This is a genomic window from Tenacibaculum sp. MEBiC06402 (genome assembly GCF_049239625.1).
Taxonomy (GTDB): Bacteria; Bacteroidota; Bacteroidia; order Flavobacteriales; family Flavobacteriaceae; genus Polaribacter.
Genome location: NZ_JBMKKT010000089.1, coordinates 57,672 through 115,342, shown reverse-complemented (window position 1 = coordinate 115,342; position 57,671 = coordinate 57,672). Strand labels below are relative to the sequence as shown.

56 protein-coding genes (2 of these 56 cut by a window edge) are annotated in these 57,671 nt (G+C 31.8%); 44 read left to right on the top strand and 12 right to left on the bottom strand.

The window, feature by feature from the left end; genetic code table 11:
• Positions 1-432: the 3' portion of a DUF3575 domain-containing protein gene (locus tag ACOSP6_RS05430; protein ID WP_422094970.1), read on the top strand. The gene continues 45 nt to the left of window position 1, outside the view; 432 of the gene's 477 nt are visible here — the last part of the coding sequence; its start codon lies off the left edge, out of view; the stop codon is at positions 430-432.
• Here ACOSP6_RS05430 and brnQ read toward each other — a convergent pair.
• Positions 429-1,700 carry a branched-chain amino acid transport system II carrier protein gene (gene brnQ, locus ACOSP6_RS05425; protein ID WP_422094971.1) on the bottom strand — a complete coding sequence of 424 codons (1,272 nt, stop codon included), beginning with the start codon at positions 1,698-1,700 and terminating at the stop codon, positions 429-431. The genes ACOSP6_RS05430 and brnQ overlap by 4 nt on opposite strands.
• A 41-nt stretch (positions 1,701-1,741) precedes the next feature.
• On the opposite strand from brnQ, the gene ACOSP6_RS05420 reads away from it, so the two are divergent.
• Positions 1,742-2,551 (top strand): alpha/beta fold hydrolase, encoded by an 810-nt coding sequence (locus ACOSP6_RS05420; RefSeq protein ID WP_422094972.1) that lies wholly within the window; start codon positions 1,742-1,744, stop codon positions 2,549-2,551.
• Here the strand turns inward: ACOSP6_RS05420 and ACOSP6_RS05415 are convergent.
• A complete protein-coding gene (locus ACOSP6_RS05415) occupies positions 2,528-3,316 on the bottom strand; it encodes a hypothetical protein (RefSeq protein ID WP_422094973.1) in 789 nt (262 codons plus the stop codon). The two genes, ACOSP6_RS05420 and ACOSP6_RS05415, sit on opposite strands and share 24 nt — an antisense overlap.
• A 114-nt stretch (positions 3,317-3,430) precedes the next feature.
• Between ACOSP6_RS05415 and upp the strand changes: the two genes are divergently transcribed.
• Positions 3,431-4,084 carry a uracil phosphoribosyltransferase gene (upp, locus tag ACOSP6_RS05410; protein ID WP_422094974.1) on the top strand — a complete coding sequence of 218 codons (654 nt, stop codon included), beginning with the start codon at positions 3,431-3,433 and terminating at the stop codon, positions 4,082-4,084.
• On the opposite strand, the gene ACOSP6_RS05405 is transcribed toward upp, so the two are convergent.
• Positions 4,085-4,987 carry a DUF6427 family protein gene (locus ACOSP6_RS05405; protein ID WP_422094975.1) on the bottom strand — a complete coding sequence of 301 codons (903 nt, stop codon included), beginning with the start codon at positions 4,985-4,987 and terminating at the stop codon, positions 4,085-4,087.
• Positions 4,988-5,029: 42 nt separating this feature from the next.
• On the opposite strand from ACOSP6_RS05405, the gene ACOSP6_RS05400 reads away from it, so the two are divergent.
• The 23 genes from ACOSP6_RS05400 (at position 5,030) to ACOSP6_RS05290 (ending at position 26,593) form a co-directional block, all read left to right on the top strand.
• Positions 5,030-5,248 (top strand): DUF6341 family protein, encoded by a 219-nt coding sequence (locus ACOSP6_RS05400; RefSeq protein WP_422094976.1) that lies wholly within the window; start codon positions 5,030-5,032, stop codon positions 5,246-5,248.
• Positions 5,249-5,272: 24 nt separating this feature from the next.
• Positions 5,273-5,944, top strand: a complete 672-nt coding sequence (trmB, locus tag ACOSP6_RS05395; protein WP_422094977.1) for a tRNA (guanosine(46)-N7)-methyltransferase TrmB — start codon at positions 5,273-5,275, stop codon at positions 5,942-5,944.
• Between the two features lie 24 nt (positions 5,945-5,968).
• The gene (locus ACOSP6_RS05390; protein WP_422094978.1) at positions 5,969-7,441 is read left to right on the top strand and encodes a 2OG-Fe(II) oxygenase; all 1,473 of its coding nucleotides are present in this window, start codon (positions 5,969-5,971) and stop codon (positions 7,439-7,441) included.
• A gap of 59 nt (positions 7,442-7,500) precedes the next feature.
• A complete protein-coding gene (locus ACOSP6_RS05385) occupies positions 7,501-8,112 on the top strand; it encodes a hypothetical protein (RefSeq protein WP_422094979.1) in 612 nt (203 codons plus the stop codon).
• Positions 8,113-8,115: 3 nt separating this feature from the next.
• Positions 8,116-8,442 carry an MGMT family protein gene (locus tag ACOSP6_RS05380; RefSeq protein WP_422094980.1) on the top strand — a complete coding sequence of 109 codons (327 nt, stop codon included), beginning with the start codon at positions 8,116-8,118 and terminating at the stop codon, positions 8,440-8,442.
• Positions 8,443-8,537: 95 nt separating this feature from the next.
• Positions 8,538-9,668 carry a P-loop NTPase gene (locus tag ACOSP6_RS05375; protein ID WP_422094981.1) on the top strand — a complete coding sequence of 377 codons (1,131 nt, stop codon included), beginning with the start codon at positions 8,538-8,540 and terminating at the stop codon, positions 9,666-9,668.
• A 10-nt stretch (positions 9,669-9,678) separates the two neighbouring features.
• Positions 9,679-9,915 (top strand): NifU family protein, encoded by a 237-nt coding sequence (locus ACOSP6_RS05370; protein WP_422094982.1) that lies wholly within the window; start codon positions 9,679-9,681, stop codon positions 9,913-9,915.
• 129 nt (positions 9,916-10,044) lie between these two features.
• Positions 10,045-11,100, top strand: coding sequence for an NAD(P)/FAD-dependent oxidoreductase (locus tag ACOSP6_RS05365; protein ID WP_422094983.1), 1,056 nt, complete (start codon positions 10,045-10,047; stop codon positions 11,098-11,100).
• Positions 11,101-12,015: a sterol desaturase family protein gene (locus ACOSP6_RS05360; protein ID WP_422094984.1), complete on the top strand. Its 915-nt coding sequence runs from the start codon at positions 11,101-11,103 to the stop codon at positions 12,013-12,015.
• Positions 12,002-12,331: a 2Fe-2S iron-sulfur cluster-binding protein gene (locus ACOSP6_RS05355; RefSeq protein ID WP_422094985.1), complete on the top strand. Its 330-nt coding sequence runs from the start codon at positions 12,002-12,004 to the stop codon at positions 12,329-12,331. The genes ACOSP6_RS05360 and ACOSP6_RS05355 overlap by 14 nt, the downstream gene beginning before the upstream one ends.
• A gap of 36 nt (positions 12,332-12,367) precedes the next feature.
• Positions 12,368-12,670 carry a hypothetical protein gene (locus tag ACOSP6_RS05350; protein ID WP_422094986.1) on the top strand — a complete coding sequence of 101 codons (303 nt, stop codon included), beginning with the start codon at positions 12,368-12,370 and terminating at the stop codon, positions 12,668-12,670.
• A gap of 92 nt (positions 12,671-12,762) precedes the next feature.
• Positions 12,763-13,272: a ferritin gene (locus tag ACOSP6_RS05345; RefSeq protein WP_422094987.1), complete on the top strand. Its 510-nt coding sequence runs from the start codon at positions 12,763-12,765 to the stop codon at positions 13,270-13,272.
• Positions 13,273-13,683: 411 nt separating this feature from the next.
• Complete coding sequence (locus ACOSP6_RS05340; protein WP_422094988.1) at positions 13,684-14,841, top strand: homogentisate 1,2-dioxygenase; 1,158 nt, start codon at positions 13,684-13,686, stop codon at positions 14,839-14,841.
• Positions 14,842-14,890: 49 nt separating this feature from the next.
• Positions 14,891-15,241 (top strand): four helix bundle protein, encoded by a 351-nt coding sequence (locus tag ACOSP6_RS05335; RefSeq protein WP_422094989.1) that lies wholly within the window; start codon positions 14,891-14,893, stop codon positions 15,239-15,241.
• 48 nt (positions 15,242-15,289) lie between these two features.
• A complete protein-coding gene (gene hppD / locus ACOSP6_RS05330) occupies positions 15,290-16,453 on the top strand; it encodes a 4-hydroxyphenylpyruvate dioxygenase (RefSeq protein ID WP_422094990.1) in 1,164 nt (387 codons plus the stop codon).
• A gap of 77 nt (positions 16,454-16,530) precedes the next feature.
• Entirely contained in the window at positions 16,531-17,448 is a 918-nt protein-coding gene (locus ACOSP6_RS05325; protein WP_422094991.1) for a tryptophan 2,3-dioxygenase family protein, read from the top strand.
• 66 nt (positions 17,449-17,514) lie between these two features.
• On the top strand, positions 17,515-18,291 hold the full coding sequence (locus tag ACOSP6_RS05320; protein WP_422094992.1) for a DUF3108 domain-containing protein: 777 nt from the start codon (positions 17,515-17,517) through the stop codon (positions 18,289-18,291).
• 83 nt (positions 18,292-18,374) lie between these two features.
• Positions 18,375-19,700 carry a peptidoglycan DD-metalloendopeptidase family protein gene (locus ACOSP6_RS05315; RefSeq protein ID WP_422094993.1) on the top strand — a complete coding sequence of 442 codons (1,326 nt, stop codon included), beginning with the start codon at positions 18,375-18,377 and terminating at the stop codon, positions 19,698-19,700.
• A gap of 4 nt (positions 19,701-19,704) precedes the next feature.
• Entirely contained in the window at positions 19,705-21,270 is a 1,566-nt protein-coding gene (pgi, locus tag ACOSP6_RS05310) for a glucose-6-phosphate isomerase (protein WP_422094994.1), read from the top strand.
• Between the two features lie 222 nt (positions 21,271-21,492).
• The gene (locus tag ACOSP6_RS05305) at positions 21,493-24,261 is read left to right on the top strand and encodes a TonB-dependent receptor (protein ID WP_422094995.1); all 2,769 of its coding nucleotides are present in this window, start codon (positions 21,493-21,495) and stop codon (positions 24,259-24,261) included.
• A 119-nt stretch (positions 24,262-24,380) separates the two neighbouring features.
• The gene (locus ACOSP6_RS05300; protein WP_422095589.1) at positions 24,381-24,791 is read left to right on the top strand and encodes a hypothetical protein; all 411 of its coding nucleotides are present in this window, start codon (positions 24,381-24,383) and stop codon (positions 24,789-24,791) included.
• A gap of 50 nt (positions 24,792-24,841) precedes the next feature.
• Positions 24,842-25,573, top strand: a complete 732-nt coding sequence (locus ACOSP6_RS05295; RefSeq protein ID WP_422094996.1) for a lysophospholipid acyltransferase family protein — start codon at positions 24,842-24,844, stop codon at positions 25,571-25,573.
• 39 nt (positions 25,574-25,612) lie between these two features.
• Entirely contained in the window at positions 25,613-26,593 is a 981-nt protein-coding gene (locus ACOSP6_RS05290; RefSeq protein WP_422094997.1) for an acyl-ACP desaturase, read from the top strand.
• Positions 26,594-26,825: 232 nt separating this feature from the next.
• Here ACOSP6_RS05290 and ACOSP6_RS05285 read toward each other — a convergent pair whose 3' ends face one another.
• Positions 26,826-27,605 (bottom strand): amidohydrolase, encoded by a 780-nt coding sequence (locus ACOSP6_RS05285; protein WP_422094998.1) that lies wholly within the window; start codon positions 27,603-27,605, stop codon positions 26,826-26,828.
• A 94-nt stretch (positions 27,606-27,699) separates the two neighbouring features.
• On the opposite strand from ACOSP6_RS05285, the gene ACOSP6_RS05280 reads away from it, so the two are divergent.
• Both ACOSP6_RS05280 and ACOSP6_RS05275 read left to right on the top strand, forming a co-directional pair.
• The gene (locus tag ACOSP6_RS05280) at positions 27,700-28,005 is read left to right on the top strand and encodes a GIY-YIG nuclease family protein (protein ID WP_422094999.1); all 306 of its coding nucleotides are present in this window, start codon (positions 27,700-27,702) and stop codon (positions 28,003-28,005) included.
• Between the two features lie 114 nt (positions 28,006-28,119).
• Complete coding sequence (locus tag ACOSP6_RS05275; protein ID WP_422095000.1) at positions 28,120-30,870, top strand: PD-(D/E)XK nuclease family protein; 2,751 nt, start codon at positions 28,120-28,122, stop codon at positions 30,868-30,870.
• Here the strand turns inward: ACOSP6_RS05275 and ACOSP6_RS05270 are convergent.
• A complete protein-coding gene (locus ACOSP6_RS05270; protein ID WP_422095001.1) occupies positions 30,851-31,417 on the bottom strand; it encodes a hypothetical protein in 567 nt (188 codons plus the stop codon). The genes ACOSP6_RS05275 and ACOSP6_RS05270 overlap by 20 nt on opposite strands.
• A gap of 27 nt (positions 31,418-31,444) precedes the next feature.
• Positions 31,445-31,975 (bottom strand): GNAT family N-acetyltransferase, encoded by a 531-nt coding sequence (locus ACOSP6_RS05265; protein ID WP_422095002.1) that lies wholly within the window; start codon positions 31,973-31,975, stop codon positions 31,445-31,447.
• Between the two features lie 147 nt (positions 31,976-32,122).
• Between ACOSP6_RS05265 and ACOSP6_RS05260 the strand changes: the two genes are divergently transcribed.
• The 5 genes from ACOSP6_RS05260 (at position 32,123) to ACOSP6_RS05240 (ending at position 36,486) form a co-directional block, all read left to right on the top strand.
• The gene (locus ACOSP6_RS05260) at positions 32,123-33,310 is read left to right on the top strand and encodes a phosphoglycerate kinase (RefSeq protein WP_422095003.1); all 1,188 of its coding nucleotides are present in this window, start codon (positions 32,123-32,125) and stop codon (positions 33,308-33,310) included.
• 243 nt (positions 33,311-33,553) lie between these two features.
• Positions 33,554-33,985 (top strand): hypothetical protein, encoded by a 432-nt coding sequence (locus ACOSP6_RS05255; protein WP_422095705.1) that lies wholly within the window; start codon positions 33,554-33,556, stop codon positions 33,983-33,985.
• Positions 33,982-35,022 (top strand): aldo/keto reductase, encoded by a 1,041-nt coding sequence (locus ACOSP6_RS05250; protein ID WP_422095005.1) that lies wholly within the window; start codon positions 33,982-33,984, stop codon positions 35,020-35,022. The genes ACOSP6_RS05255 and ACOSP6_RS05250 overlap by 4 nt, the downstream gene beginning before the upstream one ends.
• A gap of 3 nt (positions 35,023-35,025) precedes the next feature.
• The gene (locus ACOSP6_RS05245) at positions 35,026-36,129 is read left to right on the top strand and encodes a DUF695 domain-containing protein (protein ID WP_422095006.1); all 1,104 of its coding nucleotides are present in this window, start codon (positions 35,026-35,028) and stop codon (positions 36,127-36,129) included.
• Positions 36,130-36,162: 33 nt separating this feature from the next.
• The gene (locus ACOSP6_RS05240) at positions 36,163-36,486 is read left to right on the top strand and encodes a c-type cytochrome (RefSeq protein ID WP_422095007.1); all 324 of its coding nucleotides are present in this window, start codon (positions 36,163-36,165) and stop codon (positions 36,484-36,486) included.
• Between the two features lie 140 nt (positions 36,487-36,626).
• Here the strand turns inward: ACOSP6_RS05240 and ACOSP6_RS05235 are convergent, their stop codons facing one another.
• Positions 36,627-38,057, bottom strand: coding sequence for a S41 family peptidase (locus tag ACOSP6_RS05235; protein ID WP_422095008.1), 1,431 nt, complete (start codon positions 38,055-38,057; stop codon positions 36,627-36,629).
• A 296-nt stretch (positions 38,058-38,353) separates the two neighbouring features.
• A complete protein-coding gene (gene trpS, locus ACOSP6_RS05230; RefSeq protein ID WP_422095009.1) occupies positions 38,354-39,322 on the bottom strand; it encodes a tryptophan--tRNA ligase in 969 nt (322 codons plus the stop codon).
• A gap of 113 nt (positions 39,323-39,435) precedes the next feature.
• Here trpS and ACOSP6_RS05225 point away from each other — a divergent pair, with 113 nt between their 5' ends.
• Both ACOSP6_RS05225 and trhA read left to right on the top strand, forming a co-directional pair.
• Entirely contained in the window at positions 39,436-40,224 is a 789-nt protein-coding gene (locus ACOSP6_RS05225; protein ID WP_422095010.1) for a lysophospholipid acyltransferase family protein, read from the top strand.
• Complete coding sequence (gene trhA, locus ACOSP6_RS05220) at positions 40,205-40,843, top strand: PAQR family membrane homeostasis protein TrhA (protein ID WP_422095011.1); 639 nt, start codon at positions 40,205-40,207, stop codon at positions 40,841-40,843. Before ACOSP6_RS05225 ends, trhA begins: the two co-directional genes overlap by 20 nt.
• 14 nt (positions 40,844-40,857) lie before the next feature.
• On the opposite strand, the gene ACOSP6_RS05215 is transcribed toward trhA, so the two are convergent.
• Positions 40,858-41,328: a CYTH domain-containing protein gene (locus ACOSP6_RS05215; protein ID WP_422095012.1), complete on the bottom strand. Its 471-nt coding sequence runs from the start codon at positions 41,326-41,328 to the stop codon at positions 40,858-40,860.
• Between the two features lie 69 nt (positions 41,329-41,397).
• On the opposite strand from ACOSP6_RS05215, the gene ACOSP6_RS05210 reads away from it, so the two are divergent.
• From ACOSP6_RS05210 to ACOSP6_RS05190, 5 genes are all read left to right on the top strand, one after another.
• Complete coding sequence (locus ACOSP6_RS05210; RefSeq protein WP_422095013.1) at positions 41,398-43,719, top strand: hypothetical protein; 2,322 nt, start codon at positions 41,398-41,400, stop codon at positions 43,717-43,719.
• Positions 43,719-44,441, top strand: coding sequence for a DNA repair protein RecO (gene recO / locus ACOSP6_RS05205; protein ID WP_422095014.1), 723 nt, complete (start codon positions 43,719-43,721; stop codon positions 44,439-44,441). The genes ACOSP6_RS05210 and recO overlap by 1 nt, the downstream gene beginning before the upstream one ends.
• Positions 44,442-44,444: 3 nt before the next feature.
• Positions 44,445-46,925 carry a TonB-dependent receptor gene (locus tag ACOSP6_RS05200; protein ID WP_422095015.1) on the top strand — a complete coding sequence of 827 codons (2,481 nt, stop codon included), beginning with the start codon at positions 44,445-44,447 and terminating at the stop codon, positions 46,923-46,925.
• 4 nt (positions 46,926-46,929) lie between these two features.
• Positions 46,930-47,202, top strand: a complete 273-nt coding sequence (locus ACOSP6_RS05195; RefSeq protein ID WP_422095016.1) for a DUF3817 domain-containing protein — start codon at positions 46,930-46,932, stop codon at positions 47,200-47,202.
• Between the two features lie 111 nt (positions 47,203-47,313).
• On the top strand, positions 47,314-47,637 hold the full coding sequence (locus tag ACOSP6_RS05190; RefSeq protein ID WP_422095017.1) for a hypothetical protein: 324 nt from the start codon (positions 47,314-47,316) through the stop codon (positions 47,635-47,637).
• A gap of 169 nt (positions 47,638-47,806) precedes the next feature.
• Here the strand turns inward: ACOSP6_RS05190 and ACOSP6_RS05185 are convergent, their stop codons facing one another.
• The gene (locus tag ACOSP6_RS05185; RefSeq protein ID WP_422095018.1) at positions 47,807-50,272 is read right to left on the bottom strand and encodes a DUF5686 and carboxypeptidase regulatory-like domain-containing protein; all 2,466 of its coding nucleotides are present in this window, start codon (positions 50,270-50,272) and stop codon (positions 47,807-47,809) included.
• Positions 50,273-50,422: 150 nt separating this feature from the next.
• Positions 50,423-53,047 (bottom strand): AsmA-like C-terminal region-containing protein, encoded by a 2,625-nt coding sequence (locus tag ACOSP6_RS05180; RefSeq protein ID WP_422095019.1) that lies wholly within the window; start codon positions 53,045-53,047, stop codon positions 50,423-50,425.
• A 114-nt stretch (positions 53,048-53,161) separates the two neighbouring features.
• On the opposite strand from ACOSP6_RS05180, the gene queG reads away from it, so the two are divergent.
• Positions 53,162-54,091 carry a tRNA epoxyqueuosine(34) reductase QueG gene (gene queG, locus ACOSP6_RS05175; RefSeq protein ID WP_422095020.1) on the top strand — a complete coding sequence of 310 codons (930 nt, stop codon included), beginning with the start codon at positions 53,162-53,164 and terminating at the stop codon, positions 54,089-54,091.
• Between the two features lie 37 nt (positions 54,092-54,128).
• Here queG and ACOSP6_RS05170 read toward each other — a convergent pair whose 3' ends face one another.
• A complete protein-coding gene (locus ACOSP6_RS05170) occupies positions 54,129-54,734 on the bottom strand; it encodes a PAS domain-containing protein (protein WP_422095021.1) in 606 nt (201 codons plus the stop codon).
• Between the two features lie 136 nt (positions 54,735-54,870).
• On the opposite strand from ACOSP6_RS05170, the gene ACOSP6_RS05165 reads away from it, so the two are divergent.
• The 3 genes from ACOSP6_RS05165 to ruvA all read left to right on the top strand — a co-directional run.
• The gene (locus ACOSP6_RS05165) at positions 54,871-57,150 is read left to right on the top strand and encodes an NADP-dependent malic enzyme (RefSeq protein WP_422095022.1); all 2,280 of its coding nucleotides are present in this window, start codon (positions 54,871-54,873) and stop codon (positions 57,148-57,150) included.
• 102 nt (positions 57,151-57,252) lie between these two features.
• Positions 57,253-57,435: a hypothetical protein gene (locus ACOSP6_RS05160; protein WP_422095023.1), complete on the top strand. Its 183-nt coding sequence runs from the start codon at positions 57,253-57,255 to the stop codon at positions 57,433-57,435.
• Between the two features lie 134 nt (positions 57,436-57,569).
• Positions 57,570-57,671, top strand: partial view of a Holliday junction branch migration protein RuvA gene (gene ruvA / locus ACOSP6_RS05155; protein ID WP_422095024.1) — the 5' end (the start) only. It continues 480 nt past the right edge of the window; the window shows 102 of its 582 coding nt (coding positions 1-102); the start codon lies at positions 57,570-57,572; its stop codon lies beyond the right edge, outside the window.

Sequence of the window (57,671 nt, the reverse complement as noted above, 5' to 3'; positions counted from 1 at the left end):
ACACAAGCACAACAAGAAGTAAGCGTAGATTTAGGAGATGCTTTAGTAATGAAAACACTAGAAGTAAGCTATGAATACTATTTAGCAGAGCAATCTTCTATCGGTGTTTCAGCCTTGTTTAATTTTGAAGGAAGAAGTTCTGATTTTAGATATAATGAAGACACAATGATTACTCCTTATTTCAGACATTATTTTACAACAGCTCAAAACTGGAATTATTTCGGTGAAATATTTTTAGGTGTTAATAGCGGAGAAGAAGACAATGGAAACAAATATACAGATGGAGCCCTAGGTGTTTCTGTTGGAACTAAATATGTTTCTAACGGCGGACTAATGGTTAGTGTTCTTGGCGGAATTGGTAGAAACATGTTTTCAGACAATTCTCCTGCAATTGTACCAAGAGTTGGTTTAAATATTGGTTACCGTTTTTAAGCTTCTTTTTTATTTAGCAAGCTTGTAACTATAAAAGTTAGTAGAGCTGGTAAAACCCACCCTAAGTTATCTTTTGAAAAAGGAATGATGTTTTGAATTCCGGCTAACGATTCTTTATTTACGAAGGATTGTAAAAAATCGGGGACACTAAAAATAAACGTAACTATTACAACAGCTTTAAATATTGTTGGTGTTGCTAATTTTTCAGGAAGAATATTTAATAGGATCAATACAATTGTAATAGGGTAAATAAACATAAGTGCAGGCAAAGCAATGTTTACAATATAATGTACATCAAACTGCCCGATAGCTACACCTAAAACACATCCGATAATTGCTGTGATGGTATACACTTTTTCAGAATTATTGAATAATCCTTTAAAATAATCAGAAGTTCCAGTAATAATTCCTACGGCGGTTGTAAAACAGGCCAAGGCAACTAACACACTTAAAAATGCAGTTCCAATATTTCCTAAAGTTTGTGAACTTAAAGAAGTTAAAACTTCTGATCTAGTAGCTTCTACCTCAAAAGTACTACTGAAAATTGCACCGTTAAAAATCAATCCAGCATAAATTATCAATAAACCAAGCCCGGCAATTAATCCAGATTTAGTTATTAATTCTTTCTTTTCTTGGAATGAAGTGTTTTTATTGAAATTCATTGAGATAACTAAAACTCCACCAATTACAACTGCTCCAATTGCGTCAAAAGTTTGATAACCTTCTAATAATCCGCTAACAAATGGGGATTCAAAAATCGTTGGTATTGAAATTTCATTTGTAGAAAAGATTCCAATGAAAATTATAGATAAAAGTATCATTATAATTAAAGGCGTAAGAAACCTTCCAAGTAAACTTAAAATTTTACTTCTGTTCATCACAAAGACAAGAACTAGTATAAAAAATATAGAACTTGTTAATAATGAATTAGAATCAAAATATGGTTTAATTGCCATTTCATGAGTAACCGAAGCTGTTCTTGGTGCAGGTAAAGCAACTGAAATTGTATATACAATTAAGCAGTAAATCAAACTAAACGTTGGCGAAACTTTTTTACCAAAATCATACATGGTTCCTTGTAAGCGAGCATGTCCTAATATTCCTAGAATAGGAATAAAAACTGCGGTAATAAAAAAACCAATAGCTACCCAATGCCAAGCGTCTGCTGCATTTTTACCTAAAAACGGAGGAAAAATTAAGTTTCCTGCTCCAAAAAACATAGAGAATAAGGCGAAGCCAGTAATTAGAGTTTCTTTGGTTTTATTCATAATGGTTGAATTATAGCGAGAAAGATACATATTTTTGCGGCATGGAAAATTCGGTAGTATATAAAAATACCAAAGTGGCTTATTATTGCTATGGTAAAGGCGCTAAAACAATTCTTTTATTACATGGTTTTTTAGAGAACTCTTCAATGTGGAAAGCAATTATTAATGAGTTTTCAAATCAGTATAAAATAATAGCAATTGATTTATTAGGCCATGGGAATTCCGAATGTTTGGGTTATGTGCATACCATGGAAGAAATTTCAGAATCTGTAAAAGTAGTTCTAACAAAAGAAAAAGTGAACAAAGCCATTTTCGTTGGGCATTCAATGGGAGGATATGTTGCTCTTACATTAGCAGAAAAATATCCAGAATTCTTTGAGAAATTATGTTTATTAAATTCTACTGCACAACCTGATTCTGAAAAACGAAAAACTATTAGAGACAGAGCTATTCAAATGGCAAAAACCAATTACAAAGCTTTAGTTTCAATGTCTATCAGTAACTTATTTTCATCAGAGACTTTTAATGAATTTACGGATGAAATTGCTGAATGTAAAAAAGAGGCGTTGAAAACTCCTGTGCAAGGTTATATTGCTTGTGCAGAAGGAATGAAGCAACGAAAAAACAGAGAACATGTTTTACAAGATGATGCTTATGAAAGTTTGCTAATTACTGGAAAAAAAGATCCTGTTTTAGTTTATGAGAATTGTGTTGCAGAAGCTAACAGAACTCAAACTCATATTGTGGAATTATCAAATGGACATATGAGTCATATTGAAAACAAACAAGAGCTTCTAGAAGCTCTTGCAGTATTTTTTAATCAAGATTTAGAAAGTAAATTCAACTCCTAAAACGAGTCCTGATACTGTTTCACTTCCTAATTTGTAATTATGATATCCTGTATATAATGCAGTACGTTTTATATGATACTTCACTTGCGATTTAAAAACATCAACAGTATTATCATTAATAAAACTTTGTCGCCAACCTAAATGTAAACTAATTGGTTTTACAGGATAAATATCAACTCCTAGATTGTAATTAAATCCCCAAGTGTCTACTTCATTTCCAACGTAAGTTCCTCCTATTCCCCACCATGCAGAAAAATAATTTTCTCTTATTCTATAATAATTTGCACTGAAAGAAGTAACATTTAATGATTCTGAACTCAATAAAGTATTCTCTGAAAAGTTTACATGAGAAACTTCAAGTCCAGCAATAGGAATTGGTCTAAATACAGCATCAAGTTCTATTCCTTTAACTCTGTTAATTAGATAATTTCCACTGATTTTTAAACTGCTTCTTTTTGTATCATCAGAAAAATCGTTTGTGAATTCTCCATGATTATTGAAATAAGGGTATGGATTCATTTCTCTATAATCAGCCCCACCAAAAGCAATTCCCAAAGTTGAGTAATAAGCTATTTCCAAGAACGCACTTTCAAATAGATTTGAAAAGAAATCGTCATCAGTATTACTTGAAGAGGAACTGTTTCTTGTTTCAACATTATTAGAATTCCCTGATGATTTACTCAGGCTTTCTTTGGCTTTTCCTAGTGTGCTTTGACCGAATAATATGGAAGGAATAAACAATAGTAAGAGTAGTTTGTATTTCATAGTAGTAATTTAGATTTCCCTGCCAAGTCGCAATTTTTGTGCCACGAATTAAATTATATAAGTTTATGTTAAGGGAAATTATTCTTTTTGTATATTGAGGACTTACTAATCAAAATGAAAATACATCACTTAGCACGTCAGCGTTCCATTTTAAATAAATTTCTAAAAGAAATTAGAGATAAAAGCATACAAAAAGACAGTATGCGATTTCGAAGAAACATAGAAAGAATTGGAGAAATTCTGGGTTATGAACTTAGTAAAACTCTGAATTATGAATCTAAACAGGTTATAACGCCTCTAGGTGCAAAACCTATTGAAATGTTATCCGAAGATATTGTTTTATGTTCTATTCTACGAGCTGGTCTTCCTTTACATAATGGATTGTTAAATTATTTTGATGATGCTGAAAACGCCTTTATTTCTGCGTACAGACATCATCCTAATAACGATGAAGAATTTGAAATTGTGGTCGAATATTTTGCTTCACCAAAATTAGAGAATAAAACGTTATTATTAGTAGATCCGATGTTAGCAACTGGGAAATCTTTAGTTGCTGTTTACGAAGGAATAAAAAAATATGGAACACCTAAACAGATTCATATAGTTTCTGTTATTGGATCTTTAGATGGAGTGGATTACATTAAAAATCATTTTCCAGTTAACACCTCCTTATGGATTGGTGATATAGATAACAAACTGAATAAACAAGGTTATATACTTCCTGGTTTGGGAGATGCAGGTGATTTGGCTTTTGGTGAAAAAATGTAACTATATAATGTAGCAAATCAATGATCCAATGAAAAGCAGTATCATGAAGATATCTGCAAGCCACTTTTTGCGTATTAATTCAAAACCATTGGCGATTATTATAGCACAAGGGAAAAATAAGTACGTTATTTCTGCACCAGTTCTAGTTCTTATTATTAAAAATAAAATAAGAACCGAAAGTAGATGAAGACAAACTAAAATCCAGTTTTTTCTAAAAACATTCTTTACCGATAAAGCTTTAGGTGTTTTCAATAAAAAGCTAAAAAAAGTTAGCACTAAAATAACACTCAAAGAAAGTTTGTAAAGAAATTCGTTATACATACTAAAATCGTAAAACGTAGTATAATTGAATAGTTGATTAAAGTTTTCTTGTTGCTCGTACCAAAAACAATAGGTGAAATAAATAATGATTGGAGAAATAAAGCCTAAAAGAGGTGTTATCAATCTTCGGTAATCAATATGTTGATGTAGAATTATAGCAATGAAAGTCAGTGGAAATACAACGATGGTAAAAGGTTCGATTAAAAAAGAGATTCCCATCCATAAACCGCTGTCAAAAAGTTTTTTCAAAGTGTTTTTCGAAGATTGTAAACTGTAAACTCTACGAACATACACTAGCAAGATTAAATTTGAGTAAAAAATAGTATCTACAGAAATTGTAATAGGCACATAACCAATTAGAATTACATAAATCAGGAAGAAATACGAGTTATCAAAGGTTAAGTTATTTCTAGATTTAATAAAGTTGATTAAGCCAAATAAAACAAAAAACCAAAAAAAGAGACTAAAACTAAGTTCAGAAGTAAAACCACCAAAGTATCCCGAAAGGGCATAGCAAAAAAACAGTACAATTATCATGACTGAAGTAAACGGTTTTGTATTGCTGAAAAAGTTGGTTAACATTTTTTCTTTTTATATTTTTGCAAGCGTAAAGATAATCAAGTTATGTTAGGATTAAATATTTTTAAATTCATAGGTGAAATATTTCAGGTGTTATTCATTCCTTTCGAATGGATTCGTTTAACACTAGCTAAAGGTGCAGCAGGATGGTGGACTTCGAATGCTATAAACTGGATTTTCTTAGGTATTCTTCTAGTTTTATTATACTACTGGATTTCTCAAGCTCTTAAATTTAAGAGAGAAGGAACTGAAGACAGAGCTTAATAAGCTTAATACATATACTACACATTGGGAAGTAAGAATAAACTTAAACGTTTCAAAGAAAACGAAACGTTTGTTAATGTAATTCAACCAACTAGAGAGGAAGTTACTGGTGATTTTCATCTAAAAGGAAAATGGAATTCTTTTTTTAAGAATGATAATCCAATTGTTTTAGAATTGGGTTGTGGTAAAGGAGAATATACAATTGCATTAGCAAAGAAAAATCCAAATAAAAATTTCATAGGAATCGATATCAAAGGAGCTCGTTTCTGGAGAGGAGCGAAAACCGCTATCGAGGATGAAATGAAGAATGTTGCTTTTATTCGAACGCAAATCGAGTTAGTTGATATGATTTTTGCTGAGAATGAAGTAGACGAAATTTGGATTACTTTCCCAGATCCTCAAATTAAATACAAGAGGACAAAACACAGGCTTACCAACAGTGATTTCCTAAAAAGATATCACCATATTTTAAAACCAAACGCTTTCATTAATTTAAAAACTGATAGCGAGTTCATGCACGGTTATACATTAGGTTTGTTGCATGGAGAAGGTCATGAAGTATTGCACGCAAGTCATGATGTTTATAAACTAAAATCTTCACCAGAAGAAGTAACAGAAACACAAACTTTTTACGAGCAACAATATTTAGAGAAAGGAAAGCCAATTACTTACATTAAGTTTAGGTTGAATTATTAATTAATTTTATCTTCATTGTCAGTAATGAAAAAGATTATTGACATATTTCCTGATAAGAATTATTTTTGTAAACTAATAAAAGGTGCTTTTTCAGATGATTTTTGCGATAGCTTAATTGAAAAAAGTAGAAATTCATTTGTAAAATCTAATACTCATTACCCGATTTCTTATAGAAATAATGAGCGTCAAGTTATAGATGACTATGAGTTTTCGGACTATTTGTTTTCAAGAATAAAAGACTTCATTCCCAAAGATATCGCAGTTAAGGCTATTAGTGATAAAGAGATAGGTAGCTGGAAGCTGAAAAAGTTAAATTCTAAATTTAGAATTTGTCGATACTTATCAAATCAATATTTCCACAAACATCTCGACGGGGTTTATTACCTTTCTAGCCATGAGCAATCTAAATTGACTTTCATGATTTATCTTAATGGAAGTGAGGAATTCGAAGGAGGAAGAACACTTTTTTTTAATTCTAAGCAAAGTGATGAAATTATTGCAAGTTATAAACCCGTGAAAGGAGACTTGATAATTTTTGACCACAATATTTGGCATTCGGGAGAAAGGATAGAATCTGGAGAAAAATATGTGTTACGTAGTGATATTATTTATTCTAAGACAGAAGACGGTATCAATAATGAAGTTCCATTTGAAGAAGGGCATTTAGGCTATATATGGCAAGCGGTAAACTTCAGTAATAAATTAATTACCAGTGGTCGAGATAGGTTTCTTAAAACGTGGGGTTTAGATGGAATCAAAATTTCAGAGGTAAAGGCTCATAGTAATTCGGTGACAACACTAATGAGGTTTGATGAAAAAACTTTAATTAGCGGTTCTAGAGACTATTTAGTTAAATTATGGAGAATTAATGAACAGTTTGCTTATGAGTGTTTTTTGACTTTGGATGACGGGAAATCTACAGTATTGTCTTTGTGTAAAATGAACAGTAAGGAGTTTATTTGCGCAGATGCCTCAGGCGAATTAAGAATTTATAATTTAAATGGGAATCTTATAAAAAGGATTAAAGCGCATGAAGATTGGATTTGGTCCGTAATTAAGGTTTCTAAAAATGTCATTGTTACTGTTTCAGAAGATGGGACTATGGTTTTTAGGGATTTTAACAATAATGAAATACTTATGTTTTGGAAAGGAATGAATATCCCAATTAATTCAATTGCTTTCGATGGATTTAATTCTGTATATATCGGTTTACATGATGGTACTATAGTTAAGTTTATGTTTGATATTGAAACAAAAGACTTAACAAAAGATTATATTAAAAGTTGTCATAAAGGAATTGTGAGAAAATTGGTTTATGAAAAAGGTAAATTGTATTCAGTAGGAGAAGATAATGTTCTTAATGTTTGGGATGCGGATAGCTTTGAAAACTTATATAGGTATAATCATAAAAATTTTGTTCAGGATGTAGCATTATTTCCGGATTGTTTTGTAAGTGTTTCTTACGATGGTACGATTGTAAAACATGAAAAATCTTAAAGTTAAGAGAAAGGAATCATTTCAAAAAACGTCCAAAAAGTTGATTTAATTTTTATCTGATGTTTTTAAATTTTATTCTCGGATTTCTAATTGCTTATGTTGGTTTTATCATGCCGAGCATGCTAAACTTAACCGTAGGTAAAATATTTATCGAGGAGAATAAAAAGTCAGCAAGACGATTTATTTATGGAGCAACGATTGTTGTTTTCTTTCAGTTTCTGTTAAGTCTGTATGTAATATCTATTATTAATAAAATTCCAAATATTCTATTCTGGATTAAAAATTCAGCAATTGTAGTTTTTCTATTTCTTTCTGGTTTTTATTTGAGAAAAGAGTTCTTTTCGAAAGAAAAAGTAAGACAAGTTTGTAATCGCAAAACTTGTTTTGTGTACGGCTTAAAATTGTCTTTTGTCAATATGTTTGCCATTCCGTTTTTTGCGCTAGTGTATTCTTTTTTAAACGCTGAAGGATTAGTTTCAGATAACTATTATGAAATTGTTGCATTTGGTATTGGAACTTCAATAGGAGTTTTTGCCGTATTATCCAGTTATATATTATTAGTTATTAAGAAGGAGACAAGAGTAAATAAGGTGATGGTATTCTTCAATCCGTTGATGAGCATAATTACAGGTTTTGCAGCTTTGTTAACCATAATTAAATTGTACTTTTAAAACATGAGTAATAATGAGAATTTCTTTGAAAGAGTATATGACGTAGCTAGATTAATTCCTTATGGGAGAGTAACTAGTTACGGGGCAATAGCTAAATATTTAGGAGCTGCAAGATCAGCAAGAATGGTTGGTTGGGCAATGAATAATTCTTCTGGAAAAGAAGTTCCTGCACATCGTGTAGTAAATCGAAAAGGAATCTTAACAGGAAAACATCACTTTGAAGGCACAAATTTAATGGAACAATTATTACAAAGTGAAGGAGTTGAGGTTGTTGAAAATCAAATCCAAAACTTTGAAAATATCTTCTGGGATCCAGCTAAGGAGTTATAATGTAGGTCTATAGCTGTATAAGAATTCGAAATGTTCTCACTTTAGTATCTGAAATCTAAGCGTTATCTTTGTAACTTAGAATTAATACAATCAAAATGAGCTTTAAAAAGCAAGATATATATAATGCATTAGAAACTATAACTGCTCCTGGTGAAGGGAAAAGTTTAGTAGAAAATGAAAACATTAAAAATGTTGTTACTTTTGGTAACGAAGTAATCGTTGATGTGGTTATTGGAAATCCTTCTCTTCAAGCTAAAAAGAAGGTGGAGGTTGAAATTATGAAAGCTATTCATCAGCATGTGGATCAGAAGATTGATATAAAGGTAAACGTAAAAGCTGAGGTAAAGCCAAAGGAAGAGGTAAACCAAATTCGTGGTAAAGAAATCCCAAATATCAAGAATATTATTGCCATTGCTTCTGGTAAGGGTGGAGTTGGAAAATCTACAGTAACAGCAAATGTTGCTATCACCTTGGCTAAAATGGGATTCAATGTCGGTGTTTTAGATGCGGATGTTTATGGGCCATCTCAACACATCATGTTTGATGTTGAAAAAGAAAGACCTTTATCTGTAAAAGTAGAAGGACGTTCTAAAATGAAACCAATCGAAAATTACGGTGTAAAATTATTGTCGTTAGGTTTTTTCACGAATCCTAATCAGGCTGTAATTTGGAGAGGTCCAATGGCGTCAAAAGCGTTAAATCAATTAATTTTTGATGCAGACTGGGGAGAACTCGATTTCTTATTAATCGATTTACCTCCAGGTACAGGAGACGTTCACTTATCGATTGTTCAAGCGTTACCAATTACAGGAGCGGTTGTAGTAAGTACTCCTCAAAATATTGCTTTAGCCGACGCTAAAAAAGGAGTTGCAATGTTTCAACAAGAAGCAATTAATGTTCCTGTTTTAGGAATCGTAGAAAATATGGCTTACTTTACTCCAGAGGAATTACCTGATAATAAATACTATATCTTTGGTCAAAGTGGAGCTAAAAATCTTGCAGAAGATTTAGAAACTTCATTTTTAGGAGAGATTCCGATTGTACAGAGTATTCGAGAAGGAGGCGATGTAGGTCATCCAGTTGCGTTACAAACTGGAACAAAATTAGAAGAGTCATTTAAAGAAATTACGCAAGAGGTAGTTTCTCAATTATTAAAAAGAAATGCTAATTTACCACCAACTGAAGTAGTTAGAATCACTACGATGAGTGGTTGTAGTACCAAATAAAGAAAGTTGTATGTCAGCACAAGAAACACAAAATAAGGTTGAGAAAGCATTAGATGAAATTCGTCCATTTTTAATTAGTGATGGAGGGAACATCAAGCTTTTGTCAATTGAAGAAAACATTGTTAAAGTTCAATTAGAAGGAGCTTGTAGTGGTTGTACTGTTAATCAAATGACATTAAAGAATGGTGTAGAAGCAACCATTAAAAAGTACGCTCCAGAAATTGAAGAAGTAATCAATGTAGCATAACTGATTTTAGTCAGTATTTAAATAAAAGCGCTTCTTTATTTTTGTAATAGAAGCACTTTTAAAACTTATTAATAATAACCAATATTCCGCACTTGTTGCGGAATATCCTTATAAAAAGATTTTTATCAAATGATAAAAACCGACATTCTAATCATCGGAGCAGGTCCAACCGGCTTATTTACAGTTTTTGAAGCAGGTTTGTTAAAGTTAAGATGTCATCTTATCGATGCCTTACCACAACCAGGCGGACAGTGTTCAGAAATTTATCCAAAAAAACCTATTTACGATATTCCTGCATATCCAGAAATTTTAGCTGGAGATTTAACAGATAAATTAATGGAACAAATCAAACAATTTGAACCAGGATTTACCTTAGGAGAAAGAGCAGATACAATTGATAAACAGGAAGACGGAACGTTTATAGTAACTACTAATAAAGGAACAAAACACCATGCTCCAGTTGTTGCAATTGCAGGTGGATTAGGAAGTTTTGAACCAAGAAAGCCACCTATTTCAAATATCGCTGATTACGAAGGAAAAGGTGTGGAATATATGATTAAAGAGCCAGAAATGTATCGTGACAAAGATGTGGTGATTGCTGGTGGAGGTGATTCTGCTTTAGATTGGTCTATCTTTTTAGCAGATGTTGCTAGTTCTGTAACTTTAATTCATAGAAGAAACGAATTCAGAGGTCATTTAGATTCTGTGGATCAAGTTCAAAAATTAAAGAACGAAGGAAAAATTAATTTAATTACTCCTGCAGAGGTTAAAGAAATTACAGGTGATGGTAAAGTTGAAGGTGTTGTAGTTCATAAGAAAGACGAAGAGCCTTTTACAATTCATACAGATCATTTCATTCCTCTATTTGGGTTGTCTCCAAAGCTAGGTCCAATTGCTGATTGGGGATTAGAAATTGAAAAGAACGCGATTAAGGTAAATAACGCTTTAGACTATCAAACTAATATTCCAGGTATTTATGCTATTGGAGATGTAAATACATATCCTGGTAAATTGAAGTTAATTTTATGTGGTTTCCATGAAGCTACGTTAATGTGTCAAAGTGCATTTAAACGTATTTTCCCAGATAAGAAATACGTAATGAAATATACAACAGTCGGTGGAGTTCAAGGTTTTGATGGAACTAAGAAAGAAGCTCCTAAAGCTGTAGTTAAGAAAATTGAGTAGATGAGTATATTGGAATACATAGAACAATTATCGCAGGATAAATTATTGTACTTCGCATTGCCAGTATTTTTTGCTTCAATGTTTGTTGAGTTCAAAGTTGCTAAAGAAAAATATCATTCAAAAGATACAGGTGTATCTTTATTAATGATGGTGTTTTCGGCGATTGTAGAGTTTGTTCCTAAGGTATTAGCGTTTATTGTATTCTTTTATTTATATCAAATTTCTCCTTTAAATGGAGTGGTAAACAGACAATGGTGGGCTTGGTTAATATTGTTTTTTGCTGATGACTTTTCTTACTATTGGTTTCATCGTTTGAATCATGAAGTACGATTGTTTTGGGCAGGACATGTTCCTCATCATTCATCAGTTCATATGAATTTGGGAACTGCTTTACGTCAAGGCGTGGGTGAAAGAATTCATAAGTTCTTCTTTTGGTTGTGGATTCCATTATTAGGATTCGATCCATTGATGATGTTCACTATGATGGGCGTAAGTTTAATTTATCAGTTTTTCGTGCATACGGAGTTGGTAGATAAATTACCAAAACCAATAGAATTTGTTTTCAATACACCATCGCATCACAGAGTGCATCATGCATCAAACATCAGATATCTAGATTGTAATCACGCCGGAATTTTAATCATTTGGGATCGTATGTTTGGTACGTTCTCGGAAGAATTAAAGGAAATTGATCACCCTGTGTACGGTTTAACTGTAAATATCGAAACGTATAATCCAGTTACCGTAGCAACTCATGAATATGCCGCTATTTGGAAAGATGTAAAAAGAGCGGATAAATGGATCGATAAACTGAATTATATTTTCAATTCACCTGGATGGAGTCATGATGGGGAAGATAAAAGAGCGAAAGTGCTTCGAAAGAAATTAAAAGAGCAAGAAAATGTCAGACATTAATATAAAAATCACAGACAGAGAAGGTGTTACTCACGAAGTACAAGCACCGACAGATATGAATATGAACTTAATGGAAGTAATTCGTTCTTACGAATTGGCTCCTGAAGGAACTGTTGGTATTTGTGGAGGAATGGCAATGTGTGCTTCTTGTCAATGTTACGTGAAATCAGACCACGAACTTCCTGAGATGTCTGATGATGAAGATGCGATGTTAGCTGAAGCTTTTTATGTAGAGGATAATAGTCGTTTAGGGTGTCAAATTCATATGACTCCTGAGTTAGAAGGTTTAGAAGTTGAGATGGCTCCTGAAAGTTAATTTTTATTTATTCTAAATAAATAGTATGTTTGCATCATGAATGTAGATGTAAATGTTGAACAATCTATTCGCTTAAAGGAAATTACTTTTTGTAAGTATCAATTAACAACTGTAAACAAGAACATCGTTCTTACTTTTCCGCAATTACTTCAGTTAAGAGCGAATATAAATAAGCTTGGAACACACGATGCTGTTTGTGATATTATCGATTCAGATAATTTCGTACTACTCTTCGTGGCAGATAAGCAGCATTTAATTTATCTAGATATTCCTCAACTTTTAGCTTTAAAAGCTACTATAGATTCTTTTTTTACTCCCGTTAAATCAGTTTTAATCTAAATAATAAGCTTATTTAGACTTTTTTCAAATTCTGTTTTCGCTATTAATTGGGCTGATTTTGTCGTAAATTAGCATAACAAACAATTTTTATCATGAAAACAACAGCAGTAAGAAAACAAATGACGATTCATCCTGAAGTTATGGATGTGTTAAATGAGCAAATAGCAATGGAAATGCATGCTTCTGCATCTTATTTGGCAATGGCTTCATGGTGCGATCAAAGAGAATTATTAAATAGCAAATCATTCTTCTATAAACAAGCTGAAGAAGAAAGAGAGCATGCAATGAAAATTTTCGAATTTGTAAACGATGCTGGTGGAGCTGCAATGTCTCCAGAAGTACATAATGTAAATAACGAATTTGAAAGTCTTAGAGATATTTATGAAAAATCATTAGAGCAAGAGATAAACGTTACACAATCGATTTATAAGTGTTTTAAAAAAGCGCGTAGTGTCGATGATTTTGCATCAGAAGTGTTTTTACAATGGTTCGTAAATGAGCAGGTAGAAGAGGAAGATACAATGAGAAGTATTTTGGATGTATTCGATTTAATGGTAGGTATGCCACTTAAAATGATTGACGAAAGATTACCAAAAGAGTAATTTAAATGATAACAACTATGTAAAAATCCGGAGTTCAGTACTTCGGATTTTTTATTTGCAAGCATTTCGTTTCGAAGCTTCGGGATATTTTGGATTTTCATGATATTTCTATACTGGTTTTATGCTAATCTAAAATGGATTTAGGTTGACGTTTTTATGACTTGTTAGAATATTCATAAAAATGATAAAGGATACTGACTTTTATCAGCTCAAAATCCACATTCTTTTTATTATATTTGTGGAACAAACAACTAAAGCTCTAAAAATGTATTGGTTAGGCTTATTATCGCACTTAAAATTTATGATTAAGCGAAATCCAGAATAAGTAATATTCAATGGAATTATAGATCAATTTATAATGTAACTACTTCATTGTTACATTTTCTTATTAACTTATTAAATCATTGAACAATGCCTTTTTATCATAAATTAGGAAAAATACCACCAAAGCGTCATATTCAATTTCGCAAAGAAGACGGAAGCTTGTATTATGAGCAATTATTTGGTACCATAGGTTTCGACGGAATGTCGTCAAACTTATATCACGAACAAAGACCAACGCAAGTAAAAGAAATTAGAAAACAATATTCTATTGCGCCAAAAATCGCAAAGAAAAACAATATTCAATCGTATCGTTTTAGAGGATTTCAAGTTCCTCAAGTAGAAGATTATCTTGATAGTAGAAAGATTGTATTAACAAATTCTGATTGTAATATAATTTTATCTGCACCAAAATCTTCAACAAAAGATTATTTCTATAAAAATACAGATGCAGATGAAGTAATTTTTGTGCACAGAGGAACAGGTAAGCTAAGAACTCATATGGGAAATCTTGATTTCAAATATGGAGATTATTTAGTAATTCCTCGTGGTATGATTTACAAATTAGATTTTGACACTGAAGACAATCGTTTATTTATTGTTGAATCTTACCGTCCGGTTTATACTCCGAAAAGATATCGTAACTGGTTCGGACAATTATTAGAGCACGCTCCATTTTGTGAAAGAGATATTCGTCAACCACAAGAATTAGAAACGTATGATGAAAAGGGTGATTTTTTAATTAAGATCAAAAAGCAAGATGAAATAATAGAAATGGTGTATGCAACGCATCCTTTTGATGTTGTAGGTTATGACGGATTTAATTATCCATATGCATTCTCTATTCACGATTTTGAGCCAATAACAGGAAGAATTCATCAACCACCTCCGGTACATCAAACATTTGAAACAGATGCGTTTGTAATCTGTAGTTTTGTGCCAAGGTTGTATGATTATCACCCACAGGCAATTCCTGCTCCTTATAACCATAGTAATATTGATTCTGATGAAGTTTTATATTATGTTGACGGAGATTTTATGAGTAGAAATGATATTGACGCAGGTCATATTTCATTGCATCCAGCTGGAATTCCTCATGGTCCACACCCTGGAGCAACAGAGAGAAGTATTGGGGAAACAGTAACCGAAGAGTTAGCTGTAATGGTAGACACATTTAAGCCATTAATGGTAACAGAAGAAGCCATGAAAATAGCCGATGAAAAGTATTTTCAATCTTGGCTTGAGTAAATTTTCCTGAAAAGAGAAAATAGATATTAGAGAAGAGATTTAACTGATTATGAAAAGACATAATTATAAGAACCTTAAAATTTGGTCAATAGGCATTGAAATAGTTGATATGGTTTTTATAATGACAGAAAAGTTTCCAAAAGAAGAAAAATTTGGATTAATATCTCAAATTAATAGATGTTCAATTTCGATTCCAAGTAATATTGCAGAGGGTTCATCTAGAACGGATAAGTCTTTTTCTCATTTCATTGATATAGCTTTAGGCTCTTCATTTGAACTAGAAACTCAGATGATAATTGCCTTTAAAAGAAAATATATAACACAAGAAGAATTAAATCATATAGAAGAAAAGTTAGCAGAGTTTCAGAAAATGACCATGAGTTTTCAAAATAAACTATAGGGTCTCTTCTCTCTATTCTAACTTCCCTATTCAAATTAAAGAATTAAGATGAGTAATAAAGATATAAAATCAGTAAACTACGGTTTAGAAAAAATATTCGAAGGAGCTCAAGATTTCCTTCCACTTTTAGGAACAGATTACGTTGAATTTTACGTAGGTAATGCAAAACAAGCTGCACACTTCTATAAAACAGCTTTTGGATTTCAATCATTAGCATATAGAGGCTTAGAAACAGGTTCAAAAGATGAAGTAAGCTACGTTTTAGTTCAAGACAAAATTCGTTTAGTTTTGACAACTCCATTAAACAGTAAATCACCAATTAATGATCATATTGTGAAGCATGGTGATGGTGTAAAAGTTGTTGCGCTTTGGGTTGAAGATGCTCGTTCTGCTTGGGAAGAAACTACAAAAAGAGGAGCAAAATCATACATGGAACCAACTGTAATGACTGATGAAGATGGAGAGGTTGTTCGTTCTGGAATATACACATATGGAGAAACAGTTCACATGTTTGTAGAGCGTAAAAATTACAAAGGAACATTTATGCCAGGATTCATGGATTGGAAATCTGATTATAATCCGCCATCAGCTGGTTTAAAATATATCGACCACATGGTAGGAAACGTTGGTTGGGGACAAATGAACAAATGGGTAAAATGGTACGAAGACGTTATGGGATTCGAAAACTTCTTATCATTTGATGACAAACAAATCCATACCGAATACTCTGCATTAATGAGTAAAGTAATGAGTAATGGAAATGGACGAGTAAAATTCCCAATTAACGAACCAGCAAAAGCTGCGAAGAGATCTCAAATTGAAGAATATTTAGATTTTTATGAAGGTGAAGGAGTTCAGCATATTGCGGTTGCTACGGATGATATTATTAAAACAGTATCACAATTAAGAGCAAACGGTGTTGAGTTTTTACCACCTCCACCACAGTCATATTATGATATGATTCCAGAGCGTTTAGGAGAGCATATGGAAATCATGAAGGAAGATATATCGAAGCTTCAAGAATTATCTATTTTAGTTGATGCAGACGAAGAAGGTTATTTATTACAAATTTTCACCAAACCAGTAGAAGACAGACCAACATTGTTCTTTGAAATTATTCAAAGAATGGGTGCAAGAGGATTTGGAGCAGGAAATTTCAAAGCCTTGTTCGAGTCAATTGAAAGAGAACAACAACGAAGAGGGACTTTATAAATATATATTATTGAAGTATCTTTAGAACCAAGGAAGAGAATCACTTTCTTGGTTCTTTTTATATGAACTAACATAAGATGAGCAGAGAAGAATTATTAAAGGCAATAGAGGAAAAATACGAGAAGTTAGGTGTTCCTGTAGAAGCCATGTTAGAAGGTTTGTTATGGAGTAAACCAATTACGTATTGGGATTATATTCAAACAGATGCTTTATTGGGATTACAAATTCCAAGAACAACACAACCTGATGAAATGGTTTTTATCATGTATCATCAAGTAAATGAGTTGCTGTTTAAAATGATTCTTTGGGAAATAGATCAGGTTGCTAAAAGTATTGAAATTACTGCTGATAAATTCTCGAAACATTTAATGAGAATTAGTCGTTATTTCGATGTGCTATGTAGCTCTTTTGAAGTAATGGGAGAAGGAATGGATGTTGATCAGTATTTGAAATTTAGAAATACATTAACTCCAGCCAGTGGTTTCCAAAGCGCCCAATATCGTAAAATTGAATTCGCTTCAACAGAATTAATAAACCTTATTGATGCTCGATTTAGAGAAACTATTGATCGTAATTCTTCATTTAAAAATGCCTACGACCATTTGTATTGGCAGGCTGCTGGAAAAAATTATACTACTGGTCAAAAAACTACACTTTTAAAGTTATTTGAGAAAAAGTATATGGGAGAGTTTATTGAGTTCATGGAAGATTATAATGATATCAATCTTTCTAAAAAGTTCAAACAACTTCCAAATGATATTCAAGAAGACGAGAGTTTAATCAAAGCTATGCGTCATTACGATTATACTGTAAATGTAAAATGGGTAATGGCTCATTATAATGCTGCTGGTAAGTATTTAGGTGGAAGTAATAAAGATTTAGAGGCTACAGGAGGAAGTAGCTGGCGAAAATATTTACATCCAAAATATCAAAAAAGAGTATTTTTCCCATATTTATGGAGCCAGGAAGAGTTAGATAATTGGGGAACCTTTTAAGTTATCAAATCACTAATTCATTTTTTGGAATAATAATTGTCATACTTTTTTCATAAGTTTGAAATTATGAAGAAATTAATAATCTTTTTACTATTCGTTGCAGTTTCATTATCAGCTTTTTCTCAAGAGCGAATTCCTGCTTTCCAAGATGGAGAATGGCTTCGTTATCGAATGAGTTATAGTGGATTCTTAAAAGCTGGTGAAGCAACATTAGAGTTAAAGGAAGAGAATTATAAGGGTAAAAAGGTACTACACGCCATAGGAAAAGGAAAAACGTCTAGCGTAGTTGGTTGGTTTTTTAAAGTAAGAGACCAATATGAAAGCTATTTCGACATGAATGAGGTGAAACCATACTTTTTTGTAAGAGATATTGATGAAGGTGGATACAAGAAGAAAAAGAATATCACGTTTGATCATGATAAAAATACTGCTTACGTTAAAGATATTTTAAAGAAGAGAGATACTACTATTTCTGTTACGGGCCCACAAGATATGATATCAACTTTTTATTTTTTAAGAAGTTACAATACGAAGAATCTCAAGAAGGGTGATGAAATTCATGTGAATATGTTTTTTGATGAGAAACAATATCCTTTTAAATTATTATTTCTCGGATATGAAACATTGAGCACACGGTTTGGTAAAGTGAAAACTCAGATGTTTAGACCATTAGTTCAGGCGGGAAGGGTTTTTAAAGCGAAAGAAAGTGTAACCGTTTGGATTACTGCTGATGATAATAAAATACCAATTAAAATGAGTGCTTCATTATCAGTAGGGTCGTTAAGAGCTGAATTAGATGCTTTTAAAGGGTTGGCAAATCCTTTCGAAATCGTTGTAGAATAAAAAATGTTACCGATTGTTAAAGTCTTAACATAAATTGCTTTAATTTGTACTTTTGTGGTTAGTTCAAATTAAAACGCAATTCGTTGAAAACTACTCTATATTCTATCATATTACTTTTTTGTTTAACATTAATTTATTCTTGTAAAGAGGATAAGGTAGAAGAAACACCTAAAGAAATTGTTAAAGAAGTCAAACCCAAACCTGTAATCAAGTACGGTTTTAACTTAGATAATTATAAGGTAATCAACGATACTATAAAAAGTGGTGAAAGTTTCGGTATAATTCTCGATAGACATCATGTGTTTTATCCAAAAATTAATGCCATAAGCACAACTATTAAGGATACTTTCGATGTTCGTAAAGTTAGAGCAGGTAAACCTTATACGATTCTAGCTTCCAAAGACACCTTAGAAAAAGCACAAGTTTTTATCTACAAGCACAACAAAATTGAATCAACCATTATTAACTTTCAAGATTCTACTATTTCTGCATATAAGTATAGGAAGCCAGTAAAAATAGTAGAGAGAGCTATTGCAGGAAGAATAGTAGACAATTTCTCTAATGCAATAGATACGTTGGGTTATGGACCAACTTTGGCATATGAAGTTGCCGATATTTATTCTTGGACTGTTGATTTTTATAGACTTCAAAAAGATGACACCTTCAAGTTAATTTTCGAACAAAAATTTATCGAGGATTCTATTCCAGTTGGATATGGAAAGATAAAAGCTGCTGTATTTAATCATAAAGGAAAAGATTTATATGCCTATAGATATATTGCCGATTCTGTGAAAGGAATTCCAGAATATTATGATGATGAAGCTGGTTTATTAAGAAGACAATTTTTAAAATCACCAATTAAATTTCAGTATCGAATTTCATCGAGATATAATTTAAGAAGAAGAATTAAGCTTTATGGTAACCGTGTACGTGCGCACAAAGGAACTGATTTTGCGGCACCTTATGGAACTCCAATAATGTCAACCGCTAGTGGAACTGTAGTAGAGTCTGCAAGAAGGGGCGGAAATGGAAATTATGTGAAAGTAAGACATAATAGTACCTACTCTACGCAGTACCTGCACATGAAAAGGAGAAAAGTAAGAGTTGGAGATTTCGTTCAACAAGGAGACATTATTGGTTGGGTTGGAATGACTGGAAATACTAGTGGCCCACATGTTTGTTATCGTTTTTGGAAAAATGGTAGACAGGTAGATCCTTTTCGACAAAAGTTACCAACGGCGAAACCTATGATCGATAGTTTAAGACCAAAATATTTCGAATTTATAGTTCCTCTAAAGAAACAGTTGGACAGTATTCCAATGTCTGAGGCTATTCCTGAGGAATTAGAAAATCAAGAAAAACTTCCTGAAGAAACTAAAGAAACTGAAGAAACCATTGTGAAACCTTAAAAGTATGGCTCTCAAAAACATCAATCCAACTAAAACAGAAGCTTGGAAAAAGCTTGTAAATCATTTTGAAGAAACGAAAGATATATCATTAACAGAACTATTTAAGAATAGTTCGAGAGATAATGATTTTACAATTACACAGAATGATTTAGAATTAAATTATTCGAAGAATAAAATAACATCTGAAACTATGGATTTGTTAGTTGAACTAGCAAATCAAGTAGAATTAAAAGATGCAATTGAAAAATATTTCTCAGGAGAAAAGATTAATGCAACAGAAGATAGAGCTGTTTTGCATACCGCTTTAAGAAGTAATTCGGAGGAAGAGGTAATTGTTGATGGTAAAGATATCAAACCAAAAATTCAAACTGCGCTAAGAAAAATAAGAGCTTTTAGTAATAAAGTGATTTCGGGTAAATGGAAAGGATATACTGGTAAGCAAATCACAGATGTTGTTAATATAGGTATTGGAGGGTCAGATCTTGGTCCAGATATGGTAGTCGAAGCATTACGATTTTATAGAAATAAATTAAATGTTCATTTCGTATCAAATGTTGACGGGGATCATGTTTCTGAAGTAATAAGAAATTTAAATCCTGAAACAACATTATTTGTAATCGTTTCTAAAACATTTACAACACAAGAAACAATTAGTAATGCCAATACTATTAAAGATTGGTTTTTAAGATCGGGTTCAATTTTTGATGTTGCTAAACATTTTGTTGCCGTATCAACAAACTTAAATGCGGTTTACGACTTTGGAATTGATAAAAACAATGTGTTTCCAATGTGGGATTGGGTTGGTGGTCGTTTTTCTTTATGGTCAGCCGTTGGATTATCAATTAGTTTAGCCATTGGTTTCGATAATTTTAAAGATTTATTGAACGGAGCAGAGGAAATGGATTTACATTTTAGAAATGCCGAGTTTAATGAAAATATTCCAGTAATACTTGCTTTGTTAAGTGTGTGGTATAATAATTTCTATGAAGCGGAAACAGAAGCGATTTTACCATACTCTCAGTATTTATCAAAATTACCAGATTATTTACAACAGGCAGTTATGGAAAGCAATGGTAAAGGAGTTGATAGGAACGGAGAAAAAGTAACTTATCAAACAGGAACAATTGTTTGGGGTAGCACAGGAACAAATATGCAGCATGCTTTTATGCAATTGGTGCACCAAGGAACGAAGTTAATTCCTACTGATTTTATTGGATATAAAGAATCACTTCATGGCCTTAAAAGTCATCATGATAAATTGATGGCAAATTATAATGCGCAAATGGAAGCCTTGGCTTTTGGAAAGTCTGCTGAAGAAGTTCATTTAGAATTAAAAACAGCAGGAAGTTTCGATAAAATTAACCAATTATTACCTTACAAGGTTTTTGAAGGCAATAGACCAAGTAATGCAATTCTTTTTGATAAACTTACACCAAAATCGCTTGGAAAATTAATTGCAATGTATGAACACAAAATTTTTGTTCAAGGTATTGTTTGGAATATTTATTCTTACGATCAATTTGGGGTTGAGCTAGGAAAAGAACTAGCGAAAAAGATACTTGCTTCTTAAAGAATTCTTAAAAAAATACTAATAGGTTTTTACCTGTAAATAGAAAATCACCATTGTTTAATGGTGATTTTTTGTTGAAAAATAACTATCTTCCTTAAAATTTTGTCATTTTTTCACTAAAGACTAACCGTTAAAAAACTATTAAACTTAACATTTAGTTAACGTTTCTGATTCTTAAATGACGGAATTTTGCTTGGTTTTTAATAACAATATAATAGGACAATGAAAAAAATTAAAAATTTATTACTTGTAGCGTTATTTTTTGTTTCTGCTACAGTATTGGCCCAAACCCAAATTTCGGGTACTGTTGTTGATGAAACTGGAGAACCTCTTCCAGGAGCATCAGTAGTTGAGAAGGCAACTACAAATGGTACTTCAACAAATTTCGATGGAGAATTTAAATTAAATGCTAAAAGTTCTTCTGGTATGTTAATTGTAACTTTTGTTGGTTACAAAGACAAAGAAGTTGCATTTAACGGAGCAGGTAGCGTAGGAACTATCAAATTACAACCTAGTGATAATGTATTAGAAGAGGTTGTTATTAAAGGATTAATCGACGTTGCTAAAGATAGAGAAACTCCAGTAGCTGTTTCTACTATTAAAGCTGCTGAAATTCAAGAAAAATTAGGATCTCAAGAATTTCCGGAGATTTTAAACACTACACCATCTGTGTATGCAACTAAGTCAGGTGGAGGTTTTGGAGATGCTAGAATTAACATTCGTGGTTTCTCTCAAGAAAATATTGCTGTATTAATTAACGGGGTTCCTGTTAATGATATGGAGAACGGACGTGTATTCTGGTCTAACTGGGCTGGTTTATCGGATGTTACTACTGCAATGCAGGTACAAAGAGGTTTAGGTTCTTCTAAATTAGCTATCTCTTCTGTTGGAGGTACTATCAACATTATCACTAAAACTACTGATAAAAAAGAAGGAGGATCTGTATTAGCTTCTTATGGTAATGATAATTACTTAAAAACTTTAGCTACTTACTCTACTGGTAAAAACGAAAACGGTTTTGCTGCTTCTTTCTTATTTAGTAGAACAGCTGGAGATGGATATGTAAACAGTACTGAATTCGAAGGATATAACTACTTCGTAGGTTTAGGATGGGAGATTAATGAAGATCACGATTTACAGTTCATGTTAACTGGTGCTCCTCAAACTCACAACCAAAGAACAGGAAGTTTCTTCAACATGGGAACTTTAGCTGATTACTTACAATATGGTACAAGATATAACTTTACTGGTGGTTTCATTAACGGTGAAGAGTATAACTTAAGAAAGAATTTCTACCACAAGCCAGTTACTTCTTTAAACTGGAACTGGGATATCGATGAAGAGTCTTCTTTATCTGCTTCTGCATATTTATCTTTTGGACGTGGTGGTGGAACTGGAGATATCGGACGTATCGGTGGATTCAGATTTGCTAGTGATAGAAACTTAAGAGGTGCTGATGGTACTTTCCTTTTTGATGAGTTAATCAGATCTAACTCTGGTCAAGGTGGTACTTTTAATAATGGTGTAACTACTAACAACTCTGTAGATCCAAGTACTGGTTTATTTGTTGTAAACGACGACGAATTAAGATCTTCAGATATTCCTGCAGGATTACAAAGAAGAAACGGTATTATCCGTAGAGCTTCTATCAATTCTCATAACTGGTATGGTTTATTAGCTAACTATAACAGAAAATTAAATGACAACTTAACGTTAGATTTTGGTATTGATGTACGTTCTTACTTAGGTATTCACTATAGAAGAATTGATGATTTATTAGGTGCTGATGGTTACCGTGATAACGACGATATCAACAATCCATTAAACGTATTAACTACTGAATACTCTTCTGATTTATCTAGTTTATGGAATGTATTTAGAAGTACTGATGATGAAGAGAAAATCAACTATCATAATGATGGTAAAGTTCGTTGGTTCGGAGGTTTTGCTCAATTAGAGTATAAAAACGATGATATTTCAGCATTCTTACAAGGATCTTTATCTAATCAAGGATTCAAAAGAATTGACTACTTCAACTACTTAGATACAGATCCAGCAAGAGAAACTGATTGGCAAAATATCTGGGGTGGAAACATCAAAGGGGGACTTAACTGGAACATTAACGAAGAGCACAATGTATTCGTTAACGGAGGTTACTATGCTAAGCAACCATTCTTTGATTCAGTTTTCTTAAACTTTAGAAATGATATCAATCCAAATCCAAGAAACGAGAAAGTTATTGGTGTTGAATTAGGATATGGATTCAAGTCTGAGCGTTTTAGCTTAAACGCTAACTTATATAGAACTCAATGGAAAGATAGATTTATTTCTATTTCGTCTGACTTTGACGTAAATAATACTCCAAATGACACAAGTGATGATGAGCAAGGAAGTACAGATTTACAAGGAGTTGAGCAAATTCACATGGGAGTTGAATTAGACGCTACTTATAAGATTACTGAAGATGTAACATTATTCGGTATGGTATCTGTTGGAGATTGGGAATATGGTGGAACTGTTAGTGGTACTGCATTTGACCAAAATCAAGTTGCTATCGGAACAAACACTTTATATTTAGATGGTGTTAAAGTAGGAGATGCTGCTCAAACAACAGGTAGATTAGGAGTTGAAATCAGACCATGGAAAGGATTTAAAGTAGATTACTCTCAACGTTTTGTTGACAGATTATATGCAAGAATTAACGCGGATGATTTTGATAGAGCTGATAACGATGGTTCATTACAATTACCAGGTTATGCATTATCTGATTTAGGAGTTTCTTACAAATGGGATTTTAACGAAGAAAGCAAAGAGTCTTTAAGCTTCCGTTTAAACATCAACAACTTATTTGATGAGGAGTATATCGCTGAATCTGCAACAAATACATTTGCACAGCCAGGTGATGATACATATAGAGGAATAGATACAAGTAACAAAGTATTCTTTGGATTCGGAACTACTTGGAATTTCTCAGTAAGATATAGCTTCTAATAAATATTAGAAAAATATTCTTAGACCACCTTTGTCCTGAATTAATTTCAGGATATAAGGTGGTTTTTTTATGCTCAAAATTCAGTACTTTTACATCATCTAAAAACTAACAAATCATGATGAAAGTAATCCACTCGTATTGGGCATATATTGTTTTAGCTGTATTAGTTTATGCAGTTTTCAATGCAGTTTTAGGTTTAGTAAAGAAGAAAGAATTTACTCATAAAGATTTTCGATTAGGATTATTTACCTTAATCGTAACTCATCTGCAATTAGTAATAGGTTTAGGATGGTATTTTATGTCACCATGGTATAAATCTATGAAGGCAAATGGAATTGATGCTACAAACAGATTATTGGCTGTTGAACATCCTATAATGATGATTATTGCGATTGTTTTAATTACAATGGGATGGTCAAAACACAAAAAACAAGTTAAAAGTGAATCTAAGTTTAAATCTTTTGCTTTGTTTTACGGTTTAGGACTCTTATTTATTCTATCAAGAATTCCTTGGTCTAACTGGTTTTAAAAGTCCAATAACTTATTCCCGCTAAAAGCGGGAATCTTATTTTAAATAACATGAAATTAATAAGTTATATACTATCTACTATTTTTGGGGTGGTATTTTTTATCATACTCCTAGTTTTCCATCCTTTGCAATGGCTCGGATTAAAGTTAGGAGGACAAGATGGTCATCAAAAAGTGGTGAATGTGATGAATTGGTTTATAGTAAAGTCATTACTTTTTTTATGTATAAGAGTAAGTGTTGATAATAAATACGATATTCCCAAGAACCAAACAGTCATTTTCGTGTCGAATCATCAAAGCATGTTCGATATTCCTCCTATCATCTGGTATTTTAGAAAACATTGTCCAAAATTTGTTTCTAAAATTGAATTAGGAAAAGGAATTCCTAGTATCTCTTTCAACTTAAAGCACGGAGGTGCAGCATTAATTGACCGAAAAGATAAGAAGCAGGCGATTTCAGAAATGATTAGTTTTTCTAAAAGAATAAATGAAAATAAATGGGGGGCTGCAATATTTCCGGAAGGAACGAGAAGTAGAAATGGTGAACCTAAAAGCTTTGCCTCTAATGGACTTAAAATGTTGATAAAATATAATCCAGAAACTTATGTTATACCATTAACAATCAATAATTCTTGGAAAGTATTTAAATATGGTAAGTTTCCACTAGGAGTCGGAAGCCCAATTAAGATTACTACACATGAACCAATAAAGGCGGATAGTTTGCCGTTTGAAGAACTTTTAGAAAGGGTTGAAACGACGATAAAATCTGGTGTAGTAGTATAATCAAACAAATAACTAATTTTTTAATCCCTAAAAAGACATATGTCGATACACAACATAAGAAAGGAAGTAATGAAAACTTTGGAGAGTAAAATTCATGGTTTTATGGATGATTTTTTAATTCCAATAGAAAAAATCTGGCAACCTTCAGACTTCCTTCCAAATTCTCAAAGTGGGAACTTTATTGAAGAAGTAAAAGAAATTCAAGAGATATCCAAAGAGCTTAATGATGATTTCTGGACTGTTTTAATTGGTGATACAATTACTGAAGAAGCTTTACCAACATACGAATCTTGGTTATTAGAACTAGATGGTATAGAGCAAGATCCGGATAATGGTTGGTCTAAATGGGTAAGAGCCTGGACAGCAGAAGAAAATCGTCATGGAGATGTTTTAAACAAGTATTTATATCTCTCAGGTAGAGTTAACATGAGAGAAGTTGAAATATCAACGCAGCATTTAATAGCAGATGGTTTTGATATTGGTACTTCAACAGATCCATATAAGAACTTTGTTTATACAAGTTTTCAAGAGTTAGCAACATACATTTCTCATAATAATGTAGCTAAAGTTGCGCGCAAAAAAGGTCATAAATTATTGGCCAGAATGTCTAAAATTATAGCCGGTGATGAGATGAGACATCATAAAGCCTATACAGCTTTTGTTAAGGAAATTTTTAAGCTAGATCCAAGTGAAATGATGTTAGCTTTCGAAAAAATGATGAAACACAAAATTGTAATGCCAGCCATGCATTTACGCGAGTCTTTCAATACCAAAGGAAGCTTATTCGATGATTTTTCTACAGTTGCTCAAAGAATTGGAGTTTATACTGGTTTCGACTATGTTGATATTTTAAAGAAGTTGAATGAAACTTGGGAAATAGATAAAATAACAGGCTTAACGGCAGAAGCGGAAAAGGCGAGAGATTATTTAATGAAGTTACCAGATAGAATGTATAGAATTACAGAACGAATCGTAATTCCTGACACTCAATTTAATTTTAAATGGATGATTCCTGCTTAAGATACCGAGTGAAAAATTGATATTATTAAAAAAACCTTCTTATTAAGAAGGTTTTTTCAGTGTTTATTGGGGGAATTCAAGATGTGCGAAATGCACATTTAAATTGTTGTGGTGTAAGTTACTAGGTATAAAGATAATAATTATTTTTTATTTTGTTTATCTTTTTTTTAAAAAAGATAAACAAAATATTGAAATTGTTTTTGACGGGCTTTAGTTATCCTTTTTTGAATAGTTAATAAGAAAAAGTAAAAGTATCTCGATCCTTTAAAAAACCGAGCTTATTTCTAATTTCTTCTTGATAGTCTTTGTTAATTTGTATAGAAATAATTCCTTCATCCTCATTTAGTTCCTTTGTTAATGCTTTTCCTAAACAGTCAAAAGCAATAGAATGACCAACATATGCGTAATCATTTCCATCTTTCCCAACTCTATTTACTCCAATTGTGTAGCTCATATTTTCAATAGCTCTAGCTTTTAATAAAGCATCCCAAGCATTAATTCTTTTTTCTGGCCAACTCGCTACATAGATCAATAGATCATAATCTTCAACATTTCTTCCCCAAACCGGAAAACGTAAATCGTAACAAATTAGCGGACAAATTTTCCAGTCCTTATATTCTACTAATAATTTTTGCTTCCCAGCACTATACGTTTCATGCTCTTTAGCCAATGTAAACGTATGCTTTTTATCGTAGTATTGGAATTCACCCGAAGGAAACACAAAGAACAAACGATTATAAAAGGCACTATTTTCGCTTATAATGATACTTCCAATTACCGCAGAATCCTTTTTTGTAGCCACTTCTTTCATCCATTTAATAGTGGTTCCATTCATTTCTTCAGCCAACTCAGAAGCGTTCATAGAGAATCCCGTTGTAAACATTTCTGGTAAAACAATAAGGTCTACATCGTTGTTAATTTGCTCTATTTGAGATGAAAAATAAGATAAGTTTTCTTGAGGGTTTTCCCAAGATAAATCAGCTTGTAGTAAAGAAATATTTAGCGCATTCATAAATGTTAGTTCTTAATCAAAAATAACATAATTATTGTATTTTAAGGCTCAAATGTCATTCCCGAGAAATAGGGAATCTGCTAGAAAAGAAAATATGAAAACAAGCCATATTTACTATGTGTATATTTTATCTAATAAAATAAAAGGAACATTATATATAGGAATGACCAATGACCTTCACAGAAGAATTTATGAACATAAATCTAAAGCATTAAAAGGCTTTACTAGAAAATATAACATTGATAAGTTAATGTATTATGAAGAATTTAATAATGTAGAACAAGCAATATTGAGAGAGAAAAGACTTAAGAAGTGGAATAGAGAATGGAAAATAGAATTAATAGAAGAAAATAATAAAGATTGGTTAGATTTGGCTAAAGATTTTTATGATGAGTTCTAAAATCAATAGATTCCCAGTCAAGCTGGGAATGACAGTATCATATTACACATAGAATTATAATATCGTGTCATTTCCGAGAAATCGGAAATCTAATACACGTAAAGAATTATTTTAATGCAAACATTTATTCAGGAAACAATTCAAGACATTTTAAAAACCACTAAAAGTTTCGAGAATGTTACGTTTATTCTACCTTCTAATCGTGCAGGTGTTTTTGTAAAACAAGCACTAAAAGAAGAGCATATAACGGGATTTTTACCTGAAATAATAAATATTGAAGAGTTTATCCAACAAGTATCGGGAATACGAAAATTAGATAGTATTCAATTACTTTTTTATTTCTATAAAATTTACAAAGAATTAGAAGCTAACCCCGATTCATTTGATGCTTTTTCTTCTTGGGCTTTTACTGTTTTACAAGATTTTAATGAGATTGATCAGCATCTAGTGGATACTCGTGAAGTTTTTCTGTATATACGAGATGTACAACGATTAAAAAATTGGTCGGTGAAAGGAACGTTTAAAGAAACCGAACTGATTAAAAATCATTTTGCTTTTATAGAAAGATTAAATGAGTACTATGATGCACTGTACAAATTTCTGCTGGAAAACAGCATCGGATACCAAGGATGTATGTACCGCGAGGCAACGCATAAAATCACATCATATCTCGAGACAAATTCTGAAAAGAAATTCTTTTTTATTGGTTTCAATGCGTTGAATAAAGCTGAGGAGTATTTATTTAAAGAAATGTTGAATTATGGAAATACTGAAGTTTATTGGGATATTGACGAATCATTCGTTTATTCAAATCATCAAGCTGGAACATTTATCAGAAAATATAAAACACAATGGAAGTATTTTCAGCAGTGTGATTTAAAAATTATTAGCAACCATTTTTCTCAGGATAAAAACATCCAACTAATAGGAGCAGCTAAAAATGTTTCTCAAATGAAATATGTAGGAGAGCTGTTGTCAGAAAAGGATAATTATAATAAAACAGCATTGGTATTGTCTGACGAAACCCTGTTGCCAATTACATTAAACTCATTACCAGAAAAAGTTTCAGCGATTAACATTACTATGGGATATCCATTAAAAGATATTCCTTTAACTAGTTTGTTTTTATCATTGTTTCAGTTGTTTATTTCGCAAGAAAAGCTTCAAAAAAAAGAAAGCAAACAGTTTTATTATAAAGATGTTATTAAAGTTTTAAAACAACCTTTAATTCATCGTTTATTGTTGGTCGAAAATAATTCTATTTCAGATGAAATTGCAACAGTTATTCATAATAATAACCACACATTTATTTCAAAAGAATTTTTAGACTCTTTTTTAAAAAAATCAGGAGACTCAACACATGATTTAGTTGGAAGTCTTTTTACTAATAGTGATGATATAAGTACTTTTTTGAATAAAATATTATTACTTATTGATAGGTTAAAATCAAGTGTTGAAAGTTTAGAAAAAGAGTTCTTATTTCGGTATTTCACGGTTTTTACGCAACTTTATAATTTACAGCTAGAGTTTGGGTATTTTTCAGATTTAAAGACGTTATATCAGTTTTTTAAACAGTTAATTGGTTCTGAAACCATTTCTTTTCAAGGAGAACCTTTAGCAGGTTTGCAATTAATGGGAATGTTGGAAACCCGTTTGCTAGATTTCGAAACAATTATTTTAACATCGGTAAACGAAGGAGTGTTGCCTGCAAATGCAAAACAAACTTCTTTCATTCCTTTTGATGTTAAAGTGGAATTCGGATTACCAACGTATCGAGAAAAAGATGCTATTTTCTCATATCACTTTTTTAGATTGATTCAGAGAGCTAAAAATATTTACCTGATTTACAACACAGAAAATGATTCCTTTGGAGGTGGTGAAAAAAGTAGGTTTATTTCTCAGCTAGAACTACTAAAAAAAGATATTCAAACTACTTTTATTACTCCTAAAGTCGAAGCCAATATTCCCGTAGTAAAGCAAGTACAGAAAAACAAGGAGGTTATTGATAGATTGAAAGAATTAGCGACAAAAGGCATTTCTCCTTCTGCATTGACAAATTATTTATATAATCCAATTGCTTTTTATCAGAAGAAAGTATTAAAAATTAAAGAGTTTGATGAAATTGAGGAGGAAGTAGCATTTAATACTTTAGGAATTGTAGTTCATGAAACCCTACGAGAATTGTATGAGCCGTTTTTAGGAAAATTTATCAGACAGGATGATGTAAAACAAATGAAACCATTGGTTTCTACTTATGTAAGAAATCACTTTTCGATTCATTTTAAAAATGGAGATGTTTCTACAGGTAAAAACCGTTTGATTTTTGAAGTTGCAAAACGATTTGTTAGTAATTTTCTGAATCAGGAAATTGATTTACTCAAAGATGCTGCAAATCAACTTAAAATTGTCGCTGTTGAAAAAGATTATGAAGCAAGTATCAATATTGATGGAATTGATTTCCCAATAAAAATTCATGGTCAGGTTGATAGAGTTGACGAGCTTAACGGAGTTATAAGAATCATTGATTATAAAACGGGAAGTGTAAAACCTTCGGATTTAAAAGTTCCTTTTTTAGAAGAGATTTGCGATTTTAAATACAGTAAAGCAATTCAGGTTTTACTCTATGCATTTATGTATTTAGAGAGTGAAAGTATAAATGAGAATACAGAAATGCAGGCAGGAATTATTTCGTTTAAAAAACTACAATCTGGATTTATGAAACTCAATTTTGCTGAAAAAAGAGGAGAAGATTTTAATGTAACTCCAGAAAGAGTTTATGAGTTTATTGATGAGATTAAAAATTTAATCAAAGAAATATACAACCCTGAAGTTGATTTTGAGGAACCTAGTGAGCTGCCTTTTTAGTTTTTCTACCTACATAAAAACCAATGAAAAATATAATTAGAGGATAGAAATAAGTCCATGAAAACAAATTAAAATTATATAAGTTTATTGTTTCTGGAAATTGCGCATCTAATTTTTCCTGATCAGGTTTATAGTTGCTTTTTTCACTAGAATTATATTCATTAATAGTTCGAGAGCACAGCCAAGTTGTTGGTGTAGTATAAACTCCTAAAATCGATTTATTCTCTGCGTAAACCAGATACTTTTGATTTATATTGGTAAAGTTAAATCCACAACTATTACCATCTTGATATATTGTAATATATTTCTTTCTTGAGCCTTTCCATTTTTTTTCAATTTCAAAAGTCGCAGACCAGTGTGTAGTATGCTTTTGATTCGGTGCTTCAGGATATGATTCATTGAAGAGTTCTTTTACTTCAATTAATCTTCCAACAAAGATTTCATCAGCCCATTCTACAGCTTGGTTAAATGGAATTGGTTCACAACTACAAGCGAAAGTTCGTAAAGTTGAGAATAATAAAATAGTTAATAGGTGAAATTTTTTCATTGCGCATTTTTGTTTAAAAATAACAAATTAAATCTCCATCCCAACAATTTCCCAAACCTGGCTATTAGCAGAATATTCACAAATAGTTTTAAATCCAACAGCGTTATGAGCATTTACCGAACGAAGGTTTTTAGCGTCAACTTCTGTAATAATACTAGAATATTCTCCAGAAAACACAATGCTCATTTTTTGGTATAAACCTCTAAATATTCCTTTACCACGATATTCTTTATCAACACAAACTTGCCCCATGATAATAAAATTCTCATCAATATCTAACTTTTCTATTTCATTAAACATAGGAATTAAAACAGGAATAGAATCTTTAAAAACGGTTGACATTGATAAAGCGTATCCAACAACTTTATCATTGTTCTTAGCTATAGTATGTGGATGAACTTTATGCATCCTAAAAAGCGTCTCAAAATCATGTTCAACAGTAACAAAACCATGATGTTGTTTTTCGGCTTCTGTAAGATTTTTAGGCAAGTTTCTCTGCTGTAACTCTAGAATTTGATGAAGTTCAGTTTCATTAGAAGTTTGTGTGAAAATTAGCATAAGGTGTAGCGATAAGTTGAACAGGTTTTTTGCAAACGTTTTCGTTATAAAAATAAGAAATATGCTTTTTTAATCGCGTTTTTTCTAATTTAGAATAATTATTTTTGCTACAAATCAAAAAAAGCAAACTTCTTAAAAACCGAAGCAATGAAAACAATCAACGATTTTAATTTTGAAAATAAAAAAGCATTAATCCGTGTAGATTTTAATGTGCCGTTAAATGATGAATTTCAAGTTACTGATGATACTAGAATTCAATCAGCAAAACCAACCATTATTAAAATATTAGAAGATGGAGGAAGCTGTGTCTTAATGTCGCATTTAGGTCGTCCAAAAGGAGTTGATGAAAAATTTTCATTACAGCACATAGTTGATAAAGTTAGTGAAGTAATTGGAGTACAAGTAAAGTTTGTAAACGATTGTATTGGTTCTGAAGTTGAAAAAGCTGTTGGGGAATTAAAGAGTGGAGAGATTTTATTGCTCGAAAATTTACGTTTTCACGACGAGGAAAAAGCAGGTGATGTTGCTTTTGCAGAACAACTTTCTAAATTAGGAGATGTCTATGTTAATGATGCCTTTGGAACTGCTCATAGAGCTCATGCATCAACAGCAGTAATTGCACAGTTCTTTCCAGAAGATAAATGTTTTGGTTCTTTATTAGCTAAAGAAATTGAAAGTATTGATAAAGTATTAAACAATTCTGAAAAGCCAGTAACAGCAGTTTTAGGAGGAGCTAAAGTTTCTTCAAAAATCACTATTATCGAGAATATAATTGATAAAGTTGATAATATTATTGTGGGTGGAGGAATGACGTTTACTTTTATCAAGGCAATGGGTGGAAGTATTGGAAACTCTTTAGTAGAAGATGATAAATTAGAATTAGCATTACATATTTTGCAATTAGCTAAAGGAAAAGGAGTTCAAATTTATTTACCTGTTGATGCTGTAATTGCTGATAATTTTTCAAACGATGCAAATACGCAAATAGTAAACACGAACGAAATTCCTGATGGATGGATGGGATTAGATGTTGGTCCTAAGACGAATGAACTGTTTGAAAGTGTAATAAACAAATCGAGAACCATTTTATGGAACGGACCTTTAGGTGTTTTTGAAATGGAAAGCTTTGCGAAAGGAACAATTGAACTAGGAAATGCAATTGATGCAGCAACTAAAAACGGAGCATTCTCTCTAGTAGGAGGAGGAGATTCTGTAGCAGCTGTTAAACAATTCGGATTTGCAGAAAAAGTAAGCTATGTATCAACAGGTGGTGGAGCTATGTTAGAAAGCTTAGAAGGAAAAACCTTACCTGGAATTGATGCTATTTTGAATTAATGAGTAAATTAGAAAATGTGTCAATTAGCTAATTTTCTAATTACCGAATGTCAACCTGAATTTATTTCAGGTTCTCATCATAAATAAGTGTTTACTAATACGATGAGATTCCGAAATATCCCGAAGCTTCGAGACGGAATAACAGTTGATTTTTTTGTTAAAAAACCTAATCAAAATAAAATAATTGTTTTGAAAAAAATAATAGTTTGTATTCTTTTAATAAGTTTCTCCAGTTGTTCTAATATGGAGCAAGAAATTAACATAAAAGGTGATTGGAGTTTTTTAAGAAAGGATAATGTTTCTGAAAGTGATCAGGAATGGCAATATGAAGAATGGTATATAACAAATAAACGAATTTATAGATTTTCATATGACTTAGGTGAACGGACTTCTGTTTATTATAAAATAGAAGATGGTAATTTATATGTTAAAGCTTCGAAAAAGGATTCCTATTCAATGGAAGATTTACAAGGTCAAATTATTAAGATACAAGAAGATAGGTTTTTATTAATGAATCCATATTCTAAAGAGTTCAATCGAATAGAGGATGATGACTATAAGCTATCTGATTTTCTGTTCAATAAGGGAAATTCAAATGAACGATTAAAAATAGATCGTACTTATACTCAACGTTTTTTTAATCGTTTTAATTCAATAATTAAAATAAAGAAATGAAATACACAACGTTACCAAATACTGATGTAAAAGTTTCTAAAATTTGTTTAGGAACTATGACATGGGGAAATCAAAATACAGAAGCAGAAGGTTTCGAACAAATGGATTACGCTTTAGAACAAGGTGTAAACTTTTTTGATACAGCAGAATTATATGCTGTTCCTGCAACACCAGAAACGTATGGTGCAACAGAAAAAATTATTGGAAACTGGTTTAAGAAAACCGGAAATAGAGATAAAGTAGTTTTAGCTTCTAAAATTGCTGGAGGTGGGGCATATACTGCTCATATCCGATCAGGAGGATTAACAGGTCAAAATATTATTGAAGCTGTTGAAGGAAGTTTAAAACGTTTACAATCGGATTATATCGATTTATATCAATTACACTGGCCAAACAGAGGTGTAAATTGTTTCGGAGTAAGAGATTATCCGTATAAAACGTCAACAAAAGAAGCAGAAGATCATATTGAGATTTTAGAAACACTTCAGGAATTAATTAAACAAGGAAAGATAAAACACGTTGGATTATCAAATGAAACTCCTTGGGGAACGATGAAGTATTTGCAAGCTGCTGAACAAAAAGGATTACCAAGAATGGCGACAATCCAAAATTCATATTCTTTAATTCACCGTGGTTATGAATATGGAATGTCAGAAGTTTCAATGCGTGAAAATATTGGGTTATTAGCATACTCTCCATTAGCACAAGGAGTACTTTCTGGAAAGTATTTAGATGGAGGTCAACCAAAAGGAGCAAGAGGAACATTATTCCCTCGTTTTATTGCTCGTTATATGGGCGACGGATCTCAAGAAGCAGTAAGAGCGTATTTAGCAATTGCAGAGAAACACGGATTGACATTATCTGAATTATCATTAGCATATATCAATCAATTACCATTTGTAACAAGTAACATTATTGGTGCTACAAAAATGGATCAATTAAAGGAGAATATCGGTTCTATTAACATTGATTTATCGGAAGAGATTTTAGAAGAAATCGAAGCTGTGCATGCGACGAGACCAAATCCTGCTCCGTAGAAAATGAGTTTATTTAAAAGATTGTTACCGAAAAAGGATAAAGAACAACCAATAACATCAATAAAAGATTTTTGGGATTGGTTTGTAGTTCATGAAAAAAAGTTTTATGAGGTAGTTTTAAGTGGAGATTCGGATAGATTTAATAAAGAATTTTTTGATCTCATTGGTTCCAAATTAGACCAGATTAAAGAAGGGATTTTTTATTTGTCAGGAATGCTAGATGATAATACTGCTGATTTGATTCTTACAGCAGATGGAGATCTACGGAATTTCTATTTGGTTGAGGAAATGATAGAAGAAAGTCCTAATCTGCCAAATTGGAATTTTCAGGCTTTTAAACCCAGTTTTGATTTTGATGATGCTGGAATGGAAATGTCCAATTACAAATTCAATAAGAATAACATATCTTTTTATCCTGATATTGATGAAAATTACCCTGATGAAATTGCTATCAATATTATCCATGACGATTTTTCGGAAGAAAACGAATCTGATATAATTAACGGTTGTTATATTTTCCTTGATAATTTTCTAGGAGAGTTGAAATTTACAACTTTGATTGATGAAGTTTCATTTAAAGGAAGAAACGAAATATCTCAAGAGTTGATCCCTATTGATAAACTTGACAGTTTTTTAACTTGGAGAGAAAAAGAGTTCGTAGAAAAATATGAAGGTTTAAGAAGAGATACTGAAAACGATAGTTATGGAAGTTTTGAGAGGACGTTAAAAAGCGGAAATACTTTTATGGCAGTCATGAATACAGATTTGCTAAACTGGGATGCTAAAGCCTCTCATCCTTGGATATTACATTTGAAAATTCCTTACGATGGTGAGTCGAATAATGGTTTACCAAATGAAAAAACCTATAATTTACTCAATGATTTTGAAGAAGAATTAATGCAAATATTAAAAGATGAAGAAGGGTATTTAAATATAGGTAGAGAAACAGGAGATCATCTTCGAGAAGTTTATTTTGCCTGTAAAGATTATAAAAAACCATGTAAAACTATTGATAATGTGGTTAAATCTTATAAAGGGAAACTCGAAATAGACTATGACATGTATAAGGATAAATACTGGAAGTATTTCAATAATTTTATTCAATAATTGAGTATAAAAAACAAAATATTCGCATCATATATGGTAGTATTTATAACTATCATGATGATGCTTTTTTATTCTTATTTATTTCCTTCATCGGTACAGAAAGAAATTGCATGGTGCGGTGTTGTCGACACAATAGATGAAATTAGTAAAGATAAAAGAGAAGGAAGGAAGCTTTTTAATGCAAATTGTGCTTCTTGTCATAGATTGGACAAACATTCTGCTGGACCTGCGTTGAGAAATATAAATTTAGATTCTCTTTCTTTACAGAAGTATTTGAATTCTGAGCAACATAGTCAGAGGTTTCCGCAGTTTACGACAGAACAGCTAAATGAAATTTTAAAATATACTAAGGACTAAAAAGAAGTTGATTGAAAAATATTTACAACGCCATTCTGAATTCATTTCAGAATCTTAGTATAAGAATTTCAATCATAATGAGAAACTGAAACAAGTTCAGTTTGACGAAAATTAGACTTTTCAGACAACCGCTTATTAGTTTATTGTTTCTCCAAAAGTTCAATGGTTTGATCAACCCAACTTTTTGAGTTATTTAAATAATTATTTGGAGCAATTCCTATCACTTCATATGCACGTTGTTTTTTATATCTACTTGATGTGCAGGTTAAAGTAAAATTATAACATGGTGTGTATACTGTTCCAACTTCTCCATATCCAACATATCCTCCAGAATTTTCACCAACTAAAATTGTTTTTGAGCTTTGTTGCCCTCTGAATAATAACGTTTCACACGAACTGGCACAATTTTTATTATACAAAATAGCTACCTTTTGTAGAGCGTTCGATTTGTAATTTCTACTCATTTTTCCGCCTTTTGAAACAGACATAAAAGAATTTAATCGTGCTTTTTTCATTTTCTTTAATCGTTTTGCAAACCACTTCACACGATCTTCACTAAAGTTAATAGTATCTTCTTTCGCATCTTTATACCATCCTTCCCAAATTTTTATATTGTCTTTAGTAATGTATAAATCAACTTTATCAGTTTTAATTTTATTGGTGTAAATAAACTCCAATAACGGATTTACATTAGCATCATTTCCCCCACCATTATTACGAACATCAATTATCAAATAAGGCTTTGTTCTGATTGTATTGAACGTTGCATCATATAGTGAATCAATCTTAGCACTCCTTCTTCCGGAAAATGTTGGTATTCTTAAATAAGCAATACTATCATTTATCGTTTTAAAATCAAATTCATAAGAAACATCTGTAGCATGATTGACTTGTTTTTCAAGTGAGGTTTTAAACCAGAAATCACCTAAAACACCTTCTTTTAAAGAGAATCTGCTGTTATATCGTACAGCATGATTTTTTAAATAAGAAATAGCCAGAAATTCATTTTGAACATCGGTCTTTTTAAGCTCAAATTTTACTTGTCCCGCTTTCCAAAGTTTGGTTTTAGATTCCAGAATAACACCTACATAATCTCTTAGAGCCGTTTTATTAGGAATAACGGCAATTTTGTAAGCTCCTTTTATTTCATAAATACCTCGAATATCGTCTAATGGATATTGGTTTTGATCAATTTGTTCAGAAGGAATTATTTCTCTTGAAGTAAACGTTTTTGATGCTAAAAATTGTTGTACTTGCTCTTCATTTGAATCATCAATGTTTTCACTTCTCATGTAAATAGAAGAATGATTATCTCTAAAAAACTCAACGAATTGCAGCGTTAATTTATAGCAGTCGCTTTTCGTTTCAGCTTTTTCCGCTTCGGCTTTTAAACTAGCTTTTAATGAAGCATATGTATCTTTTGTTTTGGAATTTACATTGTCTTTATATCCAGGAAGATTGTTTTCATAGTAAGTAATTACAAAATCTAAATCTTTGGAACATTTACATGTTTCTTGTGAAAAAGAATAATTGCTAATGAACATTAGTAAAAGGATAATTATATTCTTCATTGTTAGTTTTTCAATTATTTTTTAAAAAGACAATTACAATTTACGAATGTTACACCTAACAAAAAACCTGAAGAAGTGATCTTCAGGTTTTCATATATTATTTTATTCTTTAAACACATCCAAATGAGATTCCCGCCTACGCGGGAATGACAAGGATGGTATTTTTCGTTTTGTTATTTAAGCAAATCGCTAGAGGATTCCAGTCTATGTGGGAATGACAAGTATGAATAATTTTGGTCTTTTCTCTCTAGTCTCTGCTCTTTCCTCTTTTGACTTTAATCTTTAGACTAACAATATTAGTAACCTACTTTTGCACGAACACGTTGTAAAACGTCTTGAGCTACTTTTCTAGCTTTTTCTGCTCCAATAGCTAAAGCTTCGTCAATCTCATTTTTATTTTCCATGTAGTGATTATACTTCGTTCTAACATCAGCAAACTTATCAATGATTAACTCATATAAAGCTTGCTTTGCATGTCCATAACCATAGTTTCCTCCTTCATAATTCGCTCGCATTTCAGCAATTTGCTCTTCAGAACCTAATAACTTATATAATGCAAATACATTATCAGTATCTGGGTTTTTTGGTTCCTCTAACGGAGTACTATCCGTTTGAATTTTCATGATTTGCTTACGTAACTTTTTGTCTGGTAAAAAGATGTTAATTACGTTATCACGAGATTTACTCATTTTTTCTCCATCAACTCCAGGAACTAATTGTGTGTGTTCTTGAATTTTTGCTTGAGGCGGAACTAAAGTTTCCCCTACAACATTATTTAGTCTTTCAGCAACATCTCTAGTCATTTCTAAATGCTGTAATTGATCTTTTCCAACAGGAACAATTTCTGCATCGTATAATAAAATATCAGCAGCCATTAACATTGGATATGTAAATAAACCAGCATTTACATCTTCTAAACGATCTGCTTTGTCTTTAAAACTATGCGCAAGTTTTAATCTGTTATATGGAAAAAAACAATTCAAATACCATGTCAATTCAGTAACTTCAGGAATATCACTCTGACGATAGAAAACAGTTTTATTCACATCAATACCACAAGCTAACCAAGTAGCAGCTGTACTGTATGTATTTTCACGTAATTGATTTCCGTCTTTAATTTGAGTTAAAGAGTGCATGTCTGCAATAAATAAAAACGATTCGTTTTCTGGCTCATTTGCCATTTCTATAGCAGGTAAAATAGCACCTAATAAATTTCCTAAGTGTGGAGTTCCTGTACTTTGTACACCAGTTAAGATCCTAGACATTTTATTTTCTTTATAAGTTGTTCCAAAAATGTATTTGAAACATGTTGATTTTTTGCGAAAACAAAAGTAAGGTTTAAATCTATCAAACAAAAGAAATTACTACATTAGCGTATATGAAGTACATAAAAATTCCTTTCTTATTTCTATGGCGTGCGTGGTTTTATGTAATTATGTTTTTGGGGATTCTGGTAATGTCTCCTGTCTTAATTGCGCTATCTTCAAGTGAAAAGTTATATCCATATTTTTGGAGAGTCGTTCGTTTTTTCTCCTACTTTTTATTGTATGCCATGGGCTGTAGAATTTCAATTGAAAAAGAAGAGGAAATAGATAGAGATAAGAGTTATGTGTTTTGTGCAAATCATACGTCATTTTTTGACATTTGGTTGATGGCTATAATGAGTAAAAACCCAATTGTTTTTGTAGGAAAAAAGGAACTTGTAAAAATACCTGTTTTCGGTTTTTTCTATAAAAGAGTGGTGATTATGGTGGATAGAGGAAGTGCGAATAGCAGAAGAAAAGTATATGGTTTGGCTAAAAAGAGATTAAAAAACGGAACTAGTGTTGCTATTTATCCGGAAGGTTTGGTACCAGACGAAGAAGTAGTGTTAGCGCCATTTAAAAACGGAGCATTTAGTTTGGCTATTGAACATCAAATTCCCATTGTTCCTCAAGTTTATTTTGATTGTAAAAGTTCTTTCTCTTGGAATATTTATAAAGGCGGTCCTAAAAAACTAAGAGCGAAGCAATGCAAGTTTATTCCTACAGAAGGTTTATCTTTAGAAGACAGAATACAGCTTAAAAACAAAACATTTGATTTAATTTATAATGAGTTGATCAATGATAAAAAGTATATGAAATATACTTTGGCGGCAAAAAAGAATAATGATGAACGAGTTCAATAACGATTATAGTCAGAAGGAAGAATTTTTGAATATTCTTACACATGGTTTTGGCTTTTTTGCTAGTGTTATTGCATTTCTTTTTCTTTTCCTAAAAGCTATGACTTACGATTCTTTTTGGGAAAGTGCTAGCTTCATTATTTTCGGATTAAGTATGTTAATTTTATATGCGGCTTCAACTTTATATCATAATGCAAAAAACTTTGAAAAAAGAGCAAAATTAAAAGTGTTTGATCATGCCGCGATTTTTGTTTTAATAGCGGGAAGTTACACTCCGTTTTGTATTGTGGCCTTACAATCAGAGTTGGGATGGAATATGTTTTTATTAGTTTGGGTAATTGCTTTGGTTGGAATTATTTTTAAACTATTTTTTACAGGCAAACTAAAGCATGTCTCTACCGTAATGTATGTAATAATGGGATGGTTGGTTGTGTTTTTTATTTCCCCACTTATGGATAGTTTATCAGAATTAGGAGCGAATTACTTGATTGCTGGAGGAGTGTTTTACACGATTGGAGCAATTCTCTATTCTGTTAAAAGAATTCCATATAACCATGCAATATTTCATGTGTTTGTTTTGCTTGGTAGTTTTAGCCATTTCTGGGCGATTTATAATTTGTAATGACTACTTATTAATCACCACTCTGTAAAAGGTTTCTTGCTTAAATTTGAGTTATAGTATTCTTCTTTTCCAGTTACTTCTTTTCCTAACCATGTTGGAGCAATATAGTCCTCATTTTCTGAAGAAAGTTCCACTTCGGCAATAACTAATCCGAGATTTTCACAAAGAAAGTCATCTACTTCAAAAATATGATTTCCACTTTTTACGAGATACCGATATTTTTCAATTATTCCTTTTTCACATAAATTCATTAAATCATTTGCTTCAACTTTGGTAATTTCCTTTTCCCATTCAAAACGAGAAGTACCTGATGCATTAGATTTCCCTTTTACAGTTAAAAATCCCTTTTCATCTTTTATGCGAACACGCACAACACGTTCTTTATCAGAGTTTAAAAATCCTTGTTTAATGTAGTTTCGTTGATAAGCTTCTTTCTTAAAACTTTCATCATTTACTAGAAATTTACGTTCTATTTCAATGCTCATATCACTCGCTTTCAAATTTGTACGAATGTATCGCTTTTGTCGTTATTATTAAATATCTTTGACCAGATTATGAAGAAAATCATCACTTTTTTACTAGTTGTGTGCTCAGTTTTTTCCCACTCTCAGGTTGATTTTAGCAACCAATGGGAAGATTTTTTTTCATACAATAACATAAAAGATTTTACCATCTCTGGTGATATTTTATATGCTTTAGCTGATAATGCTGTTTTTACCTATGATATTCAAACACAAGAGATAGAAAAGTTATCTTCTGTAAATGGATTGTCTGGAGAAACAACTTCTGCTATTTTTTACAATGAAACTTATGAGAGATTAGTAATTGGATATGATAACGGACTAATCGAGGTTGTTGATAGAGATGGAACAGTAACTGTGTCACCAGATATTGTCAATTTCAATCAATCGGGATTAAAACAAATTAATGCGATTTACCAGTTTAATGATCAGTTGTTACTCGCAACTTCTTTTGCTGTTATTGTGTACAACATTGAACGTTTAGAATTCGGAGATACGTATTTTATCGGTCCTGCTTCTAGCAGTGTAAATGTTAATGATATTGTAGTTGCTAATAATGAAATTTTTGCAGCTACTGATTCAGGAATTTTCGTGGCTAATACCAATGGAGGTAGCTTGTTAGATTCTAATAACTGGGAACAACGGTTCTCTGGGAGTTTTAAGCATATTGTTGAATTTTCAGGAAATGTATATTCAGCTACAGATAGAGATTTAGTTCGATTAAATGGAACGACTCAACAGAATATCTTTAGTTATTCTGAAGATATTTCAGATGTTAAAAGTGAAGAAAACTCTTTAATAATTTCTTTAGCAACTAGAGCAAATACATATAATCAAACATTATCATTGTCTGGAAGTAACACGTCAACTGCAACATTTGATTTTACATTGAATTCAGCGGGAAGTAATTCAGGAATAGCATATTTAGCTACTCAAGAGTTCGGAATTTTATTTGCTCCGATAGCATCACAAAGTTATGTAGAGGTTCACCCACAAGGACCTTTATCAAATCAAGTGTTTTCGATTGATGCCAATAATAATGGTTTATGGGTTGTTTATGGTGGATATGACTCCACATTTACACCGTCTCAAATTCGACAAGGCTATTCACATTTTAATGGAGCTGATTGGGTAAATGTTCCTTTCAACCCTGGTGATCCATTCGGAGATTTGGTGCATATTACTATCGATAAAAATAGCGATAATAGAGTTTTTATAAGTTCGTTTGGAGATACTAATGCAATAAACACAAAGCTTACGGGAGGTTTGTATGAATTAATTGACGATCAAATTGTTCGATTTTATAATCACTTAAACAGTCCGTTAGAGGATATTGTTCCTGCTGATCCTAACAGAGTTACTATTCGTGTTGCTGGAACCGCGTTAGATAGAGAAGGTAACTTATGGGTAACTAATTTGATTTCAAATAGTAGATTGAAAAAGTTATCTCCTTCTGGTACTTGGACAACTTTTGATATTAACGAATTGTATTTAGACAATAAACCTGGAATGGGTGAAGTTACAATTGATAATGCCAATACAGTTTGGATTACCACACGTAGAAATGGTGTTTTCGCTTATAATGAAAATGGCAATAGAAAAAGAGCTTTAACTACAGAAGCAACGAAAGGAAATTTGCCAAATGCTTTTACAAGAACTGTCGCTATTGATAAAAATAATCGACTGTGGATTGGAACTTTATCTGGTTTGGTTGTGTTTAGTAATACATCGGGAATTTTTGATGCGAATGTTTACGATGCAGAACCAATTATTATTTTAGATGAAGGTATTCCTAAGAAGTTATTAGGAGATCAAACCATTAATTCTATTAAAGTAGATGGAGCGAATAATAAGTGGTTTGGAACCGATAATGCTGGTGTGCTTTATACTAATCCGAGTGGTCAAAATACCTTAGCTAATTTTAATAAAGATAATTCTCCTTTACCATCTAATAAAATTGTTAAAATTGCGGTTGATGAGTTTTCTGGAAAAGTGTATTTCGCTACTGATAAAGGAATTGTTGTTTATAATAGTAATGTTGCACCTTTTGGCAATGAGCTAGGTGAAGTATATGGATATCCGAACCCAGCTTTAAGCAACCATAATACCATTACTATTGCTGGTAGAAATGGGTCAAACATTCCTAAAGGAACGAACGTTAAAATTTTAGACATCGCAGGTAATTTAGTTTATGAAACTAATGTCGTTGAAGGTCAACAAGTACAAGGAGGAAAAGTGGTTTGGAACAAACGTAATTTGGCTGGTCAAAAAGTAGCATCGGGTGTTTATGTAGTTTTACTTGTTACAGATGATGGTGCCGAAACCTCAACAACAAAAATTGCCATAGTTAATTAATGGGATTAGTTTCTACGAAAGCTATTGTTTTTAGCACCATAAAATATGGTGATACAAGTTTAATTGTTAAGTGCTTTACCTTAGAAGAAGGAATTAAAACATATTTAATAAAAGGAGTTTTAAAATCTAAAAAAGGGAAGTTAAAAACCGCATATTTTCAGCCGCTAACACAGTTAAATCTCACAGCTAGCCACAATAACAAAGGAAATCTAAATTCTCTTAGAGAAGCCAGCGTTAACGTTCCCTATGAAACCATTCCATTAGAAATTAAAAAGCAGACGATAGTTTTGTTTCTATCGGAGATTCTATCAACTATTATTCAAGAAGAAGAAAAGAATGAGGCCTTATATAGTTATATTGAAACGGCTTTGATATGGTTAGACACACATGATTCAATTGCTAATTTTCATTTACTTTTTTTACTAAATTTATCTAGGTATTTAGGGTTTTATCCAGACACTTCAAATATTGATATGAATGCTTTTAGTTTAACGGAAGGATTATTTACAAACCAGAGCTACGAAAAATTAACACTTACGGGTGCAGATTTAACACTCTTCAAAAAGCTATTAGGCATAAATTTTGATGCAATAAACTCAGTTTCTTTTAACAAAAATGAAAGACAAACGATACTAAGGATTATTATTCAATATTTTGAATTACATTTGCAGGGTTTTAAAAAACCTAAATCATTAGACGTTTTAGAAACAGTGTTTAGTTAACTCATGAGGTGGATTTTTTTACTTTTTTTATTCATATCTTCTACTATTTTTTCTCAACAAATTACAGTTTTCGATGGTGAAACTGGAAAAATTATTGAGGCAGTAGCGTTATATAATAATGATAAATCTATTTCAGCTGTTACCAATGAAAATGGTCAAGTAGATATCTCTGAATTTCCAAATGGAATTATTTATTTCTCTCATGTTTCTTACGCACAATATGCTATTAATAAATCAATCATTCTCTTAAATAATAACGTTGTTTATCTTTCCAAAGAGTCTGAACAGCTAGATGAGGTTGTAGTTTCGGTTTTTAAAAGTAAGGCCAAAGCAAATAGAATAGCGGAGCAAATAGAAGTTTTAAATACTAAGGAAATTCAAAAACTTTCGCCGCAAACTTCGGCAGATTTACTCGAGATTATTCCTGGGATTAGAGTACAACGTTCTCAGTTAGGAGGTGGTAGTCCAGTATTACGAGGAATGGAAAGTAATCGTGTTTTATTAGTAGTTGATGGAGTTCGAATGAACAATGCAATTTACCGAAAAGGACATTTACAAAATTCGATTACTGTAGCTCCAAATATGTTAGATAAAACAGAAGTAGTTTTTGGTCCGTCATCAGTAATTTATGGTTCTGATGCTTTAGGAGGTGCTATTCATTACTACACGAAAACCCCGAAGTTATCCAAAGAAAAGGAAATCAAAGGAGGTTTTTTCTCACGTTATTCAACGGTTAATAATGAAAGAACTAATCAAGCTTCAATTGAATTACGTTTTCCGAAGTGGGCTAGTTTTACAAGTATATCACACAGTGAGTTTGGTGATTTGAAAATGGGAGAAAATCGTTCTCATGGATTTGAAAACTGGGGAAAAGTATTTTACTTTTCTGAAAATTTAAACGGAAATTACAATCCGAATCCAACGCTAAATACTGACTTAGCAGTTCAGAAAAATACAGGGTACAATCAAACTGACGTTTTACAGAAGTTTTATGTTCCTCTTTCTCGAAATACAGATTTAAAAGTAAATATTCAATATTCAACTTCCTCTGATATTCCTAGGTTTGATAGAATTACAGAAGTTACGGATGTTAATGATCCTTCATCATTGAAGTTTGCCGAATGGTATTATGGGCCCCAAGATCGACTATTGATTTCTCCTCAATTAACTGTTAATCCTAAGAAGAAATGGTTAAATGAAGGTACATTTACCTTGGCATATCAAAATGTTAAAGAAAGTAGAATTCAGCGTCGTTTTGGAAGTTTAGAAAGAAGTTATAGAGAGGAAGAAGTGGATATTTTTAGCTTAAACGGAGACTTTTCGGTTGCTTTAGCCAAAAATAGAAACTTAGGATACGGATTTGAATTTGCATATAATGATGTAAGTTCTAATTCTTTCGGAAAAGAGTTGAATGTAGTGAATAATCAAATTGTCGGATTTGGTAATGATTTTGCCGTACAATCGAGATATCCAGATGGAGGAAGTAGCTATTTGAGTTCGGCTTTATATGCAAATTACCGACAAGATATTTCTAAAAAATCAACCTTAAATTTTGGCGCCAGATTAACCAACACACAGTTGAAAGCAAAATGGATTGATAATACGTTTATAACCTTACCCGATTCTGATATTAGTTTATCAAATACAGCACTCACAGCAACGGTTGGTTATGTCTACAAACCTGCTAAAAACTGGCAATTTAATGCGGTGCTTTCTTCGGGATTTAGATCTCCGAATATTGATGATGTTGGGAAAATTAGGGAAAAGAGTAACCGTTTAACAATTCCGAATGTAGATTTAAAACCGGAGCATGCCTACAATGCTGAAATTGGTGTAGAAAAATATTTTAACAATAGAAAGTTTAGAATCGGTGCAAATGTATATTACATGTTACTAGATAATTATATATATAGAGATGCAATCGATAATCCTGAATTTTCATTAGATTATGACGGTGAAACTTTTACTACAGCAGATCAGCAAATTCTAGCGAATGTCAACAGAGGAAATGCTTACGTAACTGGATTTACGGTGAATTATCAGGGTAAACTACTTAAAAACTGGACCACAAGTGGCTCCATAACTTATACCAAAGGAGAAACATTCGATACCAACGAGCCAATGTCTTCAATTCCTCCGCTGTTTGGAAATTTTGAAGTGAATTATATGAATAACAGAATAGAGGCTGGTGCGAATTTTAGATTCAATGCTACTAAGAATATTAGAGATTTTAATATTGATGAAGGTATTGATAACCATGATTTAACTCCTATTATAGATCCAAATGCCACTGAAGATATTAATAAGTTTTATGGTTCGCCGAGTTGGGCAACCGTTGGAGTTCATACAGCCTACAAAATAAATTCAAATTTTAAATTACAAGGTAGGTTGTCGAATATTTTCGATAAGCATTATCGTGAATTTGCTTCTGGTTTGTCAGCTCCAGGAAGAAACTTATCCTTAAGTGTAATTGCCAATTTTTAGCTTTATGATTAATCTATTCAAATTAGTTAGTTTATTAGAAGGAGTTTCTTATATCTTACTTTTATTTATTGCTACACCAATTAAATATGTATACGATAATCCAACGTATGTAAAATGGCTCGGAATGCCACACGGATTATTATTCGTAGCATATATAATACTAGCATATTTCTTATGGGAACCACAAAAATGGAGTACTAAAGAGTTCTCAATTGTATGCTTATTATCATTACTTCCTTTTGGAACTTTCTATGTTGGGAGGTATTTAAAAGGATAGGGTTTAGTAGGATTAAAATAGTAACAATCTATTTTAAAAATTAACTAATTCATGAACTAGTTTATTTACACAGCTTTTTATTGACTGATACTATTGAAAATATTCTTTACAATGAATATACTTGAAAAGTATAACATAAAAATTAATAACAAATCAATCAGTTCAAGAGACCTAAACAAACAAATTCTGGTCCATTTTTTAGGATTTTGGAATAATATAAAAGATATAGAGGAAGATTTATTGCCCGAACTCATGTTAGTAATTGATGGAGTTTTGGAATTTAATGATATTGGTGCTGATGTTGTAGGTGTTGCTTATGTTGAAAAACAAAAAACTAGGTTAATAGGAAGTGATTTAGGACATCCAGATTTTACAATTTACACTGATGATTTTCATCAGATAATTTTAGAGTGGCTTTCAGTTTTGAAAAAATAATATTGTTAGAATTTGAATTAGTTTATATAATAATTAGTTTAAAAGGCAAACTCAAATTATTTCTCATAACAATTAATTGAATAAAAGAAAGCCCATCAGCAAGTGTAATGATGGGCTTTTTATTTTAAAAGATGCATTGTTAAAGTTACAATGGTAAATTAATTTAAAATTAATCAAACAAACTAATACCAAACAGTAACCTGTTTTCCTTTTGTCCGTTAAAGTTAGATTGTACAAAGTCTAAACGTAAGAAGCGCCATTTTCCCCATCCGATATTATCTAAACCAATAGAGTATTCTGTATATGGTTTTCTACCACCAGAAAAATAGGCTTTTGCTCCTACAACAGTATGGAAGTTCAATTTATTTAATAAAGGAATTTTATTTAAGATAAAACCTTCAAAATTATGTTGTGTGTGCAATTCAGCATAACGATCGTTTGTGCTAAATTGGTAGTACGGCATTATAGAAAAACTACTCAATCTATTAGACGGAGCAAGATCAATTTCGTTAGCTAAAGGATGGTAAAAATCCATAAATGGAATGTTCTTCTGATCTAAAAATAAGCCAGCTCTAGCGTTATAATCAAATGTACCGATGTTTCCTAAAGAGACGTTTTGTTGTAATCTTGAGAAAAACATATCAGAATTAAATTCAGAATTATCTGCTCCAAATGTTTTTCTATATCCTAAGGTTAAAGTTGGAAACTTAGAATTGGTAACAGTAAACCTTGAATTCGGATAACTAATATATTTACTTCCAAAGTTAAAACTTGCAGCCAACTGAGTTTTAAAAATACTGTGCTCTGTAAATGCAGGTAAAGTACTTGTAGGATCAATCGGATTATTAGTTTGATAGGTCTTTCTTCTACTAAAGAATGAATAATCAGTAGTATTCGTTAACGGTTTTCTGTCTTCATAACCCAAAGAGGTAGAAACATTAATACCTGGAGTTACTTCCTTTGAGAAATTTACTTGAGCAAAGGTTTTTTCATAGAATTTAGCATAGTTCGATTTATCAATTAACGAGTACAATGTGTTGTAAAAAGTACTAATCGGATTTCGTTCATCAAATTGCACAACATCGATACCTCCAGAGATAAATAATCTTGGTCTATCAATATTATTCCATCGTTTAAAGAAGCTAAATGTAGGTCGTAATCTTTTGTCCGAAAATCCATAATTTAAACCAGCACTTACACTCCAACGCTTTCCTTCATCGTTTACTCTTTTCGAAAAACTAACCCGTGTATCTAAGTTAAATCCTTGTACAGTATTAAATTGCGTATTTGTTAGTAATCCATCATAATCAAAAGACCATTTTTCATAACTATTTCTATAAGTATACCCTAAAATAGGTGATAGTAATGTAAATTTATTTGACTTTTGGTCAATTGAGTCTAAATACTTTTTTGATTTTCTAACAACTTTAATACTATCTTTTATGATGTAATCTTTTTTCTCTTCAATAGTTAACGGAACACTCCTTAAATCATTCCAATAAGCAGAATCTTTTTTAGTAGCGTTTTCTTCAAATGATAATATTTCTTTCCCGAATGTATTTTCAGTAAAGGTCGGTTTAAAATTGTAGTTTGAATAAGAAGCAGAAAATCTACCATCTAGGTTGAATCCAAAAAGACCAACTTTAAAATCAATAGTTTGTAAAATTAGCGCCCAAATTCCTGAGTTAGGTTCATAATTGTAGTTCTGTTTTATGTGTAGTACGTCAATCGCTGGATTATTAATTTGCTCACCGGTAATGGTTAAGTCTGCTCCATAAATCGCCCAATCATCTTCTACAACATAAATAAATCCACCAAAAACACGATCGTTTTCTCTTCTTGGAATAATCTTTATTTTACTGATTAGTTTTCCGTTTTTATCATAAAAGGTTCCTTCTAACTTAAATTTATAATAGCTGAATGTATAGTTTGAAATTGGCGAAAATATATTAGCATCAGCAACGGGAACTAAGTTTTTGTATAGATTAAAGTTTACATCAGCAGCTCTGTTGAAAGAAATTCCATTGTCTTGTCCACTTACTTTTGAAGCTACAATAACTTCTTTAAAGTTTTTAGGACGTTTTTGATACCAAATTTTAGAAACGGTTTCAGATAAATAAATAATTCCGCTTCTGGTTGAATCTAATCCACCACCTAAGTCACCAACTTCCTGTCCTAAAATTCTTTTCGGAGCATTTTTTATTTTAAACAATCCTCTTGAGTAGAAGTCAGAAGTGTATTTTCCAGATTTGTTGGTGTTTTTCTCTTTGTTGGCAATCACTTTACGAATAATTCCGTTGGCAGGATTTTCATTAGAGTTAACAGTAACTTCATTTAATTGAACTTCCTCTTCGATAAGTTGTACATTCAATTCAAATGGTAAGTTTTCGATTAAAACTTCTTTTTTTAGAGTTTTAAAACCTAAAAATTGAAATACAACAGTTTGCTTTCCTGTTTTTCTTGTTTCCAGAATATATTCGCCGTTATCGTTTGTTGTAGTTCCGCTTAATGTGTTTTGTAAGTATACGCTTACAAACGGAAGAGGTTGGTTTTTTTTGTCAACCACTTTTCCTCTAATTTGAGCAAAAGAAGATGAAATTATTGTAAAGCAAAGTAGTGTAATTATGTTTTTCATGAGCTGATATTTGGTTGTTAAAAGATAATTAACAACTTGAAGACGAGTGAGAAAATAAAATATTACGCCTGGTTATTAATTTATTTTGGAAGCAAACATAAATGAATTACAATTTACTTTCTATTTAAAAAATGTTAAAGAATAAATTGACTATTCGTCTTTTTTCTTTTTCTTCTTTTTTCCAAATAAACCACCTAATGCATCTTTTACTTTATCAACTGTATTCTCTTTTTTATCATCTCCAGTAGCTGAAGATTTGTTGTCTTTATTACCACCTAAGAGTCCGCCAACAGCTTTATCTATTAGTTTGTTTTTTTGTTTTTTTACCAACTCTGAAGTCAAATTACTTACAGCAGATTTTAAATCGGTTTTCACAGTAGGATTTGTAAAACTTCCCGAAAAATTTGCTGTTACTGGCACAGAAACGTCTTGCTCACTACTGTTTAGTTTTGATAATAATCCTGTTACTTCAGAACCTAAATATTTCGCAGGAACATTAAATGTTGCATTATAATCCATTAATTGATCAAAACTATGACTTCCAGCAACTTCAATATCTATGTCCTGATATTTTAATTTGAATGGCTTCACGTTTACTTTACCATTTTCAAAAGACAAATTAGTCTTAATATCTTTTAAATCTAGCTTTTTTAAATCCACAAAACCTAAATTTTGATCTAACAAACTCAATGCTTTTGAGTTTTTAGGTTCTACATTAGTTGCTAAAATTTCAGCTAATGCTTTTCCAGAAACCGACGCTAAATTCGGGGTGAAATCGTCTTTTAAATTTCCAGAAAGATTAATATTAGTGTTAAGTTTTCCTTGCAGTACATCGGCAATCGGAGATAACATTTTGAACAATTCAATATTCTTAAATGAATCACTAATATTGAATGATTTAACACCCATATCCACATCAAAAAACGATTTTTCTGGTTTGGTATCAACAGCACCATTTAAAGCAATGTTACCACCAAACATATCTCCGTTTACATTTTTCAAAGTAGCTTTTTGATCTTTAATTAGTAAGGTTCCTTTTACGTTTTCTAGCTTTAAATTGTCGTAGTAAACTTCTTTTGCATTTGCATTTACTACACAGTCCAAAAATGCAGGGATTTTAAGCTTTTCCTTTGGCGTATCTGTTTTACCCGTTTCTTCTTCTTTTGGTTTATCCGATTCGGTAGTAGTATCAGTTGTCATAAAATCGCTAACCTTAAACGAGTCTGAATTTAGATTAAAAGTTCCTTGTAAATTTTTATCTGAAAGAATAAAACCTAACAGGTTGTTAATCGTTCCAGTAGCCTTTAAATCACTTGTTCCTGTAATTGCATCAAAATTCGTTAGCGAAATTTTCGTTGGTGCGAAATCTACTTTTGCACTATTTATTTTTAGCGGATTTGCCATCTCTTTTCCACTAAATAGAAAATCTGTGATTTCTAATTTTCCACTATTTTTAATTCGCTCGTATTTATTGTTTTGAACGGCATCTATATCAAATTTAGACGTAAGATTCGCGTTGATAATTCCGCTTAAATCATTTTCTAACTCTAACGGATACACTTTATTTATATGACTCAAGTCTAACTTTCCATTAATAGTAGTATTAATATATGGGTTTTTGGTTAGATTACTAATTTTAGCATTTCCACTAAATTTATTTTCATCAATGTTAAAAGCTAATCTGTTTACAGAAACATAGGTATCATCAACATTCCCAGTTTCATTTTTTATTTTAGTATCTATATGAATGTTGTTTACGCTTTTTGGTAAACTAGGATATTTAAAAGAAGCGTTTGTTGAGGTAATTGCAATATCAATAGTAGGAATAGTGTTTTCTGTAACTTTACCATCAACTTTTCCTGTCACAATAAAATCACCAGAAGTTTTTACATCAGAAATGTTTTTAGCATATTCTTCAGGAATTAGAGCTAAAAAGTTTTTAAAGTCTGAAGAAGGTGTTTTAAAGTTTATATGAACTTCTTGACTTTCATCTTTATTTAATTGTACAAAACCATCAAAAATTAAAGGAAGTTGATTGATATGTGCTTCGTTTTTAAGGAAAGAATATTTACTGTTTTCTAAATCTAAAGCTAATACAGCATTTAAATCTAAATGTTGGTTGTTAATTAATTTAGAGCCATTTCTTTCAAATAAAACACTTGTGGTTGTTTTGGTATCTATCTCTGTTGTTTTTTGAGAAAAATCTCCGCTTCCTGAATGGTTAAAATCAGAAAGTACCATATTCATTTTTCCTTTCTTATCAGTATATTTTATGGTTGCGTTGGTTACTTCGTATGCGTTTAACGACAACTTAAAGTTGCTTGAAGAGACATTTTCTAGTTCTTCTTTTGATTCAGAGGTAACAGCAGCTTCTTTCTTAGCAATATCGTAATTCGCATTTCCTTTTTCATCTATCACTACATTCACCAGCGTATTATCAATTGAAAAAGATTGAATATTTAATTGACTATTCGCGCTTTTAAAAATCTCCGTAATTTTTAATTTCAGTTGAACATTTTGACTATAAACCAATGTGTCTCCTTCAAAAGGAGCAAAATTAGTAACAACTACATTTTTAAGTTCAACTGAAGCTTTAGGAAAGTTTTTAAGTAAACTCAAATTAGCATCAGAAAATTCTACTTTTGCATTTACATTGTTATTAATTGTTTTCTTTACTAAGGCTACCAATTTATCCTGGAATAAAAATGGAATTGCAGCCAAAGCAATTACAAGAAAAAGTAGAATTGAAACAACGATTTTCACAATTTTTTTCATGATGCTGGTGGTTTTTAGTTAAAACGTTTATTGGGATGATTTATTGAACGATAAATGTTAATAACAAAGTTAAAAGTTATCAGTAATATTGTGGTTAATAAATAGTTTCTTTTTTTGAAAAAAACACAGCAATATTCGAATCTTATTAAAAAGCATGCCAGACGTTTAGGTTTTTTAGACTGTGGTATAGCTGAGGCCTGTTTTTTAGAGAAAGAAGCTCCGCGACTCGAAGATTGGCTGCAAAACAACTATCACGGACAAATGCAGTACATGGAGAATCATTTTGACAAACGATTAGATCCAAGATTACTAGTAGAAGGAGCTAAATCCGTTATTTCATTATCCTATAATTATTTTCCAGAGGAACATCAGCAAAGTGACAGTTATAAAATTGCAAAATATGCTTATGGTGAAGATTATCATCACGTTATTAAAAACAAGCTTTTTGAATTATTAGAGTGTCTGCGAGAAGAAATTGGAGAGATTAACGGAAGGTGTTTTGTTGATTCTGCTCCGGTATTGGAAAGAGCTTGGGCAGAAAGAGCAGGTTTAGGTTGGAATGGAAAACATACCTTATTAATTCAAAAGAAACAAGGCTCGTTCTTCTTTCTAGCTGAATTAATTATTGATTTAGAATTGGAGTATGATGAACCTTTCGTAACAGATCATTGCGGTAAATGCACACGTTGTATAGATGCTTGTCCGACAGAAGCAATTTTACCAAATAATAATTTAGATGCGAGTAAATGTATTTCGTATGTAACTATTGAATTAAGAGACAGTATTCCGTTAGGATTTAAAGATAAAATGGAAGATTGGATGTTTGGATGCGATATTTGTCAGGATGTTTGTCCTTGGAATCGATTTTCGGAGCCTCACAATGAATCGTTGTTTCATCCAAAAGATCCATTATTGACTATGGATAAAAGAGATTGGCAAGAGTTAACGGAAGAAACATTTCGAAAAGTGTTTAAAAAGTCGGCTGTTAAAAGAACGAAATATGCAGGCTTAACTAGAAATATCAATTTTATAAAAGAAAAGTAAAACCCGAAATTCAATTCGGATTTTACTTTAAAGCTTCTTATTCATAATCACTAAAGAAAAACCATTGTAATCCTTTAATTCGTTTTGCTTTATCTAGTATTTTCTTTTCTTTTTTTGATTCTTCCTCAAATAAATCAACAACAAACTCTTCGTACGATTTTCCAATTTCTTCGTTTAAATAAGCATTGAAATACATTTCGCTAACTTTTTCTCCTTTGGTTTTTTCAATGTCCAGTAAGGTTTTGTACAAAGGTTCAATTTTTGCTACTACGCTTTGTGGAACCGATTTTCTTCTAGCAGTATAACCAGAAATATGTCCATCTTCATCTCTGTCAATAGTAAAATCGGTAATTACCCAATAGTATTTTCCGCTTTTAGTTAAGTTTTTTACAATAGCATGAAAGTTTTCTTCTTGTTTTAAAGCTTCCCATAATAACTTAAATGCAACTTTAGGCATATCAGGGTGTCGAATAATATTATGAGGTTCTCCAATTAGTTCTAACGTGCTGTACTCGCTAGCTTCAGAAAACACGTCATTTGCATATAATATTGTTCCAAAGGTATCAGTTTTACTGACTATGGTTTTGTTTTTGTTCCAAGTAACTTCTTCGTTTACAATGTTGGCGGGGGTTGTAATATTCATAACTTATATTTTAATTATTTTTCAGCAAAGGTTCATAAGAATAAAAAATTGTAAAATGATATTTATCATTTTTTATAAATTATGATACTAAATAACAAAGCTTATATTTGTCAATTCACAATCAAGCAAAAAAATTATGAGCCAATCACGTAAAAGACGCGAGGCCTTATTGTATCATGCCAAGCCTTCACCAGGAAAAATATCGGTAGTACCGACGAAAAAATATGCCACTCAGCACGATTTATCTTTAGCTTACTCACCAGGAGTAGCTGAGCCTTGTTTGGAAATAGCAAAAGATAAAGACAATGTATATAAATATACTACAAAAGGAAATTTGGTAGCCGTAATATCAAACGGAACAGCTGTTTTAGGTTTAGGAGATATTGGGCCTGAAGCCTCAAAACCAGTAATGGAAGGTAAAGGATTACTCTTTAAAATTTTTGCAGATATCGACGTGTTTGATATCGAAGTTGATGCAACAGATATCGATAAGTTTGTTGAAACGGTAAAAGCGATTGCACCAACTTTTGGAGGAATTAACCTTGAAGATATTAAAGCTCCGGAAGCTTTTGAAATTGAAAGAAGATTAAAGGAAGAATTAGATATTCCTGTAATGCACGATGATCAGCACGGAACAGCGATTATTTCTGCTGCTGCTTTAAAAAATGCATTAGAAATTAACGGTAAAAGTATTGAAGATGTTCAGATTGTAGTAAATGGAGCAGGAGCTGCTGCAATTTCTTGTACACGTTTGTATTTAGCTTTAGGTGCAAAAAGAGAGAATATCATTATGTGCGACAGTAAAGGTGTCATTCGAAAAAGTAGAGAGAACTTAACGGCTCAAAAAGCGGAGTTTGCAACTGATAGGGATGTCGAAAATCTTGAAGAAGCAATGAATAATGCTGACGTTTTTATTGGGTTGTCAAAAGGAAATGTGGTAAGCCCGGAGATGTTATTATCAATGGCAAAAAATCCGATTGTATTTGCAATGGCAAATCCTGAACCTGAAATAGATTATGATTTAGCAGTTGCTACCCGTGAGGATATTATAATGGCTACAGGTAGATCAGATCATCCTAACCAAGTTAATAACGTATTAGGTTTTCCATTTATTTTTAGAGGAGCTTTAGATGTTCGAGCAACTAAGATTAACGAGGAAATGAAAATGGCTGCTGTTCATGCATTAGCCGATTTAGCCAAAAAATCAGTTCCTGAGCAAGTTAATATCGTGTATGATGAGGTAAGTCTTTCTTTTGGTAAAGACTATATTATTCCAAAACCTTTCGATCCGAGATTGATTTATGAAATTCCACCAGCAATTGCAAAAGCGGCGATGGACAGTGGAGTGGCACAACAGCCTATTGAAGATTGGGATCGTTACAGAGATACACTAATGGATCGTTCTGGATCTGGAAGTAAAGAAGTTAGAATATTACACAATAGGGCTCGAAGAGATCCGAAGAAAATTATATTCGCAGAAGCAGATCATTTAGATGTATTAAAAGCCGCTCAGAGAGTTTATGATGAAAAAATGGCGACGCCAATTCTTTTAGGTAATAAAGAAATCATCCTAGAATTAAAAGAAGAGTTAGGTTTTGAAGATGAAGTAACAATTATAGACCCTAAAACCCCGGAAGAAAAAGAACGAAGAAATCGTTTTGCAGAAAAGTTTTGGAAAACCAGACAGCGTAAAGGTATTACTCTATTAGAAGCGCAAAAATGGATGCGAGAGCGAAATTATTTTGCTGCTATGATGGTAAATGAAGGAGAAGCGGATGGACTGATTACAGGATATTCTAGACCGTACCCATCAGTTGTAAAACCTATTTTAGAATTAATTGAAAAGGACAGAGGTGTTTTAAAAGTTGCCGCAACAAACATGTTGTTAACTAAACGAGGACCGATGTTTTTAGCAGATACAACTATAAATATAAATCCGACTGCAAAGGAATTGGCTAAAATTACACATTATACAAGTATTTTGGCTCGTATGTTTGGTATGAAACCGAATGTAGCAATGTTAGGTTTTTCTAATTTTGGCTCTACGAAATCAGATACTTCTCAAAAGATTAGAGAGGCAGTTTCTTATATGCACGAGAACTACCCTGATTTGGTAGTAGATGGAGAAATTCAGGCAGATTTTGCGCTAGATGAAGAAATGTTATCTAAGGAGTTTTCTTTCTCTAAATTATATGGTAAAAAAGTAAATATTTTAATTTTCCCAAACTTAGAATCTGCAAACATTACTTATAAATTAATGAAAGTAAATGGCGCTGAATCTATTGGACCAATTTTACTTGGATTAAGTAAACCTGTTCACGTGTTACAATTAGGAGCAAGTGTAGATGAAATGGTTAATATGGCTGCGGTTGCTGTTGTTGATGCTCAAGAAAGAGAGAAACGAAAAAATCATTAAAGTAACTTTAAATTCATATTCTTAAAACCATAATTTAAGTTTTTGTAGTAACAATTTGGATTTAGATTGAACGTAGTTATAGATAATATTAAATTCTTAATTATGAAAAAATCTATTTTAAGTTTAAAAGGAGTAAAAGCTTTAAGGAATTCAGATTTGCAAAAAATTACAGGAGGAATCGATTGTTGGAAAGTCTGGGATTATTGTGCGGCCAGTGGAAGTGGTAGGGACTATTTTGATAGATGTATGAGAAATTTAGCATGTGCAGATGACCCTGAGCAATAAAACAAAAAGCGACTTTAAAGTCGCTTTTTTTTATGAACATAGTTACTAAATCGGTGACATATTTAAGTCCAAAAAAATATTAATTAAGGTTTCATCATTTTTTGCTACTTTAGGCGTCTGTTACACAGAAACAAATGATTACCCAAATAAAAGGAAGATTAGTAGAGAAAAATCCCACCTATGTTGTTGTTGATTGCAATGGCTTAGGTTATTTACTCAACATTTCTTTAAATACT

What these genes read in the sequence shown, in the direction of transcription:
- brnQ (WP_422094971.1), bottom strand. Translation starts at nt 1,700, where the DNA reads ATGAATAAAACCAAAGAAACTCTAATTACTGGCTTCGCCTTATTCTCT.
- ACOSP6_RS05420 (WP_422094972.1), top strand. Translation starts at nt 1,742, where the DNA reads ATGGAAAATTCGGTAGTATATAAAAATACCAAAGTGGCTTATTATTGC.
- ACOSP6_RS05415 (WP_422094973.1), bottom strand. Translation starts at nt 3,316, where the DNA reads ATGAAATACAAACTACTCTTACTATTGTTTATTCCTTCCATATTATTC.
- upp (WP_422094974.1), top strand. Translation starts at nt 3,431, where the DNA reads ATGAAAATACATCACTTAGCACGTCAGCGTTCCATTTTAAATAAATTT.
- ACOSP6_RS05405 (WP_422094975.1), bottom strand. Translation starts at nt 4,987, where the DNA reads ATGTTAACCAACTTTTTCAGCAATACAAAACCGTTTACTTCAGTCATG.
- ACOSP6_RS05400 (WP_422094976.1), top strand. Translation starts at nt 5,030, where the DNA reads ATGTTAGGATTAAATATTTTTAAATTCATAGGTGAAATATTTCAGGTG.
- ACOSP6_RS05390 (WP_422094978.1), top strand. Translation starts at nt 5,969, where the DNA reads ATGAAAAAGATTATTGACATATTTCCTGATAAGAATTATTTTTGTAAA.
- ACOSP6_RS05385 (WP_422094979.1), top strand. Translation starts at nt 7,501, where the DNA reads ATGTTTTTAAATTTTATTCTCGGATTTCTAATTGCTTATGTTGGTTTT.
- ACOSP6_RS05380 (WP_422094980.1), top strand. Translation starts at nt 8,116, where the DNA reads ATGAGTAATAATGAGAATTTCTTTGAAAGAGTATATGACGTAGCTAGA.
- ACOSP6_RS05375 (WP_422094981.1), top strand. Translation starts at nt 8,538, where the DNA reads ATGAGCTTTAAAAAGCAAGATATATATAATGCATTAGAAACTATAACT.
- ACOSP6_RS05370 (WP_422094982.1), top strand. Translation starts at nt 9,679, where the DNA reads ATGTCAGCACAAGAAACACAAAATAAGGTTGAGAAAGCATTAGATGAA.
- ACOSP6_RS05365 (WP_422094983.1), top strand. Translation starts at nt 10,045, where the DNA reads ATGATAAAAACCGACATTCTAATCATCGGAGCAGGTCCAACCGGCTTA.
- ACOSP6_RS05360 (WP_422094984.1), top strand. Translation starts at nt 11,101, where the DNA reads ATGAGTATATTGGAATACATAGAACAATTATCGCAGGATAAATTATTG.
- ACOSP6_RS05355 (WP_422094985.1), top strand. Translation starts at nt 12,002, where the DNA reads ATGTCAGACATTAATATAAAAATCACAGACAGAGAAGGTGTTACTCAC.
- ACOSP6_RS05350 (WP_422094986.1), top strand. Translation starts at nt 12,368, where the DNA reads ATGAATGTAGATGTAAATGTTGAACAATCTATTCGCTTAAAGGAAATT.
- ACOSP6_RS05345 (WP_422094987.1), top strand. Translation starts at nt 12,763, where the DNA reads ATGAAAACAACAGCAGTAAGAAAACAAATGACGATTCATCCTGAAGTT.
- ACOSP6_RS05340 (WP_422094988.1), top strand. Translation starts at nt 13,684, where the DNA reads ATGCCTTTTTATCATAAATTAGGAAAAATACCACCAAAGCGTCATATT.
- ACOSP6_RS05335 (WP_422094989.1), top strand. Translation starts at nt 14,891, where the DNA reads ATGAAAAGACATAATTATAAGAACCTTAAAATTTGGTCAATAGGCATT.
- hppD (WP_422094990.1), top strand. Translation starts at nt 15,290, where the DNA reads ATGAGTAATAAAGATATAAAATCAGTAAACTACGGTTTAGAAAAAATA.
- ACOSP6_RS05325 (WP_422094991.1), top strand. Translation starts at nt 16,531, where the DNA reads ATGAGCAGAGAAGAATTATTAAAGGCAATAGAGGAAAAATACGAGAAG.
- ACOSP6_RS05320 (WP_422094992.1), top strand. Translation starts at nt 17,515, where the DNA reads ATGAAGAAATTAATAATCTTTTTACTATTCGTTGCAGTTTCATTATCA.
- pgi (WP_422094994.1), top strand. Translation starts at nt 19,705, where the DNA reads ATGGCTCTCAAAAACATCAATCCAACTAAAACAGAAGCTTGGAAAAAG.
- ACOSP6_RS05305 (WP_422094995.1), top strand. Translation starts at nt 21,493, where the DNA reads ATGAAAAAAATTAAAAATTTATTACTTGTAGCGTTATTTTTTGTTTCT.
- ACOSP6_RS05300 (WP_422095589.1), top strand. Translation starts at nt 24,381, where the DNA reads ATGAAAGTAATCCACTCGTATTGGGCATATATTGTTTTAGCTGTATTA.
- ACOSP6_RS05295 (WP_422094996.1), top strand. Translation starts at nt 24,842, where the DNA reads ATGAAATTAATAAGTTATATACTATCTACTATTTTTGGGGTGGTATTT.
- ACOSP6_RS05290 (WP_422094997.1), top strand. Translation starts at nt 25,613, where the DNA reads ATGTCGATACACAACATAAGAAAGGAAGTAATGAAAACTTTGGAGAGT.
- ACOSP6_RS05285 (WP_422094998.1), bottom strand. Translation starts at nt 27,605, where the DNA reads ATGAATGCGCTAAATATTTCTTTACTACAAGCTGATTTATCTTGGGAA.
- ACOSP6_RS05280 (WP_422094999.1), top strand. Translation starts at nt 27,700, where the DNA reads ATGAAAACAAGCCATATTTACTATGTGTATATTTTATCTAATAAAATA.
- ACOSP6_RS05275 (WP_422095000.1), top strand. Translation starts at nt 28,120, where the DNA reads ATGCAAACATTTATTCAGGAAACAATTCAAGACATTTTAAAAACCACT.
- ACOSP6_RS05270 (WP_422095001.1), bottom strand. Translation starts at nt 31,417, where the DNA reads ATGAAAAAATTTCACCTATTAACTATTTTATTATTCTCAACTTTACGA.
- ACOSP6_RS05265 (WP_422095002.1), bottom strand. Translation starts at nt 31,975, where the DNA reads ATGCTAATTTTCACACAAACTTCTAATGAAACTGAACTTCATCAAATT.
- ACOSP6_RS05260 (WP_422095003.1), top strand. Translation starts at nt 32,123, where the DNA reads ATGAAAACAATCAACGATTTTAATTTTGAAAATAAAAAAGCATTAATC.
- ACOSP6_RS05255 (WP_422095705.1), top strand. Translation starts at nt 33,554, where the DNA reads ATGGAGCAAGAAATTAACATAAAAGGTGATTGGAGTTTTTTAAGAAAG.
- ACOSP6_RS05250 (WP_422095005.1), top strand. Translation starts at nt 33,982, where the DNA reads ATGAAATACACAACGTTACCAAATACTGATGTAAAAGTTTCTAAAATT.
- ACOSP6_RS05245 (WP_422095006.1), top strand. Translation starts at nt 35,026, where the DNA reads ATGAGTTTATTTAAAAGATTGTTACCGAAAAAGGATAAAGAACAACCA.
- ACOSP6_RS05240 (WP_422095007.1), top strand. Translation starts at nt 36,163, where the DNA reads ATGGTAGTATTTATAACTATCATGATGATGCTTTTTTATTCTTATTTA.
- ACOSP6_RS05235 (WP_422095008.1), bottom strand. Translation starts at nt 38,057, where the DNA reads ATGAAGAATATAATTATCCTTTTACTAATGTTCATTAGCAATTATTCT.
- trpS (WP_422095009.1), bottom strand. Translation starts at nt 39,322, where the DNA reads ATGTCTAGGATCTTAACTGGTGTACAAAGTACAGGAACTCCACACTTA.
- ACOSP6_RS05225 (WP_422095010.1), top strand. Translation starts at nt 39,436, where the DNA reads ATGAAGTACATAAAAATTCCTTTCTTATTTCTATGGCGTGCGTGGTTT.
- trhA (WP_422095011.1), top strand. Translation starts at nt 40,205, where the DNA reads ATGATGAACGAGTTCAATAACGATTATAGTCAGAAGGAAGAATTTTTG.
- ACOSP6_RS05215 (WP_422095012.1), bottom strand. Translation starts at nt 41,328, where the DNA reads ATGAGCATTGAAATAGAACGTAAATTTCTAGTAAATGATGAAAGTTTT.
- ACOSP6_RS05210 (WP_422095013.1), top strand. Translation starts at nt 41,398, where the DNA reads ATGAAGAAAATCATCACTTTTTTACTAGTTGTGTGCTCAGTTTTTTCC.
- recO (WP_422095014.1), top strand. Translation starts at nt 43,719, where the DNA reads ATGGGATTAGTTTCTACGAAAGCTATTGTTTTTAGCACCATAAAATAT.
- ACOSP6_RS05200 (WP_422095015.1), top strand. Translation starts at nt 44,445, where the DNA reads ATGAGGTGGATTTTTTTACTTTTTTTATTCATATCTTCTACTATTTTT.
- ACOSP6_RS05195 (WP_422095016.1), top strand. Translation starts at nt 46,930, where the DNA reads ATGATTAATCTATTCAAATTAGTTAGTTTATTAGAAGGAGTTTCTTAT.
- ACOSP6_RS05190 (WP_422095017.1), top strand. Translation starts at nt 47,314, where the DNA reads ATGAATATACTTGAAAAGTATAACATAAAAATTAATAACAAATCAATC.
- ACOSP6_RS05185 (WP_422095018.1), bottom strand. Translation starts at nt 50,272, where the DNA reads ATGAAAAACATAATTACACTACTTTGCTTTACAATAATTTCATCTTCT.
- ACOSP6_RS05180 (WP_422095019.1), bottom strand. Translation starts at nt 53,047, where the DNA reads ATGAAAAAAATTGTGAAAATCGTTGTTTCAATTCTACTTTTTCTTGTA.
- ACOSP6_RS05170 (WP_422095021.1), bottom strand. Translation starts at nt 54,734, where the DNA reads ATGAATATTACAACCCCCGCCAACATTGTAAACGAAGAAGTTACTTGG.
- ACOSP6_RS05165 (WP_422095022.1), top strand. Translation starts at nt 54,871, where the DNA reads ATGAGCCAATCACGTAAAAGACGCGAGGCCTTATTGTATCATGCCAAG.
- ACOSP6_RS05160 (WP_422095023.1), top strand. Translation starts at nt 57,253, where the DNA reads ATGAAAAAATCTATTTTAAGTTTAAAAGGAGTAAAAGCTTTAAGGAAT.